Annotated in this window: 57 protein-coding genes (1 of these 57 only partly in view); 29 read left to right on the top strand and 28 right to left on the bottom strand. The window is 72.1% G+C overall.

What is annotated here, in order from left to right; translation table 11 throughout:
• Both PUR26_RS24555 and PUR26_RS24550 read right to left on the bottom strand, forming a co-directional pair.
• Nucleotides 1-671, bottom strand: partial view of a HelD family protein gene (locus PUR26_RS24555; RefSeq protein ID WP_329875077.1) — the start only. The gene continues 1,552 nt to the left of window position 1, outside the view; only the first 671 of its 2,223 coding nucleotides appear in the window; the start codon lies at nt 669-671; its stop codon lies off the left edge, out of view.
• Nucleotides 672-729: 58 nt separating this feature from the next.
• A complete protein-coding gene (locus tag PUR26_RS24550; protein ID WP_329875076.1) occupies nt 730-1,341 on the bottom strand; it encodes a TetR/AcrR family transcriptional regulator in 612 nt (203 codons plus the stop codon).
• A gap of 109 nt (nt 1,342-1,450) precedes the next feature.
• On the opposite strand from PUR26_RS24550, the gene PUR26_RS24545 reads away from it, so the two are divergent.
• Nucleotides 1,451-2,422 (top strand): zinc-binding dehydrogenase, encoded by a 972-nt coding sequence (locus tag PUR26_RS24545; RefSeq protein ID WP_329875074.1) that lies wholly within the window; start codon nt 1,451-1,453, stop codon nt 2,420-2,422.
• Nucleotides 2,423-2,552: 130 nt separating this feature from the next.
• Here PUR26_RS24545 and PUR26_RS24540 read toward each other — a convergent pair whose 3' ends face one another.
• The 4 genes from PUR26_RS24540 to PUR26_RS24525 form a co-directional block, all read right to left on the bottom strand.
• Nucleotides 2,553-3,245 carry an HAD family hydrolase gene (locus PUR26_RS24540; protein WP_329875073.1) on the bottom strand — a complete coding sequence of 231 codons (693 nt, stop codon included), beginning with the start codon at nt 3,243-3,245 and terminating at the stop codon, nt 2,553-2,555.
• Nucleotides 3,246-3,312: 67 nt separating this feature from the next.
• Nucleotides 3,313-4,557, bottom strand: coding sequence for a GNAT family N-acetyltransferase (locus PUR26_RS24535; RefSeq protein WP_329875067.1), 1,245 nt, complete (start codon nt 4,555-4,557; stop codon nt 3,313-3,315).
• Nucleotides 4,558-4,812: 255 nt separating this feature from the next.
• Nucleotides 4,813-5,775 (bottom strand): asparaginase, encoded by a 963-nt coding sequence (locus PUR26_RS24530; protein WP_329875065.1) that lies wholly within the window; start codon nt 5,773-5,775, stop codon nt 4,813-4,815.
• A gap of 45 nt (nt 5,776-5,820) precedes the next feature.
• Nucleotides 5,821-6,423, bottom strand: coding sequence for an RsiG family protein (locus PUR26_RS24525; protein ID WP_329875064.1), 603 nt, complete (start codon nt 6,421-6,423; stop codon nt 5,821-5,823).
• A gap of 144 nt (nt 6,424-6,567) precedes the next feature.
• Between PUR26_RS24525 and dtd the strand changes: the two genes are divergently transcribed.
• The gene (dtd, locus tag PUR26_RS24520; RefSeq protein WP_329875063.1) at nt 6,568-6,993 is read left to right on the top strand and encodes a D-aminoacyl-tRNA deacylase; all 426 of its coding nucleotides are present in this window, start codon (nt 6,568-6,570) and stop codon (nt 6,991-6,993) included.
• A gap of 53 nt (nt 6,994-7,046) precedes the next feature.
• Here dtd and ygfZ read toward each other — a convergent pair whose 3' ends face one another.
• From ygfZ to PUR26_RS24505, 3 genes are all read right to left on the bottom strand, one after another.
• Entirely contained in the window at nt 7,047-8,012 is a 966-nt protein-coding gene (ygfZ, locus tag PUR26_RS24515; RefSeq protein WP_329875058.1) for a CAF17-like 4Fe-4S cluster assembly/insertion protein YgfZ, read from the bottom strand.
• A gap of 9 nt (nt 8,013-8,021) precedes the next feature.
• Nucleotides 8,022-8,468: a Fur family transcriptional regulator gene (locus PUR26_RS24510; protein WP_329875057.1), complete on the bottom strand. Its 447-nt coding sequence runs from the start codon at nt 8,466-8,468 to the stop codon at nt 8,022-8,024.
• A 100-nt stretch (nt 8,469-8,568) separates the two neighbouring features.
• Entirely contained in the window at nt 8,569-9,141 is a 573-nt protein-coding gene (locus PUR26_RS24505; RefSeq protein WP_329875055.1) for an FABP family protein, read from the bottom strand.
• A 338-nt stretch (nt 9,142-9,479) separates the two neighbouring features.
• On the opposite strand from PUR26_RS24505, the gene PUR26_RS24500 reads away from it, so the two are divergent.
• The gene (locus PUR26_RS24500) at nt 9,480-9,842 is read left to right on the top strand and encodes a DsrE family protein (protein ID WP_329875053.1); all 363 of its coding nucleotides are present in this window, start codon (nt 9,480-9,482) and stop codon (nt 9,840-9,842) included.
• Between the two features lie 54 nt (nt 9,843-9,896).
• On the opposite strand, the gene PUR26_RS24495 is transcribed toward PUR26_RS24500, so the two are convergent.
• From PUR26_RS24495 to PUR26_RS24465, 8 genes are all read right to left on the bottom strand, one after another.
• A complete protein-coding gene (locus PUR26_RS24495) occupies nt 9,897-10,157 on the bottom strand; it encodes a DUF3099 domain-containing protein (protein ID WP_329875051.1) in 261 nt (86 codons plus the stop codon).
• A gap of 151 nt (nt 10,158-10,308) precedes the next feature.
• Nucleotides 10,309-10,596 (bottom strand): DUF1416 domain-containing protein, encoded by a 288-nt coding sequence (locus PUR26_RS24490; protein WP_329875049.1) that lies wholly within the window; start codon nt 10,594-10,596, stop codon nt 10,309-10,311.
• A 32-nt stretch (nt 10,597-10,628) separates the two neighbouring features.
• On the bottom strand, nt 10,629-11,468 hold the full coding sequence (locus PUR26_RS24485) for a sulfurtransferase (protein WP_329875047.1): 840 nt from the start codon (nt 11,466-11,468) through the stop codon (nt 10,629-10,631).
• A gap of 161 nt (nt 11,469-11,629) precedes the next feature.
• Nucleotides 11,630-11,710 carry a putative leader peptide gene (locus PUR26_RS34750; RefSeq protein WP_443077174.1) on the bottom strand — a complete coding sequence of 27 codons (81 nt, stop codon included), beginning with the start codon at nt 11,708-11,710 and terminating at the stop codon, nt 11,630-11,632.
• A 184-nt stretch (nt 11,711-11,894) separates the two neighbouring features.
• Nucleotides 11,895-12,584 carry an LmeA family phospholipid-binding protein gene (locus tag PUR26_RS24480; protein ID WP_329875045.1) on the bottom strand — a complete coding sequence of 230 codons (690 nt, stop codon included), beginning with the start codon at nt 12,582-12,584 and terminating at the stop codon, nt 11,895-11,897.
• Nucleotides 12,585-12,698: 114 nt separating this feature from the next.
• Nucleotides 12,699-14,042: a hypothetical protein gene (locus PUR26_RS24475; RefSeq protein ID WP_329875043.1), complete on the bottom strand. Its 1,344-nt coding sequence runs from the start codon at nt 14,040-14,042 to the stop codon at nt 12,699-12,701.
• 10 nt (nt 14,043-14,052) lie between these two features.
• Nucleotides 14,053-14,307, bottom strand: coding sequence for a MoaD/ThiS family protein (locus PUR26_RS24470; protein ID WP_329875041.1), 255 nt, complete (start codon nt 14,305-14,307; stop codon nt 14,053-14,055).
• Nucleotides 14,308-14,349: 42 nt separating this feature from the next.
• Nucleotides 14,350-15,198: an alpha/beta hydrolase family protein gene (locus PUR26_RS24465; protein ID WP_329875039.1), complete on the bottom strand. Its 849-nt coding sequence runs from the start codon at nt 15,196-15,198 to the stop codon at nt 14,350-14,352.
• Between the two features lie 248 nt (nt 15,199-15,446).
• Between PUR26_RS24465 and PUR26_RS24460 the strand changes: the two genes are divergently transcribed.
• The 5 genes from PUR26_RS24460 (at nt 15,447) to PUR26_RS24440 (ending at nt 20,615) form a co-directional block, all read left to right on the top strand.
• Nucleotides 15,447-16,229 carry a response regulator transcription factor gene (locus PUR26_RS24460; protein ID WP_329875037.1) on the top strand — a complete coding sequence of 261 codons (783 nt, stop codon included), beginning with the start codon at nt 15,447-15,449 and terminating at the stop codon, nt 16,227-16,229.
• 24 nt (nt 16,230-16,253) lie between these two features.
• Nucleotides 16,254-17,327, top strand: coding sequence for a LacI family DNA-binding transcriptional regulator (locus PUR26_RS24455; RefSeq protein ID WP_329875036.1), 1,074 nt, complete (start codon nt 16,254-16,256; stop codon nt 17,325-17,327).
• A 74-nt stretch (nt 17,328-17,401) separates the two neighbouring features.
• Entirely contained in the window at nt 17,402-18,427 is a 1,026-nt protein-coding gene (locus tag PUR26_RS24450; RefSeq protein ID WP_329875034.1) for a S1C family serine protease, read from the top strand.
• Between the two features lie 8 nt (nt 18,428-18,435).
• Nucleotides 18,436-19,179 (top strand): response regulator transcription factor, encoded by a 744-nt coding sequence (locus tag PUR26_RS24445; protein WP_443077152.1) that lies wholly within the window; start codon nt 18,436-18,438, stop codon nt 19,177-19,179.
• Nucleotides 19,176-20,615 carry a HAMP domain-containing sensor histidine kinase gene (locus tag PUR26_RS24440; RefSeq protein WP_329875030.1) on the top strand — a complete coding sequence of 480 codons (1,440 nt, stop codon included), beginning with the start codon at nt 19,176-19,178 and terminating at the stop codon, nt 20,613-20,615. The genes PUR26_RS24445 and PUR26_RS24440 overlap by 4 nt, the downstream gene beginning before the upstream one ends.
• Here PUR26_RS24440 and PUR26_RS24435 read toward each other — a convergent pair.
• Both PUR26_RS24435 and PUR26_RS24430 read right to left on the bottom strand, forming a co-directional pair.
• Nucleotides 20,595-21,458, bottom strand: a complete 864-nt coding sequence (locus PUR26_RS24435) for a phosphatidylinositol-specific phospholipase C (protein ID WP_329875849.1) — start codon at nt 21,456-21,458, stop codon at nt 20,595-20,597. The genes PUR26_RS24440 and PUR26_RS24435 overlap by 21 nt on opposite strands.
• Before the next feature lie 160 nt (nt 21,459-21,618).
• The gene (locus PUR26_RS24430) at nt 21,619-23,433 is read right to left on the bottom strand and encodes a bifunctional metallophosphatase/5'-nucleotidase (RefSeq protein ID WP_329875028.1); all 1,815 of its coding nucleotides are present in this window, start codon (nt 23,431-23,433) and stop codon (nt 21,619-21,621) included.
• A gap of 239 nt (nt 23,434-23,672) precedes the next feature.
• Between PUR26_RS24430 and mshD the strand changes: the two genes are divergently transcribed.
• From mshD to pstB, 8 genes are all read left to right on the top strand, one after another.
• Entirely contained in the window at nt 23,673-24,608 is a 936-nt protein-coding gene (mshD, locus tag PUR26_RS24425) for a mycothiol synthase (protein WP_329875026.1), read from the top strand.
• Nucleotides 24,609-25,128: 520 nt separating this feature from the next.
• Nucleotides 25,129-27,354: an RNA degradosome polyphosphate kinase gene (locus tag PUR26_RS24420; protein WP_329875024.1), complete on the top strand. Its 2,226-nt coding sequence runs from the start codon at nt 25,129-25,131 to the stop codon at nt 27,352-27,354.
• A complete protein-coding gene (locus tag PUR26_RS24415; protein WP_329875022.1) occupies nt 27,341-28,276 on the top strand; it encodes a CHAD domain-containing protein in 936 nt (311 codons plus the stop codon). Before PUR26_RS24420 ends, PUR26_RS24415 begins: the two co-directional genes overlap by 14 nt.
• On the top strand, nt 28,273-28,701 hold the full coding sequence (locus tag PUR26_RS24410) for an NUDIX hydrolase (protein ID WP_329875020.1): 429 nt from the start codon (nt 28,273-28,275) through the stop codon (nt 28,699-28,701). The genes PUR26_RS24415 and PUR26_RS24410 overlap by 4 nt, the downstream gene beginning before the upstream one ends.
• Before the next feature lie 970 nt (nt 28,702-29,671).
• Nucleotides 29,672-30,805 (top strand): phosphate ABC transporter substrate-binding protein PstS, encoded by a 1,134-nt coding sequence (gene pstS / locus PUR26_RS24405; protein WP_329875018.1) that lies wholly within the window; start codon nt 29,672-29,674, stop codon nt 30,803-30,805.
• Nucleotides 30,806-30,932: 127 nt separating this feature from the next.
• Nucleotides 30,933-31,934, top strand: coding sequence for a phosphate ABC transporter permease subunit PstC (gene pstC / locus PUR26_RS24400; protein WP_329875016.1), 1,002 nt, complete (start codon nt 30,933-30,935; stop codon nt 31,932-31,934).
• On the top strand, nt 31,931-33,007 hold the full coding sequence (gene pstA / locus PUR26_RS24395) for a phosphate ABC transporter permease PstA (RefSeq protein WP_329875014.1): 1,077 nt from the start codon (nt 31,931-31,933) through the stop codon (nt 33,005-33,007). The genes pstC and pstA overlap by 4 nt, the downstream gene beginning before the upstream one ends.
• A gap of 28 nt (nt 33,008-33,035) precedes the next feature.
• Complete coding sequence (pstB, locus tag PUR26_RS24390) at nt 33,036-33,812, top strand: phosphate ABC transporter ATP-binding protein PstB (RefSeq protein WP_329875012.1); 777 nt, start codon at nt 33,036-33,038, stop codon at nt 33,810-33,812.
• Nucleotides 33,813-33,984: 172 nt separating this feature from the next.
• On the opposite strand, the gene PUR26_RS24385 is transcribed toward pstB, so the two are convergent.
• A complete protein-coding gene (locus PUR26_RS24385) occupies nt 33,985-34,983 on the bottom strand; it encodes an inorganic phosphate transporter (protein WP_329875010.1) in 999 nt (332 codons plus the stop codon).
• Between the two features lie 6 nt (nt 34,984-34,989).
• Nucleotides 34,990-35,610 carry a DUF47 domain-containing protein gene (locus tag PUR26_RS24380; RefSeq protein ID WP_329875008.1) on the bottom strand — a complete coding sequence of 207 codons (621 nt, stop codon included), beginning with the start codon at nt 35,608-35,610 and terminating at the stop codon, nt 34,990-34,992.
• Between the two features lie 193 nt (nt 35,611-35,803).
• On the opposite strand from PUR26_RS24380, the gene PUR26_RS24375 reads away from it, so the two are divergent.
• A complete protein-coding gene (locus tag PUR26_RS24375) occupies nt 35,804-36,199 on the top strand; it encodes a metal-sensitive transcriptional regulator (protein WP_329875006.1) in 396 nt (131 codons plus the stop codon).
• A gap of 83 nt (nt 36,200-36,282) precedes the next feature.
• Here PUR26_RS24375 and PUR26_RS24370 read toward each other — a convergent pair whose 3' ends face one another.
• Nucleotides 36,283-36,459 (bottom strand): hypothetical protein, encoded by a 177-nt coding sequence (locus tag PUR26_RS24370; protein WP_329875004.1) that lies wholly within the window; start codon nt 36,457-36,459, stop codon nt 36,283-36,285.
• A 116-nt stretch (nt 36,460-36,575) separates the two neighbouring features.
• Entirely contained in the window at nt 36,576-37,391 is an 816-nt protein-coding gene (locus PUR26_RS24365) for a hypothetical protein (protein ID WP_329875002.1), read from the bottom strand.
• Between the two features lie 105 nt (nt 37,392-37,496).
• Here PUR26_RS24365 and PUR26_RS24360 point away from each other — a divergent pair, with 105 nt between their 5' ends.
• Nucleotides 37,497-37,676: a hypothetical protein gene (locus tag PUR26_RS24360; protein ID WP_329875000.1), complete on the top strand. Its 180-nt coding sequence runs from the start codon at nt 37,497-37,499 to the stop codon at nt 37,674-37,676.
• A gap of 461 nt (nt 37,677-38,137) precedes the next feature.
• Here the strand turns inward: PUR26_RS24360 and PUR26_RS24355 are convergent, their stop codons facing one another.
• The 3 genes from PUR26_RS24355 to PUR26_RS24345 form a co-directional block, all read right to left on the bottom strand.
• A complete protein-coding gene (locus tag PUR26_RS24355) occupies nt 38,138-38,866 on the bottom strand; it encodes a phosphatase PAP2 family protein (protein WP_329874998.1) in 729 nt (242 codons plus the stop codon).
• 193 nt (nt 38,867-39,059) lie between these two features.
• Nucleotides 39,060-40,034: a C40 family peptidase gene (locus PUR26_RS24350; RefSeq protein ID WP_329875847.1), complete on the bottom strand. Its 975-nt coding sequence runs from the start codon at nt 40,032-40,034 to the stop codon at nt 39,060-39,062.
• A 226-nt stretch (nt 40,035-40,260) separates the two neighbouring features.
• Nucleotides 40,261-41,139, bottom strand: coding sequence for an NAD(P)-dependent oxidoreductase (locus tag PUR26_RS24345; protein ID WP_329874996.1), 879 nt, complete (start codon nt 41,137-41,139; stop codon nt 40,261-40,263).
• A gap of 169 nt (nt 41,140-41,308) precedes the next feature.
• Between PUR26_RS24345 and PUR26_RS24340 the strand changes: the two genes are divergently transcribed.
• On the top strand, nt 41,309-41,917 hold the full coding sequence (locus tag PUR26_RS24340; RefSeq protein ID WP_329874994.1) for a TetR/AcrR family transcriptional regulator: 609 nt from the start codon (nt 41,309-41,311) through the stop codon (nt 41,915-41,917).
• Here the strand turns inward: PUR26_RS24340 and PUR26_RS24335 are convergent.
• Nucleotides 41,808-42,608, bottom strand: a complete 801-nt coding sequence (locus tag PUR26_RS24335; protein WP_329874992.1) for a trypsin-like serine peptidase — start codon at nt 42,606-42,608, stop codon at nt 41,808-41,810. The genes PUR26_RS24340 and PUR26_RS24335 overlap by 110 nt on opposite strands.
• 375 nt (nt 42,609-42,983) lie before the next feature.
• On the opposite strand from PUR26_RS24335, the gene PUR26_RS24330 reads away from it, so the two are divergent.
• The 6 genes from PUR26_RS24330 to PUR26_RS24305 all read left to right on the top strand — a co-directional run bounded on the left by PUR26_RS24330 (nt 42,984) and on the right by PUR26_RS24305 (nt 50,372).
• Complete coding sequence (locus PUR26_RS24330; protein ID WP_017945892.1) at nt 42,984-43,292, top strand: hypothetical protein; 309 nt, start codon at nt 42,984-42,986, stop codon at nt 43,290-43,292.
• A gap of 138 nt (nt 43,293-43,430) precedes the next feature.
• Nucleotides 43,431-44,264: a hypothetical protein gene (locus tag PUR26_RS24325; protein ID WP_329874990.1), complete on the top strand. Its 834-nt coding sequence runs from the start codon at nt 43,431-43,433 to the stop codon at nt 44,262-44,264.
• Nucleotides 44,254-45,621, top strand: a complete 1,368-nt coding sequence (locus tag PUR26_RS24320; protein WP_329874988.1) for a hypothetical protein — start codon at nt 44,254-44,256, stop codon at nt 45,619-45,621. Before PUR26_RS24325 ends, PUR26_RS24320 begins: the two co-directional genes overlap by 11 nt.
• Nucleotides 45,618-47,171, top strand: a complete 1,554-nt coding sequence (locus tag PUR26_RS24315; protein ID WP_329874986.1) for an SCO6880 family protein — start codon at nt 45,618-45,620, stop codon at nt 47,169-47,171. The genes PUR26_RS24320 and PUR26_RS24315 overlap by 4 nt, the downstream gene beginning before the upstream one ends.
• A gap of 11 nt (nt 47,172-47,182) precedes the next feature.
• On the top strand, nt 47,183-48,592 hold the full coding sequence (locus PUR26_RS24310) for an ATP-binding protein (protein ID WP_329874984.1): 1,410 nt from the start codon (nt 47,183-47,185) through the stop codon (nt 48,590-48,592).
• 1 nt (nt 48,593) lies between these two features.
• The gene (locus PUR26_RS24305; RefSeq protein WP_329874982.1) at nt 48,594-50,372 is read left to right on the top strand and encodes a type IV secretory system conjugative DNA transfer family protein; all 1,779 of its coding nucleotides are present in this window, start codon (nt 48,594-48,596) and stop codon (nt 50,370-50,372) included.
• Here PUR26_RS24305 and PUR26_RS24300 read toward each other — a convergent pair.
• Nucleotides 50,362-50,925: a GNAT family N-acetyltransferase gene (locus PUR26_RS24300; protein ID WP_329874980.1), complete on the bottom strand. Its 564-nt coding sequence runs from the start codon at nt 50,923-50,925 to the stop codon at nt 50,362-50,364. The genes PUR26_RS24305 and PUR26_RS24300 overlap by 11 nt on opposite strands.
• Nucleotides 50,926-51,119: 194 nt before the next feature.
• On the opposite strand from PUR26_RS24300, the gene PUR26_RS24295 reads away from it, so the two are divergent.
• The 4 genes from PUR26_RS24295 to PUR26_RS24280 are packed head-to-tail and all read left to right on the top strand — an operon-like array spanning nt 51,120 to nt 55,012.
• Entirely contained in the window at nt 51,120-52,157 is a 1,038-nt protein-coding gene (locus PUR26_RS24295) for an ABC transporter ATP-binding protein (protein WP_329874978.1), read from the top strand.
• On the top strand, nt 52,154-52,996 hold the full coding sequence (locus PUR26_RS24290) for an ABC transporter permease (RefSeq protein ID WP_329874976.1): 843 nt from the start codon (nt 52,154-52,156) through the stop codon (nt 52,994-52,996). The genes PUR26_RS24295 and PUR26_RS24290 overlap by 4 nt, the downstream gene beginning before the upstream one ends.
• 25 nt (nt 52,997-53,021) lie before the next feature.
• Nucleotides 53,022-54,290 carry a sensor histidine kinase gene (locus PUR26_RS24285; RefSeq protein ID WP_329874974.1) on the top strand — a complete coding sequence of 423 codons (1,269 nt, stop codon included), beginning with the start codon at nt 53,022-53,024 and terminating at the stop codon, nt 54,288-54,290.
• The gene (locus PUR26_RS24280; protein ID WP_329874973.1) at nt 54,287-55,012 is read left to right on the top strand and encodes a response regulator transcription factor; all 726 of its coding nucleotides are present in this window, start codon (nt 54,287-54,289) and stop codon (nt 55,010-55,012) included. The genes PUR26_RS24285 and PUR26_RS24280 overlap by 4 nt, the downstream gene beginning before the upstream one ends.
• Nucleotides 55,013-55,122 lie beyond the last annotated feature (110 nt).

Genomic DNA, 55,122 nt, shown 5'->3' with positions numbered 1-55,122 from the left:
ACGGCCGTCTTGCCGGTGCCGGGAGCGCCCTGTACGCAGAGGGAGTCGGCGAGCCCGGCCCGTACGAGGTCGTCCTGTTCGGGCTGGATGGTGGCCGCGATGTCCCGCATCGGGCCCACGCGGGGCCGCTCGATCTCACCGGCCAGGATCGCGCCGACCACACCGCCCGTCGCCGTGCGCGTGCCCGCGCCCTCTTCCGTACCCGCGTCCGGCAGCCGGCCGTCGCCGCCGAGGTGTTCGTCCTCCAGGCCCGTCAGGTCCCGGGACGATCCGTCGCCGGCCGGAGCCCAGCCGAACCGCCGGCGCACCCGCACGCCCTGCGGGTCCCGGGCGCTCGCCTGGTAGAAGACGCGCGAGACGGGGGCCCGCCAGTCGATGACCAGGGGCGGGGCGGCCGGGTCCTCGCCGATGCGGCGGCGGCCGATGTGGTGGCTCTGCCCGTCCTCGTGGTCGAGCCGGCCGAAGAAGAGCGGGCCCCTGGGCTCTTCGCGCAGTTCCTTGGCGCGACTGCGCAGGTGGTGGCCGAGGGCTTCGGCGTCGGCGCCCGAGGCAGAGACGTCCTCGCCGGTGACGACCTGGCGGGCGGCGCCCTCGATCATCCGGTTCAGGGCCGCGCGGCAGCCGTCGTGGTAGGTCCGTTCCTGGTCCAGGGCATGGTCGAGTGACGTCATTCCACCAAGAATAACGCAACCGAGTAACATTTTTAACCGCAATAGATTTGATCGGGGTTCAGAGCGGCAGCCCCTCGCCCAGCTGCCGGAAGGCCAGCTCCGCCGCCGCGACCGCGTCCGCCTCGACCTCGTCGGCGCTCTCGCCCGCGTCGATCCGCTGCCAGTTCTCCTCGGCGAGGATCCGCTGCACGGCGATGACCTGACCTGCCGCGAGCCGGGCCGGCACCCCACCGCCGAGCGCCTCGGCCAGCGCCCGCTCCGACGCGCCCTGGTAGGCGTACAGCCGGGCGACCAGACTCGGCGTGCCGTACAGCAGCCGGTGGAAGGCGAGGACGGGCTCCTCGTCGCTCAGCCCGGTCACCGGGTCGCGGCGGACGAGTCCGTCGACGAAGTGGAGGTGCAGCGCCCGGAGCGGGCCGACCCCCGCGGGCCGGCCGGCGACCACGCGAGCCGCCTCGTCCCGGTGGTCGGCGAACCGGTGCAGGGCCAGGTCCTCCTTGGCCGGGAAGTAGCGGAAGAGGGTCGGCTTGGACACCTCGGCCGCTTCCGCGATCTCCGCGACCGACACGCGGTCGAACCCCTTCGCCAGGAAAAGGGCGATCGCCGCGTCCGAGATCACCTGGTACGTCCGCTGCTTCTTGCGCGCACGCAGGCCCATGTCACCACTCATGCCAGCAGCGTAAGGGCCGCCCTTGACCTCAAGCACGCTTCACCTTCGAGACTCTCCCCGCGGGTGCCGGACGGACCGGATCCCACCCGCTCCGAGGGGTGTGTGTGAGATGCGCGTGGCACAGGCGATCGCGTTCGGCGGCCCGGAGGTCCTGGTCACGGCCGAGGCTCCGGATCCGGTGGCGGGACCCGGCCAGGCGGTCGTGGACGTCGCGGCCGTCGACACGATCTACGTGGAGACCCAGGTGCGGGCGGGCTGGGGCACCGAATACTTCCCCGTCGAGCCGCCGTACGTACCCGGCGCCGGCATCGCCGGAACGGTGCGGGCCGTCGGCCCCGGCGTCGACGGGGCCTGGCTCGGGCGCCGCGTGATCGCGTCGCTCGGCCACACCGGCGGCTACGCCGAGCAGGCCGTGGCGGACGTGCGGACGCTGGCCCGCGTGCCGGACGGGCTGTCGTTCACCGACGCCGCCGCCCTGGTCCACGACGGCGTCACCGCGGCCGCCCTGCTGGACCTGACGGGCGTCCGGCCGGGAGAGCGGGTGCTGGTCGTCGGCGCCTCGGGCGGCATGGGCACCCTGCTCGTCCAGCTGGCCACGGCCGCGGGCGCCCTCGTCGTCGGCACCGCCCGGGGCGAGCGGAAGAGCGCCCTCGTACGCGAACTGGGCGCACGGGCCACGGTCGACACGAGCGCGCCCGACTGGGTGGAGCGCGCCCGCGAGGCGCTGGGCGCCACCGGTGCGGACGTCGTGCTCGACGGGGTGGGCGGCGAGGTGGGGCTGGCCTCCTTCGCCCTGGTCGCGGACGGGGGACGGTTCTCCGCGCACGGGGCTCCGACCGGCGGGTTCGCCCCGGTGGACCCGGCGGCGGCCGGGGAGCGGGGCGTGCGGCTGCTGGGCATAGAGGACGTACGGCTGAAGGGCGCCGAGCACGTCCGGCTGGCGGAACGGGCGCTGCGGCAGGCGGCCGAGGGGCGGCTGCGGCCGGTGATCGGCGGGACGTTCCCGCTGGAGCGCGCGGCGCAGGCGCACACCGCGATCGAGGACCGGAGCCTGCTCGGCAAGGTGGTGATCACCGTCTGACCCCGGCCGGCCGGACCGGACCCCGGAGGCAGCCGGCCCGGCCCCACCCGGGTCCGGGCCGGAGGACCCGTCCGGATCGTGCCGACCGGACCCCGCCGGCGGCCTCGCGCACCGGAGGGCCCGGTGCCGGTCACCTCCCGCGTACGGCGTCGAGCACCGGCCCCAGCGACATCACCACCGACGCCGCCCCCGCCCGCCGCAGCCGTTCGACGCGCTCCTCGGTCCGCCCGTAGCCGATGAACGCGACACCCGCCGCGCGCGCGGCCGTCACGTCCGCCGCGCTGTCGCCGATCATCAGCGTCGTCGCGGCCTCGGCGCCCAGCGAGTCCAGCGCGCGGTGCAGGCAGTCCGGGTCCGGCCTCAGCCGGTCGGACGCCCGCGTCCGGCCGTGGATCCGGGAGCCGAAGCAGTACTCGGTCCCGCGCTGCGCCAGGTAGGTGCGGGCCGCCCGGGGGGAGTTGTCACCGATGAGGGCCAGGGTGACACCGGTCGCGTGCCAGGTGCGGATCAGCGGGTCCGCGTAGGGCGTCGGCCAGGCGGTCGGTGTGGCCCGCAGCTCCTCGGCGGTGAGCTCCTCCTCCAGCGCCGCGACCAGTCCGCTGTCCGGCCGCAGCCGGCCCACCTCGGCCAGCACGGCGTACGGGTCGCCCCCGTGGAGCACCCGGTCGGGCAGCCGGACCCGCCCGTCGTTGTGCTCCAGCCAGGTGATCAGGTGTCCTGCGACCTGGTCGGCCGGGCGGCCGGCGAAGAGCCGGCACAGTGGTCCGTCGAAGCCGAGGACGACGTGCCCGGCCCCGGCGATACGCGTCGCATCGGAAGTCATCAGCAAAGTGTCGACCCCAAAACGGCACTCTTCCAGACCGCGTACGACCGATTCCGTCCGGACCGGATCAGAAGATGTCCGGGCACCAGGCCCGGCGGGAGGCGCGCAACAGGGTGTCCGCCGTCGCGGCGGCGCCCTGCCGTCCTTCCTCGATCCGGCCGAGCTCCGCGAGCCGCACCACCGACTCGTCGCCGAGGCAGAGCGTCCCGAGCTCCGCGATGTCCATGGTGAGGTCGGGTGAGGCGGTCGTCGGCGCGCAGACCGCGCCCTCCGGTGAGGCGTCCAGCCGGAACCGTCCCCCGGCGAGCCCGGCGGTGTCGTGCAGCTCCAGCACGAGGGTCCCTTCACCGCCGTACGTCCGCGCCTCCAGCGTCCGTACGACGTCGAGGACCCGCACCCACAGCATGTCGGCGTGGGTGGTGACGCGCGCGGCCCGGGGATCGGGCAGCAGCAGCGGCAGCAGGTCGTCGGGGGCGCGGTGGCCGCTCTTCACCAGCATCACCCAGTCGACCGAGCAGAGGAAGAGCCACAGGGCGCGCTCGGCGGCCGGTGTCACCGCGACCAGGTCGCGCACGGTCGCGGTGTTCAGCGGCTGCTTGCCGTCCTCCCAGGTCTCGTCGCAGGTGTACGCGACGTACCCCTCCGGCTGTCCCTCCGCCGACCGGTACACCGCGTAGAACGGCTCCCGCCACGGCTGCCCGGGCAGCGGGTCCACACCGGTGTGCACGTCCCAGCCGCGCTGGTCCCGGCCGACCACGCCGTGCCGCGCGGCCCTCAGCCGCTCGTGCAGCCCGGGACCGGTCCCGCGTATCTCCGGGGCGTCCACGAGGTCGATGCGGCCGCCGTCGTCGGGCCCGGACCGGCGGGGGTCGAGCGCGGCCCGCCGGACGTCGACCGTCCACTCCGTGGTCCAGGCGGCCGGGCCGTAGCCGAAGCGCCCGTAGATCGGGTACTCGGCGGCGATCAGCGTCGAGACGGCGTCCCCGCGCTCCTTGGCGGCCGCGAGATCGGCGTCCATCATCCGGCTGAGCAGACCCCGGCGCCGGTGCGTCGGCGAGACCGTCACGTTGGACACCGCGCTCGCGGCCAGCGGGGCGCCGCCGACGGTCGTCAGCTCCTGCGCGAACGAACGGAACGTGGCGACGCAGCGCCCCTCGTCGAACGCCCCCTGCGTGCGCGCGAGGTCCGTGTGCGGAAGCCGCTGGGCGACCTCCTCGTCCGACACCACCGGCGGCCTGAGGAAACCGGTGCGCAGGGCGCGCAGCCAGTCGCGGTACTCAGGCTCGGTGACAGGGCGCACGTCCAAGTTCATGATCCGTACGCTAGGCGCCCGGTCTCGCGGCCCGCACCGCATTTTCCGCGCCGCGCGGCCCGCCCCGGGCGGGCACCGGACCGATCCCGGCCGTCACCGGGCGGCCCCCCGCGCAGACCCGGACGGCCCCGGGGCCCGACGCGGCCTCCAGGACCGCCGCCGGACCGCTGCCGGACCGCTGTCGGCCGGGCCCCGGACCAGCGCCGTTCCGCCGACAGCCCGAGGCCCCGGCAGCCCGGGCTGTGCGGTCCCGGGTCAGAACGCGGCCCGCACCTCGCCGACCCGCTCTCCGCCGCCCAGCAGCGGGGCGTCGGCGATCCGGCCCACCACCGGCGCCTCGACGCCGAGCAGTTCCAGCGCCCGCGCCAGCACCGGGCCCAGGGCCCGCCCCGCCCCGTCGTCGATCTTGAAGGCCAGCGCGCGCCCGTCCGGGAGGGCCAGCGCCTGGACCGCCTCGGCGCCCATCTTGGACAGCACCCCGGGCAACTCGCTCATCAGCCAGGTGTCCGGGCGCCGTGTGCCCGCCACGTACTCGGGGTGCGCCCGCATCGCGTCCGCGACCCGGCGCTCCGGCGTGCCGGGCTCGGCCAGCACATAGGAGCGGAACGCCCGGGCCAGACCCACCAGGCTGATCGCCATCAGCGGGGCGCCGCAGCCGTCCGTGCCGACCGAGGACACGGTCTCGCCCGACGCGGTCTCGATCTCCGCGAGGACCAGCCGCTGGAGCGGGTGCTCCGCCTCCAGGTAGGTCGTGGGGTCCCAGCCGTTCAGGGCGCAGGCGGCCAGCATGGCCGTGTGCTTGCCCGAGCAGTTCATGGTGAGCCGTTCCCGGACCCGGCCCGACGCCAGGTACGTCTCGGCCTCCACCGGGTCCAGGGGGAGGTCGGGCGGGGTCTGGAGGTCCGCCTCCGAGAGCCCGTGCTCGGCGAGCATGGTGCGTACGAGGTCGAGGTGGAAGGGCTCGCCCGAGTGGCTGGCGGCGGTCAGGGCCAGCCGCTCACCGGAGAGTTCGAGCCCGGCGCGCAGCACGGCCGCCGCCTGCATGGGCTTGTTGGACGACCGCGGGAAGACCGGCGCGGCCGGGTCGCCGATCGTCCGCTCGACCGAGCCGTCGGCGGCGAGCAGGACCAGCGCCCCTCGGTGATGGCCCTCGACGAAGCCGGAACGGACGACCTCGGCGAGGACCGGGGGTATTGCTGCGCTGGCGGACGAGGACATGGCGGTCGGCCTTCCGGAACTGGCGATCCGCTCGGAAGGATCGCTTCAGGTGAGCAGGTCGTCTACTTGTGCTTCGCCTTCACGGTACCTGCGGGCGATCTCCGCGCTGCAATCGTCGGCGGTCCGCTGGAGCTGCTGGCGGCGGCTCGACACCTGCTGTTCGTAGCGCGCCAGCCGTCCCATCGCCGCGTGCAGCTCCTCGTCCGTGCGGGCGTCCAGGTCCGACAGCTCGACGTCGGACAGCATCTCGGACGCCAGCCGCCGGTACTCCTCGCCGCGCGGAGTGGAGAGCGTCACGTGGCGGGCCGAGGTGCGGTGCCGCGAAGGGGTGTCGGCGAGGATCTCCGGGAGCCGGTCGACGACCGGGACCTCGGCGTCGCAGCGCCGGGAGAGCTCGGCCCGCAGGATGTCGATCCGGCCCTGGAGCAGCCGCCGCACATAGCTCATGTCGGCCTCGTCGCCGTGCGAGTCGCGCCGCAGCGCGCGCAGCTCCGGCAGGCGCAGGGCCCTGAGGTCGTGCTGCCGGGGTTCCGGCAGGGCGCACTCGGAGGCCCGCTGCACGGGGGGCCGCACAGCCGTGTGGGTGCCGGTGCCCGCGCAGGTCATCGGTGCGCTACCGGGAGTCTGCCCGGCTCCAGGTGTGCTCATGAGAATCCGTCCCCTCGACCGGTGCTCGGGTCTCCCCGGGCCCGAAGGACCCGGGGGAAGCACCGCCTGACACGCATGGTGCCACTCCTGCCCGGGGCCGTGCAGGCGCTCTACACCCGTTCGGCCCCGGCTAGGTTGGTCTGTATGCGTGCAGTGGTGCAGAGGGTCGACGGCGCGACAGTCGCCGTCGCGGGAGAGACCGTCGGCGAGATCGTCGGCGAAGGACTGTGTGTGCTGGTGGGAGTCACCCACGAGGACACCCCGGAGAAGGCGGCGCAGCTGGCCCGCAAGCTCTGGTCGGTGCGGATCCTGGAGGGCGAGAAGTCCTGCTCGGATGTGAATGCGCCCTTGCTGGTGATTTCGCAGTTCACTCTCTACGGGGACGCCCGTAAGGGACGGCGCCCCACATGGAACGCGGCGGCGCCCGGCGGGGTCGCCGAGCCGCTCGTCGACGAGGTGGTGGCGCGGCTGCGGGAGCTGGGCGCGACGGTGGAGACGGGCCGGTTCGGAGCGGACATGCGGGTCTCGCTCACCAACCACGGCCCGTTCACCGTCATCGTCGAGGTCTGACCGGCCCGACCGGTCCCGTACGGGCCGGCCGGTCCCCCACCGGCTGCCGGCCGTTACGGCTCGACGACCGTTTCCTGGGCGGCCGCCGTGTCGCCCGCCAGCAGCGGGGCGTCGACGGCCACATTGCGCTTCACCAGGGCGAGCGCGATGGGGCCCAGCTCGTGGTGGCGTACGGACGTGGTCACGAAGCCCAGCTGGCGCCCCTCGGCCCCGTCGGCGGCGAGCCGGACCGGCGTGCCGTGCCCGGGCAGGTGCACCTCGCTGCCGTCCAGGTGCAGGAAGACCAGCCGGCGCGGCGGCTTCCCCAGGTTCTGCACCCGGGCGACGGTCTCCTGGCCCCGGTAGCAGCCCTTCTGGAGGTGTACCGCGCTGCCGATCCAGCCCAGCTCGTGCGGAATGGAGCGGTGGTCGGTCTCGAAGCCGAGGCGGGGGCGGTGCGCCTCCACGCGCAGCGCCTCGTACGCCAGGATCCCGGCGACCGGACCGTTGGCCGCGGCGAACGCCTCCAGGTCCTCCCGGGGCAGGAACAGGTCCCGGCCGTGCGGGGCCTCCCGTACGACCGTGCCCTGCGGCACCTCGGCGATCGACCCGGCCGGCAGGTGCACCACCGCGAAGTCGTCGGTGCGGTCGGCCACCTCGACCCGGTAGAAGAACTTCATCGACTCCAGGTAGCCGAGCAGCGCCTCCCGCGTGCCGGGTTCCACGTGCGCCCAGACCGTCCCGCCGTCGTCGACGAGGTAGAGGGCGTGCTCGATGTGCCCGTTCGCGGAGAGGATCAGCGCCTCGGTGGCCTGGCCGGCCGGCAGGTCACTGACGTGCTGGGTGAGCAGCAGGTGCAGCCAGCTCAGCCGGTCGTCGCCGGAGATGGTGATGACGCCGCGGTGGGAGAGGTCGACGAGACCCCTGCCGGCGGCCAGGGCGCGCTGCTCGCGGAAGAGGTCGCCGTAGTGCGCGGCGACGCCTTCGTCGCGGCCCTCGGCGGGGACCGCACCGGGCAGGGACAGGAGAGGGCTCTTCATATGGAAAGACTACGACTCGGCGGGCGGGGCGGCCGACGCCTGCGCCGCGCAGTCCTTGCAGCGGCCGAAGATCGCGAAGTGCTTGAGATCCGTGTCGAAGCCGAAGGTCTCGCGGAGGCTTCCGGTGAAGTCCGCGGCCACCTCCACGTCCGCCTCGATGACGTTGGTGCAGTCACGGCACACCAGATGCAGATGGTGGTGCCGGTCGGCGAGGTGATAGGTCGGGGCGCCGTGCCCGAGGTGGGCGTGGCTGACCAGGCCGAGCTCCTCCAACAGCTCCAGCGTCCGGTAGACCGTGGAGATGTTCACCCCCGAGGCCGTCTTGCGCACATGGCCGAGGATGTCGTCGGGTGTCGCGTGCTCCAGCACGTCCACCGCTTCCAGTACAAGCTGGCGCTGGGGAGTCAGCCGGTAGCCGCGCTGCCGCAGATCGCTCTTCCAGTCGGTGCTCACCACGCCGTCCAGTGTAGGAGCACCGGCCCCCGGCCGGGGGCCGGTGGCGGAAGCGGTCCCGGAGCGGCCCGCCGGGACGGGCCCGCTCCGGGCGGTGCGGGGCCTACTTGAAGAAGGTGATGCCGTCGTCCGGCAGGTCACCCAGGTCCTTCGCCCACGCCTCGACCTGCTCGGGCGTCACGACCTTCTTCAGGTGCGCGGACATGTAGGGGCGCAGCGGGACCTCCGGGGTCGCCTTCTCGCCGACCCACATCAGGTCGCTCTTCACATAGCCGTACAGACGCTTGCCGCCGGTGTACGGGCCCGCCGTGGCGGTCCGCGCGACCGCGTCCGTGACCAGGTCGATCTGCGGCTTCTGGTCGGCGAGCTCGCCGTACCAGATCTCCACGACGCCCTGGTCGCGCACCATCACGATCTCGACCTTGCGGTCCTTGTCGATGCGCCAGTAGCCGCTCTCGCTCTCCAGCGGCCGCACCTTGTTGCCCTCGGCGTCCAGGACCCAGGAGTGCGAGACGTACTCCAGGAAGTCACGGCCGTCGTGGCTGAAGGTGACGGACTGGCCGAAGTTGCACTTCTCGGCGCCGGGGAAGTCGGACACGCCCGCGCCCTCCCACGTACCCAGGAGGAACGCGAGGGGGACGAGGTCCGGGTTCAGGTCGGACGGGATCTCGATCATGAGCAGCTCAGGCGATCTGTAGTGGGGTACGAGCGAGTGGGTTTCAGCGCTGGCCCTGGTACAGCTTCTTCACGGTCAGGCCGGCGAAGGCGATGACACCGACACAGACCAGGACCAGCAGGGCGGAGAAGAAAGCCTCAAGCACGGGGTGCTCCTCGATGAGGGAAGTGAGCAGTAGGGCCGGGGCCCAGCCTAATGGGTGGGGGTCCCGGACTCTCTGTGAGGTACGCCTGGCCGGGCGACCCGGCAGGGCGGGCGCCCGGCGTACGGGCGGTTTCCCGTCCGCGGCGGCGCCCCGCACCGCCGCGGACACCGGGCCGCGCACTACAGTTCGGCGTATGGCGAAGAAGCTCGTGATCAAGGTGACCGCCGGGGCCGACGCCCCCGAGCGCTGTTCCCAGGCATTCACGGTGGCCGCGGTCGCCGTGGCCAGTGGGGTGGAGGTGTCGCTCTGGCTGACCGGCGAGTCCTCCTGGTTCGCGCTGCCCGGGCGGGCGGCCGAGTTCGAGCTGCCGCACGCGGCGCCGCTGCCGGACCTGATCGAGTCGGTCCTGGCGGCCGGGCGGATCACGTTGTGCACCCAGTGCGCGGCCCGCCGGGAGATCACGGAGAAGGACGTGCTGGACGGCGTACGGATCGCGGGCGCGCAGGTCTTCGTCAGCGAGATCATGGCGGACGACACGCAGGCGCTCGTCTACTGACGGGCCGCTGCCGACGGCGGGCGCGCCGACGGGCCGGGCCGGGTCGGCGCCCGTCTACTGCCGCTTCCCCCTGCCGTCGAGCTCGTCCCACCACTCGTCGGACGTGGGGTCGCCCGACGGGTCGTCCCACCAGCGGTCCTCGGGGCCGCGCCGGTTGGCGATCATCGCCGCCACGGGCGGGATGACCATGGCGACCAGGCACATCCCGATGGCGGCCGGCATCGACCACAGCCGTACGACGGCCCAGGCGCCCACGAAGAGCACCAGGCAGGCCGCCATCATCCCGAAGTAGACGTGCCGGCGCCGCGCGTACATACCTCCAGCGTACGACCGAAGGGCCGCACCTCGTTCCCGGTAAGCGTCCAACCCCCAGGAGGTGCGGCCCTTCGGCCGGTACGCGGGCCGTGACGGCCCGAAGCCCGAGAGGCGCCCCCGGCGCCGGACGGCACGGGGGGCGCGTCACGAGCTAGACGGCGATCGCGACCTCGGCGAGGCCACCGGTCTCGGCGACGACCGTACGGTCCGCCGTGGCGCCCGGGACGAGCGCCCGGACGGTCCAGGTGCCCTCGGCCGCGTAGAAGCGGAACTGACCCGTCGCAGAGGTCGGAACCTCGGCGGTGAACTCGCCGGTCGAGTCCAGCAGGCGCACGTAACCGGTGACGGGCTGGCCGTCCTTGGTCACCTGACCCTGGATGGTGGTCTCACCGGGCTTGATCGTCGAGGCGTCGGGGCCGCCGGCCTTTGCTCCACACATATGTCTGTTCCTTAAGTGGTTCGGAGTCCGGGTTACTTGTTGGCGCCGAGCTCGATCGGCACACCGACGAGGGAGCCGTACTCGGTCCACGAGCCGTCGTAGTTCTTGACGTTCTCCTGGCCGAGGAGCTCGTGCAGCACGAACCAGGTCAGCGCGGAGCGCTCACCGATGCGGCAGTACGCGATGGTGTCCTTGGACAGGTCGACCTGCTCGTCCTCGTAGAGGGCCTTGAGCTCCTCGTCGGACTTGAAGGTGCCGTCGTCGTTGGCGTTCTTCGACCACGGGATGTTGCGCGCGGAGGGCACGTGGCCGGGGCGCTGCGACTGCTCCTGCGGGAGGTGGGCCGGGGCGAGCAGCTTGCCGCTGAACTCGTCGGGCGAGCGCACGTCGACCAGGTTCTGCGCACCGATCGCGGCGACGACGTCGTCGCGGAAGGCGCGGATCGAGGTGTCCTGCGGCTTGGCCTTGTACTCGGTGGCCGGACGGGCCGGGACCTCGGCCACGAGGTCACGGGAGTCGAGCTCCCACTTCTTGCGGCCGCCGTCGAGCAGACGGACGTCACCGTGCCCGTAGAGCTTGAAGTACCAGAAGGCGTAGGACGCGAACCAGTTGTTGTTGCCGCCGTAGAGGACGACGGTGGTGTCGTTGGCGATGCCCTTCGCCGACAGGAGCTTCTCGAAGCCCTCCTGGTCGATGAAGTCACGGCGGACCGGGTCCTGGAGGTCCTTCGTCCAGTCGATCCGGATCGCGTTCCTGATGTGGTTCTTCTCGTACGCCGAGGTGTCCTCGTCGACCTCGACGATGGCTACCTGCGGGTCGTCGATGTGGGCCTCGACCCAGTCGGCGTCGACCAGGACGTCGCTGCGGCTCATGCTGTTTCTCCTCCGGGGCAGTGTGCGGCGGGGTTGCGGCGCTATGCGGCAGGGTCGTGCCGGGCGCTCTTCGCGTCGGGGGACGGCGTGGCGGCTTCGGCACCGGACGGGCCTCGATGGATCTCGAAGGCCCGGCTGACGCGGGACGTCGGGCGTCCCGCTCAGACGCAGCGACAGAGCATGGCGGCGACGCGGCACAGGTCTACTGCCCGCCGCTTCGTGAGATCCGCCTGTCGCTTCATGGGTCAGATCGTAGGGACGGACAGGCGGCCGTGTCACCGGCGTGTCGCATCCTGAGACTCGATCATCCACTATGCGAGATGAGAGATGCCCCGGAGGCCCCGGCGGCCGGTCCCCGGGCGGGGCGGACACCCCCCGCATCTGCGGACCGGACGCCGCCGTCTCAGCATGTGACCCGGGCGGGTCTCAGCCCGCCAGGGCGACGTTCTGGCCGCCGACCGTGATGGCGATGCCGTCGGGCAGCGCCTCGACCTTCGTCAGCCTGAGCCCGGCCGGCATCCCGCCGACCTGCCGGTCGAAGTCGGTCCGCTCCCTGACCATGTCCTCCAGGCCCGGAATGCCCTCGCCGGGCACCGAGTCGGCGCGCACCCGGATGGTGTCGCCCTCGACGAGGCTGACGGTGGACAGCACGCTGCGGGTGATGCTCTTGCCGAGGACCTCGGCGGTGCCGGTGACCTTGACCTTGCCGTTGCCGCCGAATCCGACGGTGACGTCCTCGCCGGACGCCCTGCCGAGGTCGGCGTAGGAGACCCGGGCGGTGCCGGAGGCGGTGGCGGCGACGGCCCGGGAGAAGTTGTCCTCCAGGCGTACGTCCCGGAGGGCCGCGTTCATCTCCGAGAGGCGGACCTTGCGCCCGCCGGCGACCGCGTCCACCCCGCTGAGCCGGATGTCGACCTGGTCGAGCTCCTTGCCGAGGACCTGGGTCAGGAACGGGAATCCCTTGATCGAGACTTCCGTGGTCCCCGCCAGCCCCTGGGCGGCCTGGACCTTCTGTGCCGCCTCGTCCTCGGCGAAATTCACCGCGAGCCGGTCCACGGCGACGAAAAGGCCGCCGAGGATCACGGCGGTGATCAGCAGTATTCGCAGTGCGCGCATCGCTCGGTCTTCCCCACCCTCTTCGCGCACGGGATCCCCCGTGCCCGGTCAGCCCCGTCAGTCAAGATCGACGCCCGAGGCAAGGAGTTGGTTCCCCCCTGCCCCGGGCACCCCTCAGGTCAACGCCCGTCCCAGCAGGTACACGGCGGGCGCGGCGACGGTGAGCGGCAGCGCCACCCCGGCCGTCATGTGGACGAAGCGCGAGGGGTAGTCGTAACTGGCGACCCGCAGCCCGATCAGCGCGCACACCCCGGCCCCCAGCCCGAGCAGCGCGCCCTTCGTCCCCAGGTCCGTCAGTCCGCCGGCCGCGATCCCGGCGCCGGCCGCGGCCAGCAGCGCCACCACGACGGACACGGCGCCCGGCAGCGGCAGGGCGCGCGCGAGGACCGCCACGGCGACCGCGAGCGAGCCCACGACCACCGCGTCGGAGGCGGCCGCGAGGTGTCCGGCGGCGACGATGGCGAGCGCCGACGACGCGACGGTGGCCATCAGGCCGTACATCCGCTCCTCGGCGCCCGCGTGGCTGCGCAGCTGGAGGACCAGCACGAGCAGGACCCAGACGCCGAGCGTGCCGATGATCGCCGCGGGGGCGTTCTCCCGGCCGGCGGCGAGCAGCGCGGCATCGGCCGCGGCCCCGCCGAGGAAGGCGAGCGCGATGCCCTGACGGGCGGGCCACATGCCGTTGAGCCGGAACCACCCCGCGGCGGTGACCGCCTGGAGCAGGATCAGCGGGACGAGCAGGCCGTAGGGCCCGATGGCGGCGCCGCCGGCGAGCAGCAGCCCGAGGAGGGCGGTCAGCGCGGCGGGCTGCGTGCCGGGCGCGATGATCGGCGAGCGGCCCTCGGCGCGGGCGCGCTGGGCGTCGGTGATCCGCGCGTTGCCCATGGTGGTGGGGGCGCTGTACCCGTCCTCGGCGGCGGGCGCGGCCGGAGCGGCGGGCGCGGCGGGTGCCGCCGCGGGCTCCGCCGTGACCGGCCGCAGGTAGGCCGTCGGTGTGTCGTAGGGCGCCCGGCCGTCGTGCGGCCCCGGCGCCCCGTACCCGGCCGGGGCGCCGTACGTCCCCTGCCCGTCGTACGGTCCCTGCGCGCCGTACCGCGCCCCGGGACCGGCCCCGCCCTGCCCGTCGTACCCGCCCTGTGTGCCGTACCCGCCCTGTGTGCCGTACCCGCCCTGTGTGCCGTACCCGCCCTGTGTGCCGTACCCGCCCTGTGTGCCGTACCCGCCCTGTGTGCCGTACGAGACCGGGTCCGCGGCCTCCGGGGGCAGCGGCTGCGCCTCCTGCGCCGGCAGGTACGTGGTGTCCTCGGCGGACGGGTGCGGCTGCTGGTGCGGCTGGGCGTGCTGCTGCTGGACGGGCGGAACCGCCGGCTGGTACTGGGTGTCCCAGGTCTGGCCCTCCCACGTCTGGGCGACGTCGGGGTCCTGGTAGCCGTACGGATACTGCTGATCGCTGCTCATGTTGTGCGGTTCACCCTCCTGCGAACGGCGGGAGCACCTCGACCGTGCCGCCCTCGGCAAGCCGTACGGTCTCATGGCCACGGGTCCCGACGGGGTCGCCGTCGACCAGGAACGAACACCGCCGGAGCACCTGGACGAGCTCGCCGGGGTGCCTCTCGCGGACGGCGTCCAGCGCCTGGGCCAGGTTCTCCGCGCTGTACGGCTCCTCGGCGGTACCGGCGGCGGCCTTGGCCGCGGCCCAGTAGCGGATGGTCCCCGCTGCCATAGCGGCACTCCTTTCGTCGGCCTCGTCGGCATCCATGATGGGCTATGCCGCCACCAGCCAGTCGGCCATCCTGCCCAGCAGGCCGACGCCGGCCGCGTTCTCGGCGTGCCCCATGCCCGGCTCCAGCCACAGCTCGGCGTTCCCGCCCGCCGCCTCGGCCAGCATCCGCGGGTGGTCCACCGGGAAGTACGGGTCGCGGTCGCCGTGCACGATCAGCAGCGGCGTGGGCGCGATGAGCGGCACCGCCTCGACGGGGGAGAGCGGCACCGGGTCCCAGTCCCGGTGGTGGATACGGGTGCGCAGCCCGTACCGGCCCACGAGCCGGCCGGCCGGCCGGGTGACCACCCAGTGCAGCCGCCGCATCGGCGCCGTCCCCCGGTAGTACCAGCGCGCCGGGGCGCTCACGGCGGCCACCGCGTCGGCGCGGGTGCGCGGGTCGGGCCGGTGGAGGGCGGCGTGCCGCAGGACGACCGACCCGCCCATCGAGAACCCGGCCGTCACCACGCGCGTGTGGCCGAGTTCGCGCGCCCACGCGACCGCCGCGGCCAGGTCCCAGACCTCCCGGTCGCCGACGGTGGAGCGCCCGCCCGATCCGCCGTGGCCCCGGAAGGAGAAGGTGACGACCCCCGCGCGGGAGCCGAACACCCGAGCGGCCCGGCGGATCGCGGGGCGGCTCGCCGCGCCGGTGAAGCCGTGGGCGACGACAATGGCAGTCCCGGTTCCGCCGGCCGGTCCCGGGCCCCCGTCCGCACCGTCCTCCCTGCCCGTACACGACTCGAAGACGGCCTCGATCGGCACTCCGTCAGGCGTACGGAGGGTTGCGCGCAAAGGGCTGCGAGTGATCGAGGAAACATCCACACTGTGAAATGGCTCCTCTGTCCCGGCACTCATGTGGGCTATTGTGCTCGGCAGAGGATCCGGGCGACGCAGCCCCCGGGTCCTTTTGCGTTTCCCGGCCGTTGTTACAGGCAGGTGAACAAAGGCTCTCAGGGCGCGAGGGCCGACGTACGAAGCAGTGCCGCAACTCCCCCACACCCGGCGGCGTGGGAGGTACCCCCAGCAGGGACCGAGGAGGAACCGAAGGTTATGGGCGAGCGAACCGTGCACGAAGACAGTCCGACGCGGGCAGGTGGGGCGCGATGAGTTCTCTGCTGCTCCTGACCAATGCCCTCCAGCCGTCGACGGAGGTGCTTCCCGCCCTCGGCCTGCTGCTGCACAACGTACGGGTGGCTCCCGCCGAGGGACCGGCCCTCGTCGACACCCCCGGTGCCGACGTGATCCTGGTCGACGGCCGCCGCGACCTGCCGCAGGTGCGGTCGCTGTGCCAGCTGCTGCGGTCGACCGGCCCGGGCTGCCCCCTGCTCCTCGTCGTCACGGAGGGCGGTCTCGCGGCCGTCACCGCCGACTGGGGCATCGACGACGTCCTGCTGGACACCGCGGGCCCCGCCGAGGTCGAGGCCAGGCTGCGGCTGGCCATGGGACGCCAGCAGATCACCACCGACGACTCCCCCATGGAGATCCGCAACGGCGACCTGTCGGTCGACGAGGCCACCTACAGCGCGAAGCTGAAGGGCCGGGTCCTGGACCTGACCTTCAAGGAGTTCGAGCTGCTCAAGTACCTGGCCCAGCACCCTGGCCGGGTCTTCACCCGCGCCCAGCTCCTCCAGGAGGTCTGGGGGTACGACTACTTCGGCGGCACCCGCACGGTCGACGTCCACGTGCGGCGCCTGCGCGCCAAGCTCGGACCCGAGCACGAGTCGCTGATCGGCACCGTCCGGAACGTCGGCTACCGGTTCGTCACCCCCGAGAAGGTCGAGCGCGCCGCCGAGGAGGCCCGCGGCAAGAAGTCCGCGGCGGCCGCCCCCCGGGCGGAGGAGGCGCAGCAGCCGCAGGAAGCCGCTGTACGCCCTGCCCAGGGATAGGTCACCACGCGTAGACTGCCGCGCGTGGCCAAGGTGACGCGGGACGATGTGGCGCGACTGGCGGGGACTTCGACCGCGGTCGTGAGCTACGTCATCAACAACGGACCCCGGCCGGTCGCCCCGGCCACGCGCGAGCGGGTGCTCGCCGCCATCAAGGAGCTGGGCTACCGGCCCGACCGGGTCGCGCAGGCCATGGCCTCGCGGCGCACGGACCTCATAGGCATGATCGTCCCGGACGCCCGGCAGCCGTTCTTCGCCGAGATGGCGCACGCGGTCGAACGGGCCGCCGCCGACCGCGGGAAGATGGTCCTCGTCGGCAACTCGGACTACCGCGACGAGCGCGAGGTCCACTACCTGCGGGCCTTCCTCGGCATGCGGGTCGCCGGTCTCATCCTGGTCAGCCAGGGGCCCAGCGAGCGCGCCGCGCAGGAGATCGAGGCCTGGGACGCGCGCGTGGTCCTGCTGCACGAGCGGCCGGAGGCCATCGACGACGTCGCCGTCGTCACGGACGACATCGGCGGCGCCCAGCTCGCCACCCGTCACCTCCTGGAGCATGGCCACGCGTACGTCGCCTGCCTCGGCGGCGTCGAGTCGACCCCGGCGGTCGGCGACCCGGTGGCCGACCACGTCGAGGGCTGGCGCCGGGCGATGCTGGAGTCGGGCCGCCCGGTGGAGGGCCGGCTGTTCCAGGCGCCCTACAACCGCTACGACGCCTACCAGGTGGCCCTGAAGATCCTGGCGGGCCCCGACCGGCCGCCGGCCATCTTCTGCTCGACCGACGACCAGGCCATCGGCGTCCTCCGGGCGGCCCGGGAGCTGCGCATCGACGTGCCCGGCGAGCTGGCCGTCGCGGGCTTCGACGACGTGAAGGAAGCCGCGCTGACGGACCCCCCGCTCACCACGGTCTCCTCCGACCGTCCGGCGATGGCCCGCGCGGCGGTGGACCTGGTCCTGGACGACGGGCTGCGGGTCGCCGGGTCGCGCCGGGAACGGGTCAGGCAGTTCCCCTCGGCGCTGATCGTGCGCCGGTCCTGCGGCTGCGACGGGCAGCCGGCCGACGTCGGCACCGACGGCCTTGTCGCCGACGACCTTATATAGGGCATACACGGTTCTGCCGGACTTCTCAGACCTTCCTCAGCCGCTTCTCATGAACGGCTCCGAGAGTCGTACCCATGACGGACTTGCACCGCCCGAGCGGCGACGAGGGTGATCAGGGGTACTCGCGGCAGCAGCCGTACACCGGACCGGGCGCACCGGTCTGGCCGCCGCCCCCGGCGTACGCGCCCCCGGCCCCCGGCCCGCGTGCCGAGCGCGGGCGGGCCCGGCGGCCCGTCGCGCTGATCGCCGCCGTCGCCATCGTCGCCGCGGCGGTCGGCGGTGGCGCGGCGACCCTCGTCGGCCGGCTGACCGGCACCGCCCCCACCGGCTCCACCGGCACCGGGGTGAGCGGCACCAGCGTCTCGCAGTCCAGCAAGGGCACCGTCGCCGGTGTCGCCCAGGCCGTGTCGCCGAGCATCGTGGAGATCAGCGCCGACTCCTCCGCGGGCCGGTCCACCGGCTCCGGTGTGATCATCACCGCGGGCGGCGAGATCGTCACCAACAACCACGTGATCTCCGGTTCCTCATCGGTGAAGGTGCGGCTCAGCGACGGCAGGACGTTCCCGGCCGAGGTCGTCGGCACCGACCCCGACAAGGACCTCGCACTGATCAGGCTCCAGGGCGCGAGCGGACTGAAGGCCGCCACGCTCGGCGACTCCGGCACGGTCCGGGTCGGTGACGAGGTGGTGGCGATCGGCTCGCCCGAGGGGCTGACCGGCACCGTGACCAGCGGCATCGTCTCCGCGCTCGACCGCGACGTGACCGTCTCCAAGGACGAGGAACAGCAGCAGCGACAGCAGGACCCCCGCCAGGGCTGGCCCTTCGAGTTCGGCGGGCAGCGGTTCAACGGGGACACCGGCTCGTCGAAGACGACGTACAAGGCCCTGCAGACCGACGCCTCGCTCAATCCGGGCAACTCCGGCGGCGCGCTGATCAACATGAACGGCGAGATCATCGGCATCAACTCGGCGATGTACTCCCCCGCCTCCTCCAGCGGTGCCGGTGCGGGCAGCGTGGGTCTCGGCTTCGCCATCCCCGTCGACACCGTCAAGGCCGATCTGGACAGCCTGCGGGCGGGCTCCTCCTCCTCCTCCTCCTGAGAGCCGTCATGAGCGCGTGCGAGGCTGACCCCATGACCACAACCGGTGACGCCGACCGCATCCTGATCGTCGACGACGAGCCCGCCGTCCGCGAGGCCCTCCAGCGCAGTCTGGCGTTCGAGGGGTACGGCACCGAACTCGCCGTCGACGGCGTGGACGCCCTCGCCCGGATGGAGGCGTACCGGCCCGACCTGATCGTCCTGGACGTCCAGATGCCCCGGATGGACGGGCTGACCGCGGCCCGCCGCATCCGGGCGGCCGGGGCGACCGTGCCGATCCTGATGCTGACCGCCCGCGACACCGTCGGGGACCGGGTGACCGGGCTCGACGCGGGCGCCGACGACTACCTGGTGAAGCCGTTCGAGCTGGACGAACTGTTCGCCCGGATCAGGGCGCTGCTGCGGCGCAGTTCGTACGCCGTGGACTCGGGCGCGCCGGCGGAGGGCGACGTGCTGGCCTTCGCGGACCTGCGGATGGACCTGACGACGCGCGAGGTGACCCGCGGCGGGCGGCGCGTCGAGCTGACCCGTACCGAGTTCACGCTGCTGGAGATGTTCCTGTCCCACCCCCGGCAGGTGCTGACCCGGGAGCAGATCCTCAAGGCCGTGTGGGGCTTCGACTTCGAGCCGAGCTCCAACTCCCTGGACGTGTACGTGATGTACCTGCGGCGCAAGACGGAGGCGGCCGGCGAACCGCGCCTGGTCCACACGGTGCGCGGCGTCGGCTACGCCCTGCGCGGAGGGCCCGAGTGACCGGACCGCTGCGGCGCTTCCGGGCGCTGCCGCTGCGCTCGCGACTGGCCCTGCTGACGGCGACGGCGGTCGCGGTGGCCGTCGCGGCCGTGTCGGTGGCCTGCTGGCTGCTGACCCGGGCGCAGCTGCTCGACGAGCTCGACACCTCGCTGCGCAACACGGCGGCGCCGGAGAACCTGGTGCGCGAGGCCGTGATCGCGTGCCGCACCACGGGCACCGGGGACGGCGACGGCACGGGCAGGCCCGGCTTCGCCTACACCCAGGTCGTCACCCCGGACGGCAGCCGCTGTGTGGCGCCGTACTCGCGGGCCGTACGGGTGCGGGCCGAGGACGTCGCCGTCGCGAACGGCGCCCGGACCGACTCGCTCCACACATCGGCCACCGACAGCGGCGAGTCGGTCCGCGTCCACACCCAGCGCTCCACCATCGCCCTGCCGGGCACCAGGCCCGTCGAGGTCGCGGTGTCGCTGGCCCGCCCGCTGGGCGAGATCGACGCGGCCCTCAACCGGCTCGCGCTGCTGCTGACCGCCCTGGCCGGCATCGGCGTCATCGGCGCGGGGGCGGCGGGGCTCTGGGTCGCCCGCACCGGCCTCCGGCCGGTCGACCGGCTGACCGGGGCGGTCGAGCACGTGGCCAGGACCGAGGACCTGACCGTGCGCATCCCGGTGGAGGGCGAGGACGAGATCGCCCGGCTGTCCCGGTCGTTCAACGCCATGACGGCGGCCCTGGCGTCGTCGCGCGACCGTCAGGCGCAGCTGATCGCCGACGCCGGGCACGAGCTGCGCACGCCGCTCACCTCGCTCCGTACGAACATCGAGCTGCTGGCCCGCAGCGAGGAGACCGGCCGGGCGATCCCGCCCGGGGACCGGCGGGCGCTGATGGCCTCGGTGAAGGCCCAGATGACCGAGCTCGCCGCGCTGATCGGCGACCTCCAGGAGCTGTCCCGGCCGGACGCGGTGGCGCCGGGCCGGCTGGAGGTCGTCGCGCTGCACGACGTCCTGGACGCCGCGCTGCGGCGCGCGCGGCTGCGCGGCCCGGAGCTGACGATCACGGCGGACCTGCGCCCGTGGTTCGTGCGGGCCGAGCCGGCGGCGCTGGAGCGGGCGCTGGTGAACGTGCTGGACAACGCGGTGAAGTTCTCGCCGCCGGGCGGGACGGTCGAGGTGGCGCTGGCCGACGGCGAGCTGACGGTACGGGACCACGGTCCGGGCATCGCGGCCGACGAGCTCCCCCACGTCTTCGAGCGGTTCTGGCGCTCGCCGTCCGCGCGCGGCCTGCCGGGCTCGGGCCTCGGGCTGTCGATCGTGGCCCGCACGGTGGGCCACGCGGGCGGCGAGGTGGCACTGCGGGCGGCGGAGGGCGGCGGCACCCGCGCGGTGATCCGGCTGCCGGGGGCGTCGACGCCGCCGCCCGGTTCAGTTGTGCCGGATGAGTGACTCGACCAGTCCGGTACGGGTGTCGGGGAAGTCCAGCGGGACGATGCCGAGCCCCTTCCAGCCGGACGCCTCGGCCCCGTCGACGAAGGCGTGGACGCGCGGGTTGAGCCGGTCGGAGTTCCAGCGGGGCGGCAGCAGGGCGGAGGTGGAGACGTAGTTCACGTACAGCTTCCCGGGCGTCTGCGCGGCCTTGCGGAACTGTGCCTCGATCTTCGGGTACTTGGCGCCGGGCTCGGCCATGTAGTCGTCCTGGATGTCGAACAGCGCCCCGTCGCCGTAGCGGACCCCGGGCAGCCCCCCGTTGTCGGCGAGCAGGACCACCCTGCCCCGCGCCTCGCCCAGCGTGGGCAGGCCGTCGCCGATGCGGAAGAGCCCGCGCCAGCCCTTCCCGTCGAGGTAGAGGTCGAAGATCCGCCGGAAGGCGGCGTCGCTCTCCTCCGAGTACTCCTGCTTCACCCGCATGAGGACGGTCTCGGAGGGGTGGGCCGCCAGGAAGTCCCGGCAGGCGATGAGCACGTCACCGAACATCAGGTTCTGGTAGGACGCGCCGTGGTGTATGGCGAAGGCGTCGCCGGTGATCCGGCAGCGTACGTCCAGGAACCGGATGCCGCTGTCCAGCTGCTGGGCGATGGTGGTGGTCTGGCAGGCCGCCCAGGGCCCCCCGAACCGGGCGCCGGAGTCGTGCGTGCCGGGGATGGTCAGCTGTCGCAGCGGTACGTCCCCGCCGATGGCGCCCATCCAGTCCCGCACCCCGGCGCGGGTGCGCCCCCGCGCGGCCGGGGCGCCGATGACGGTGGCGAGGGAGACGGCGGCCGCGCCGGTCAGGAAACGGCGTCTGTCCATGCCCAGGGTTCGCTCCATGCGCCGGATTATGACCCGTTCACGTCAAGCTCACCAGGGCCCGGACCGCAACGGCCCCGGGGCGGGGGGACGGCAGGGCCGCACAACGGGAGCGGGGCGGCGGACCGTCCGGTCCGCCGCCCCGCCGCCGTACCGCCCGCCGCTACTTGACGACCGTGATCCGGTCGGCCGCCGGGGGCGTGATCGGCGCGGTGGCCGAGGAGTTCGCCGCCAGGTACGCGTTGAAGACGTCCAGGTCGGAGGCGCCGACGAGCTTGTTCTTGCCCTGGGCGAGGGCCGGGAAGCCGTCACCGCCACCCGCGAGGAACTCGTTCATCGCGACCCGGTAGGTCTTCGCCGGGTCGATCGCCGTGCCGTTCAGCTTCACCGAGGCGACATCGATCCGGGCCTCGCCCGACTTCGTCAGGTCGAGCGTGTACGTGAAGCCCCTGGAGACCTGGAGGATCTTCGGCGAGGCCGCGTTGGAGCCGCTGACCTGCTGCTGGAGCGCGGTGATCAGCTGGGCGCCGGTCAGGTCGACCACGTTCATCATGTTGGTGAACGGCTGCACGGTGAACGCCTCGCCGTACGTCACCACCCCGTCGCCCTCGCCGCCCGAGGACGCGAACACCAGGTCGGAGCGGATGCCGCCCGGGTTCATCAGCGCGATCTGGGCGCCGCCCTTGTCGGCCGGGGACAGGCCCGCCAGCTGCGCGTCCGCGATCAGGTCGCCCAGCGGCTTCTCGTACGCGGTGGAGCCCCGGCCGTTGATGTCGGCCGAGATGAAGCCCTGGGGCTTGCCGGCGATCGGCGCGGCCAGCGTGTTCCACCGCTTGATCAGCGAGGTCATGTCCCGGGCCGGGGCCTGGTCACGGCTGACGACGTGGTTCGCCGACTTCACCGACGTACGCACGATGTCCTGGGTGCGGCGGTCGTAGGTGAGGGTGGTGTCCGTGTAGAGCTTGCCGTACGAGGACGCCGAGGTGACCAGGCGCGGCTTGCCGGACGGGTCCGGGACGGTGCACACGTACGCCTGGTGGGTGTGACCGGTGACCAGCGCGTCGACCTTGGGCGTGACGCCCTTGGCGATGTCGACGATCGGACCGGAGATGCCGTCGCCCGCACCCGGCGAGTCGCAGTCGTAGTTGTACGAGCCGGAGGCGGGCGCGCCGCCCTCGTGGATGAGGGCGACGATCGACTTCACGCCCTGGCGGTCCAGTTCCCTGGCGTACTTGTTGATGGTCTCGATCTCGTCGTGGAACTTCAGTCCCTTGACGCCGTTGGCGGTGACGATGTTCGGCGTGCCCTCCAGGGTCACCCCGATGAAGCCGATCTTGACGCCGTTCTTCCGCCACACCGTGTACGGCTTGAGGATCGGCTTGCCGGACTTCTCGTTCGTCACATTGGCGGCCAGGTACGGGAAGTCGGCACCCCTGAAGGTCTTGCCCTTCTCGTAGCAGCCCTCGACCGGGTGGCAGCCGCCGTTCTGCAGGCGGGCCAGCTCGACGGCGCCCTCGTCGAACTCGTGGTTGCCGACCGTCGTCACGTCGAGGTCGATCTTGTTGAGCGCCTCGATGGTCGGCTCGTCGTGGAACAGGCCCGACAGCAGGGGGCTCGCGCCCACCATGTCGCCGCCCGCGGCGGTGACGGAGTACGGGTGGCCCTTGCGGGCGGTGCGCAACGAGGTGGCCAGGTACTCGACACCACCGGCCGGGATCGCCTTGACGGTCCCGTCGGCCTGCGTCTCGCTCACGGTGCCGGCGGAACCGGCCGGCGGCTCCAGGTTGCCGTGCAGGTCGTTGAAGGAGAGCAGCTGCACGTCGACCGTGCGGCCGGAGGCCGGGTGCGCGGGCTGCGCCTGCCCCCGGTCGTCCGCGCCGGCCGGCATGGCGGCGACCAGGGCGCCGACGGTGGCGAGTCCGGCGGCGGTGGCGAGTATGCGCCGGGCCGCACGGTTCTTCTGCGGTGTCGCTGACATCTGTCCCCTCGTGAGTTCAGCGTGGCTCGTTGTCTGCCAGCGCAGCCTAGGGTCAACGCGCGTAGCGCAACAGGGGGTGGCGGGTTACGAGCTGGTTGCCTTCAGCCGCACGGCCCCTGCCGGTTGGGCCGTTCCGGGGACGGCCGGCGGCACCGGCGGCATCCGGCCCCGCCGCGCTGCCGACGGCCGCCGGCCGCCATCCCGCCGGGATCCCCGGGAGACGATCTAGGCTCGTACGTATGACGACTGACGCTCCTGTACCGGCCCTCGAACCGGGCCGCCGTATCGACACCTTCGACGAGCTCACCCCCGAGCAGGCCCAGGACGTCCTCGACCTGCTCACCGAGGCGGCCCGCGCCGACGGGATGCAGGCCGTCTCCGAGCAGGGACGGCTCCAGCTGCGCGGCGGGCGGCGCCCCGGTGTGCGGCACCTGCTGCTGAGCCTGCGCGGCGAGCTGGTGGGGTACGCCCAGTTGGAGGACACCGACCCGGTCGAGGCCCCGGCCGCCGAGCTGGTCGTCCACCCCGCCCACCGGGGCCGGGGGCACGGGCGGGCGCTGGGCAGCGCGCTGCTGGCCGCGTCGGGCAAGCGGCTGCGGGTCTGGGCGCACGGCGGCAAGTCCGCGGCCCGCCACCTGTCCCAGGTCCTGGGGCTGACCCTGTTCCGCGAACTGCGCCAGCTGCGGCGACCGTTGGTCCCGCTGGACATCCCGGAGCCGGTGCTGCCGCCGGGCGTCACCGTCCGCACCTTCGTGCCCGGACAGGACGACGCGGCCTGGCTGGCCGTCAACGCCGCCGCCTTCGCCCACCACCCGGAGCAGGGCTCGCTGACCCAGCGGGACCTGGACGACCGCAAGGCCGAGCCGTGGTTCGACCCCAAGGGCTTCTTCCTCGCCGTGCGGGAGTCGGACGGACAGCTGGTCGGCTTCCACTGGACCAAGGTGCACGCCGAGGAGCAGCTCGGCGAGGTGTACGTCGTCGGGATCAGCCCGGACGCGCAGGGCGGGGGCCTGGGCAAGGCGTTGACGGCGATCGGTCTGCGGCACCTGGCGGGCGAGGGACTGCCGACCGCGATGCTCTACGTCGACGCGGACAACACGGCCGCCCTGACCGTGTACGAACGCCTGGGCTTCTCGACGCACGAGGTGGACCTGATGTACCGGTCGGAGACGTAGGGCCTCTCGTACGGTCCCCCTGGGATCGCCACGGATCCCGTCCGGGCTCACGGCGTGTGCCGGCCAGGACCGTGCCGGGTCGCGGTGGTCCGCGGTGGCCCGGGCCGCTGGGCGCCGGTCCGGACCCGCCGCGGGCGGTACCGGGCGGCAGGGGCGGTACGGGCGGGTCCCCGCGGGCGTACCGGGCGGCAGGGGGCACGGGCGGGCGGTACCGGCGGGGGCGCGCCCGGTCGGCCCCGCCCCGGGTTGCGCCCGGCCGGTTCCTCCGGTTCCGCATCGCGCTCCGCGCCCCGCGCGGCTGATCGTCCGCACGTCCGCACCCGGTACGTCACGTCCCCGTTACCGAACATTCAGACACGCTTGCGAAGCTCGGCGAATGAAGCCCGCCGTGCCCGAGCTCCCCGAGGGCTCTCCGGACCCCGCCGAAGGACGGCCCGGACGACTGCCCAGAGGGAGACTCCCCTCCACCACGGCCCGCTCCGACGCGCCCGACCAGCCCTTCGCGCGGAAGAATGGTGCCATGAAGCAGCAGCCCGCCGAGGTCCCGGTCCAGCACGTACAGCCGTCCGTCGGTTCCATAGCCGCGCACCGGCCCCACACCGTGGCATCCGGGCCGGTCTCCGACCTGGAACCGGACATCGATGCCGATCTCGACGCGTACGAGGAGGACGGCGGGAGCGCCGAGCTTCCCCAGGGACGCTTCCTCGACCGGGAGCGAAGCTGGCTCGCGTTCAACGAACGAGTGCTGGAACTGGCCGAGGATCCCGCTACACCGCTCCTCGAACGAGCGAATTTCCTCGCGATCTTCGCGTCCAACCTGGACGAGTTCTTCATGGTCCGGGTGGCCGGCCTCAAGCGCCGTATCGCCACCGGCGTGGCCACCCGTTCCGCGTCCGGGCTCCAGCCCCGTGAGGTCCTGGACCTGATCTGGACGCGTTCCCGCGAGCTCATGGCGCGGCACGCCGCCTGCTTCCAGCAGGACATCGCCCCCGCCCTGGCCGACGAGGGCATCCACCTCATCCGCTGGCCCGAGCTGACCGAGAAGGAGCAGGCCCGGCTCTTCACGCTCTTCCGGCAGCAGATCTTCCCGGTGCTCATCCCGCTCGCCGTGGACCCCGCGCACCCCTTCCCGTACATCTCCGGCCTCTCCCTCAACCTGGCCGTGGTGGTCCGCAATCCGGTCAGCGGCCACCGCCACTTCGCACGCGTGAAGGTCCCGCCGCTGCTCTCCCGCTTCCTCGAGGCGTCCCCGCAGCGCTACGTGCCGCTCGAGGACGTCATCGCGGCGCACCTGGAGGAGCTCTTCCCCGGCATGGAGGTGCTCGCCCACCACATGTTCCGGGTCACCCGCAACGAGGATCTGGAGGTCGAGGAGGACGACGCCGAGAACCTCCTCAAGGCGCTGGAGAAGGAGCTCATGCGGCGCCGCTTCGGCCCGCCGGTGCGCCTGGAGGTCGAGGAGTCGATCGACCCCTACGTCCTCGACCTGCTCGTGCGCGAGCTGAAGGTCTCCGACGCCGAGGTCTACCCGCTGCCCGGCCCGCTCGACCTGACCGGCCTGTTCGGCATCTCCGCGCTGGACCGGCCGGAGCTGAAGTACCCGAAGTTCGTGGCGGGCACCCACCGCGACCTCGCCGAGGTCGAGTCCGCCTCCGCCCCGGACGTCTTCGCCGCCCTGCGCGAACGCGACGTGCTGCTGCACCACCCGTACGACTCCTTCTCCACCTCCGTGCAGGCGTTCCTGGAACAGGCGGCCGGCGACCCCGACGTCCTCGCCATCAAGCAGACGCTGTACCGGACCTCCGGCGACTCCCCGATAGTCGACGCGCTGATCGACGCCGCCGAGTCGGGCAAGCAGGTGCTGGTCCTGGTCGAGATCAAGGCCCGCTTCGACGAGCAGGCCAACATCAAGTGGGCGCGGAAGCTGGAGGAGGCCGGCTGCCACGTCGTGTACGGCCTCGTCGGCCTGAAGACGCACTGCAAGCTGTCGCTGGTGGTCCGCCAGGAGGGCGAGATCCTGCGCCGCTACAGCCACGTCGGCACCGGCAACTACCACCCCAAGACGGCCCGCCTCTACGAGGACCTGGGCCTGCTGACCGCCGACCCGCAGGTCGGCGCCGATCTCTCCGACCTGTTCAACCGGCTCTCCGGCTACTCGCGCCGGGAGACCTACCGACGGCTGCTGGTGGCCCCCAAGTCCCTGCGGGACGGACTGGTCTCCAGGATCGACAAGGAGATCGTCCACCACCGGGCCGGGCGCCCCGCCTCCGTCCGCATCAAGGTCAACTCGATGGTCGACGAAGCGGTCATCGACGCCTGCTACCGGGCCTCCCAGGCCGGCGTGCCGGTGGACGTGTGGGTGCGCGGCATCTGCGCCCTGCGCCCCGGGGTCACCGGTCTCTCCGAGAACATCCGGGTCCGCTCGATTCTCGGCCGGTTCCTGGAACACTCACGGATCTTCGCCTTCGCGAACGGCGGCGAGCCGGAAGTCTGGTTCGGCAGCGCCGACATGATGCACCGCAACCTCGACCGCCGGATAGAGGCACTGGTGCGGGTCTCCGACCCGCACCACCGCGCGGCCCTCAGCCGGCTCCTGGAGACCGGCATGTCCGACACCACCGCCTCCTGGCACCTCGGCCCGGACGGCGACTGGACCCGGCATGCGGCGGACCCGGACGGCCAGCCGCTGCGCCATGTCCAGGAGATGCTCATAGACGCGCGGAGGCGCCGGCGTGCACAAACCTGACCAGGTATCCGCGGACGAGGTACTGGCGACGTACCTGCATGCCCGCGCCGGGGACTTCCTGCGCGGCCTGCGCCTGCACTCCGAGAGCGGCGCCGACACGGCCGGCTCGGAGGAGGCGGCGCGCGGGCTGCGCGCCGCCTCCCGCCGGATCAGCGCGACCCTGCACACCTTCCGGCCGCTGCTCGACGCGGCGTGGGCGGACCAGCTGCGCACCGAGCTCGCCTGGCTGTCCGGCATGCTCGCGCAGGAGCACGCCTGCATGTCCCGTCTCGTCCGGCTCGTCGAGGCGCTGTCCCGGCTGTCGGGCGGCGGGGCGGGCGTACCCCCGCCCCGGTCCGGCGGCGGCACCCTGTCCGTGGGCGCGGCCCGCGCCGGGGCGCTGCTGGAACGGCAGCTGACGCTCGCCAGGACCCGGGCACACTCCGCCGCGCTCCAGGCGCTCGGTTCCTCACGGTTCCACGCGGTCGCCGACGCGGTGGCGCTGCTCGCCTCGGAGGTGCCGCCCGGGCCGGCCGCGCGCCGGTCCGGCGAGGCGCTGGTCACGCCGGCGCGGGCCGTCGAGCAGCGCCTGCGGGACGCGGTCGGCGCGCTGCCGATGACGCCCGCCGTGGGCGGGGAGCAGCAGGACGCCTCCTGGCACCAGGTACGGCTGCTGCTGCGGCTGCACCGGTACGCGGAGGAGGTGCTCCGTACGGGGACGGCCCCGGCGTCCGTGCTGTACGAGGCGGGCCGCGCGCTGAACCGGCACAGGGACGCCGCGGAGGCGGCGGCCGCCGCCGCGAACGCCGCGCGCACCCCGCGCATCGCCCCCGCGACCGCGTACGCGCTGGGGGTGCTGCACGCGGACCAGCGGCACGAGGTGGAGGCGGCCCGGCTGGCCTTCCAGCGCGCCTGGCAGCGGACGGCGGTGACGGCACGGTGACCCCGGCGGACCCGAAGGCCCCGGCGGCGCCCGTGCTCGCGGCGGGCTGCGTCCTGTGGCGCCGCTCGCCCCTCACGGGTCTGGAGATCTGTCTGATCCACCGGCCCAAGTACGACGACTGGTCGTTCCCCAAGGGCAAGCTCAAGCGGGGCGAGGACGCGCTGAGTGCCGCGGTCCGCGAGGTCCTGGAGGAGACGGGCCACCACTGCGCCCCGGATACCCGGCTCCCGACGGTCAGGTATTCGGCGAACGGGCGCCCCAAGGAGGTCTCGTACTGGGAGGCCGAGGCGACGGGCGGCGCGTTCACGCCCAACGCCGAGGTGGACCGTCTGCTGTGGCTGCCGCCGTCGCAGGCCCGGGCCCGGCTGACCCACCCGCAGGACCCGCCGCTGATCGACGGGCTGCTGGCGGTCGTCGCCGCCTGAGCGCGGCCCGCCCGCCGCACCGCCCTGCCGCCCGCCGCACCCCCCCTGCCGCCCTGCCGCCCTGCCGCCCTGCCGCCCGCCGCGATACGGGCGGGCGCACCGGTATGGGTACGCCGTCACGGGTCACCCGTCGTCCCGGGACGCGCACTTCCCGATCAGGGGCCCGACGGTGAAAATGAAGGGATCCGACCATGACGCCGGAATTCGAGTCATCACCGCCGGCGCCGTGCCGGAGAAATCCGCGCAACGGAATCCATGGCACTCGATTCAAGGTCCCTTTCCCCTTTCCCTATTTTCCCCAACCGAATTGCCGCCAGGCCGGAAAAGCCGTCGAGAACCCCTCGCGCCCACGGCACGGGCCCGGTTCCCGGACCCGGGAGACGTACCGGACCGAGGCCCGCCGCCACCGGCCGGCCCGGCGGGGAGAACCCCGATGACCTCCTCCCTGACCGACCCGTCCCCCTCGCCCCCTCGGCCGTATGAGCCATATGGACCGCACGAGCCCTATGAGCCGCATAAGCCGAAAATCGGCCGAACCTACCGGTCCCACCGGTTCGGGCGGACCGGCGGACCGACGGCCGGCCCGCCCGTCCGCGCCCCGAAGCAACGGCACGACGGCGCACAGAACCCCACAGAACACCCCGCATACACGTACAGATCCGGCCACCTCGCCCCCGGCGCGCGGACCGGCCGCCACGCCGCCGCCACGCCGCCGCCCCGGCCGCCCCGTCGGCGCTTTCCCCCGGACGGCCGCCCCGCCCGGCCGGGGAGCACCCGGCCGTACGTCGAGGTTCACCCTCCGTTAACCCAAGTGCTGACGGACGCTTCACCTGTTCTGCCTAATTTCGGCTGTGCACGGTGTGAGTCGGCCGCGAAAGGCGCAGCTCCTCCGGGCACCCCTACGCAGTCCTCTTGGCACGCCGCCCCGATACAGGAAGTGGCCGGCGGCTTCTGGAAGGAACACCCGAAAGTGAAGCTTCAGCGCAAGAACATGCTTCGTGCCACCGCTCTCGGGGGGCTCGTCGTGTCCGGCGCCCTGGTCCTCACGGCGTGCGGCTCGGACGACAACACGAAGACGGGCACCAACGCCGCCAAAACGGCCCAGGCGGGCGACATCAAGTGCGACGGCGCCAAGGGGCAGCTCCTCGCGGCCGGCTCGACCGCCCAGAAGAACGCCATGGACCTCTGGGTGAAGAACTTCCAGGCGGCCTGCTCCGGCGTCGAGGTCAACTACCAGGCCATCGGCTCCGGCGGCGGCATCACCAAGTTCAACCAGGGCCAGGTCGCCTTCGCGGGCTCCGACTCGGCGCTGAAGGAGAACGAGGTCGCCGACTCCCAGAAGATCTGCAAGACCGGCAAGGGCATCAACCTGCCCATGGTCGGCGGCCCGGTCGCCATCGGTTACAAGCTCGACGGCGTGGACAACCTCGTCCTCGACGGCCCCACCCTCGCGAAGATCTTCGACACGAAGATCACCAAGTGGAACGACCCGGCGATCGCCAAGCTCAACCCGGGCGTCAAGCTGCCGGACACCGCGATCCAGGCCTTCCACCGCTCCGACGAGTCCGGTACGACGCAGAACCTCGGCAAGTACCTCAGCGAGGCCGCCCCGGCCGAGTGGAAGTACGACGCCAAGTCGAAGTCGTGGCCCGCCCCGGGCGGCCAGGCCGCCAACGGCTCCTCCGGTGTCGCGAACGCCGTGAAGGACGCCAACGGCGCCATCGGCTACTTCGAGCTCTCCTACGCGACCGCCAGCAAGATCAGCACGGTCAAGCTGAACACGGGCGCCGCCGAGCCGGTCGAGGCCACCACCGAGAACGCCTCCAAGGCCATCGCCGCCGCCAAGATCAAGGGCACCGGCAGCGACCTCGCCCTCTCCCTCGACTACAAGACCAAGGCCGCGGGCGCGTACCCGATCATCCTGGTCACGTACGAGATCGCCTGCGACAAGGGCAACAAGCCGGAGAACCTGCCGACCCTCAAGGCGTTCCTGAACTACACCGCCAGCGAGGCCGGCCAGAAGGTCCTCACCGACGCCGGCTACGCCCCGCTCCCCGCCGAGATCGCGGCCAAGGTCCGCGAGATCGTCCCCACCCTGTCCTGATCCCGACCGAGGCCGCCCCGGCCCGCGCCACGCGCCACGCGCGCCCACCGCACGGGCCGGACGGCCTCGGCATCCGGTGCACCGCCGCCAGGAGCCGTCATCCGCTCCGCAGACCGGAGAGTCCCCGATGGTCACACCAACCACCACAGCAGCCGCACCTCCACCCGGGCGTGAGGACATAGCCACCACCAAGGGCGCGAGCCCCTCCCACGCGGGCGACCGGATCTTCGTGGGGCTGTCCCGCGGCTCCGGCATCACCCTGCTGGTGATCATGGCCGCGATCGCGGTCTTCCTCACCTACCGCGCCGCCCTCGCCATCTCGAAGGACGAGGCGAACTTCCTCACCACCTCCGAGTGGAACCCGGCGGGCAGTCCCCCGGTCTTCGGCATCGCCGTCCTGGCCTTCGGCACCGTCGTCAGCTCGGTCATCGCGATGGTCATCGCCGTACCGGTGGCCGTGGGCATCGCGCTGTTCATCTCGCACTACGCCCCGCGCCGGCTGGCCGCGCCCCTCGCGTACGTCGTCGACCTGCTCGCCGCCGTGCCCAGCATCATCTACGGCCTCTGGGGCGCGATCTTCCTCGTCCCGTACCTGGACGGCCTCAACAAGTGGCTCGACCAGTACATGGGCTGGACGTACATCTTCGACAAGTCCAGCGAGGGCCTCGCGCGCAACCTGGTGACCGTCGGCATCCTGCTGGCGATCATGATCCTGCCGATCATCACCAACGTGACCCGCGAGGTGTTCCTCCAGGTGCCGCGGATGCACGAGGAGGCCGCCCTGGCCCTCGGCGCCACGCGCTGGGAGGTCATCCGGATGTCCGTGCTGCCGTTCGGCCGCTCCGGCATCATCAGCGCCTCCATGCTCGGCCTGGGCCGCGCGCTCGGCGAGACCATGGCGGTGGCCGTGGTGCTCTCCCCGAGCTTCGTCATCTCCGGTCATCTGCTCGACCCGGGCGGCGGCACCTTCGCCCAGAACATCGCGGCCAAGTTCAACGAGGCCGACGAGTTCGGCCGGGACGCGCTGATCGCCTCCGGTCTGGTGCTCTTCCTCATCACCCTGCTGGTCAACGGCGCCGCCCGCTGGATCATCGCGCGCCGCAAGGAGTACTCGGGGGCCAACGCATGAGCCACGTCGTACAGGACGCGCGCCCCGACGTCTCCGTCAAGCGCCCCTCCTCCCTCTCCCACGCCCGGCTGCCGCGCTGGGCCCCGGCCGCCCTGGCGGTCGTGTCGATCGCCGCCGGCTGCGGCATCGGTCTCGCGGCGGGCTGGCACAGCCGCATCCAGTGGGGTCTGCTGGCCGCCGTGCTCTTCGTGGCCGGAAACTACCTGGTGACCGCCAAGGTCGAAGGCCGTCGCCAGGCCAAGGACCGTGTGGCCACCAGCCTCGTGTGGGTCTGCTTCGTCCTGGCCGTCGTCCCGCTGCTCTCCCTGGCCTGGGTCACGCTCAGCAAGGGCCTGGAGGTCCTCGACCCGTACTTCCTCAGCCACTCGATGAACGGCGTGCTCGACGCCGACGCGGGCGGCGGCATCTACCACGCGCTGCTGGGCACCATCGAGCAGGTCGCCATCGCGGCCGTGATCGCGGCCCCGATCGGCATGCTGACGGCGATCTACCTCGTCGAGTACGGCCGCGGCCGGCTCGCCCAGGCCGTCACCTTCTTCGTCGACGTCATGACGGGTGTCCCCTCGATCGTCGCGGGCCTGTTCATCCTCGCCACCTGGAACCTGATGCTGGGCTTCGGGCCGTCCGGGTTCGCCGGCTCGATGGCCCTCGCGATCCTGATGATGCCGGTGGTCGTCCGCTCCACCGAGGAGATGCTCAAGCTCGTCCCCAACGAGCTGCGGGAGGCGTCGCTGGCGCTGGGGGTCCCCAAGTGGCGCACGATCCTCAAGGTGGTCCTGCCCACGGCGATCGGCGGCATCACCACCGGCGTCATGCTCGCGGTGGCCCGCATCACCGGCGAGACGGCGCCCGTACTGCTGCTGGTCTTCGGTACGAAGCTGATCAACCCGAACCCCTTCGAAGGCGCCCAGGCGTCCCTGCCGCTGTACGTGTACGAGCAGTACTCCGTCGGCACCGACGCCTCCGAGGCCCGCGCCTGGGCCGCCGCCCTGACGCTGATCGCCTTCGTCATGATCCTCAACCTGGTGGCCCGCGGCATCGCCCGCTGGAAGGCCCCGAAGACCGGCCGCTGACCGCGGCACTCAGAAAGCAGTGATTCACATGGCCAAGCGAATCGACGTCAGCGGCCTCACCGCCTACTACGGCTCCCACAAGGCGATCGACGACATCTCGATGACCGTCGAGCCCCGCTCCGTGACGGCCTTCATCGGCCCGTCCGGCTGCGGCAAGTCCACCTTCCTGCGCACCCTCAACCGCATGCACGAGGTCACCCCGGGCGGCAGGGTGGAGGGCAAGGTGATGCTGGACGACGAGAACCTGTACGGGGCGAACGTCGACCCGGTCACCGTGCGCCGCACGGTGGGCATGGTCTTCCAGCGCCCGAACCCGTTCCCGACGATGTCGATCTTCGACAACGTGGCGGCGGGCCTGCGGCTGAACGGCAAGTACCGCAAGAGCCAGCTGGCCGAGGTCGTGGAGAAGTCCCTCAAGGGCGCGAACCTCTGGAACGAGGTCAAGGACCGCCTCAACAAGCCGGGCTCGGGTCTCTCCGGCGGTCAGCAGCAGCGCCTGTGCATCGCCAGGGCGATCGCCGTGGAACCGGACGTCCTGCTGATGGACGAGCCCTGCTCGGCCCTGGACCCGATCTCGACCCTCGCGATCGAGGACCTGATCAGCGAGCTGAAGGAGCGCTTCACGATCGTCATCGTGACGCACAACATGCAGCAGGCGGCCCGCGTCTCGGACCGCACGGCCTTCTTCAACCTGGCCGCCGTCGGCCAGCCGGGCAAGCTGATCGAGCTCGACGACACCGAGCGGATCTTCTCCAACCCGTCGGTCCAGGCGACCGAGGACTACATCTCGGGCCGCTTCGGATAGTCCGGGACGCGGGGCCGGGGCTTCACGGCGGACCGGGGTCCCGGCCGCCGCCCCCCGGCCAGGGGGACCACACGTCCTGCGGTGCTGCATGGCGGTGCCACCGCAAGGCGAAGGGCCCGCCCCCTCTCCCAGGGGGCGGGCCCGTTCACGTACCGCTGCGCGATCCGGTGGGTCAGCCGAACGCGAGCTGGACCACGAAGTAGCTCACCGCCGCGACCATCGCCGCCGCCGGCATGGTGATGAACCAGCCCAGGATGATGTTCTTGGCGACGCCCCAGCGCACCGCGTTGACGCGCTTGGTCGCACCGACGCCCATGATCGCCGAGGTGATGACATGGGTCGTCGAGATCGGCGCGTGGAAGAGGAACGCCGACCCGAACATGATCGAGGCACCGGTCGTCTCCGCCGCGAAGCCCTGCGGCGGGTCCAGCTCGATGATCTTGCGACCGAGGGTGCGCATGATGCGCCAGCCGCCCGCGTACGTACCCAGCGACAGCATCACCGCACACGCGATCTTGACCCAGATCGGGATCGCGTCGCCCGCGTCCTGGACATCGGCGATGACCAGGGCCATCACCACGATGCCCATCGTCTTCTGCGCGTCCTGAAGACCGTGGCCGAGCGCCATACCGGCCGCCGACACGGTCTGCGCGATACGGAAGCCGCGCTTCGCCTTGTGCGGGTTGGCCTTGCGGAACATCCACATGATCGCGCACATCACCAGATAACCGGCGATGAGCCCGATGACCGGCGACACGAACATCGGGATGACGATCTTGTCGATGACGCCGGACCAGTAGACCGTCGTACCGCCCGCCAGCGCCGCGCCGACCATGCCGCCGAACAGCGCGTGCGAGGAGGACGACGGCAGGCCGAAGTACCAGGTGACCAGGTTCCAGACGATCGCGCCGACCAGCGCCGCGAACAGGATGCCCATGCCGCGGGAGCCTTCGGGCGTCTGGATCAGACCCTCGCTGACGGTCTTGGCGACCCCGCTGCCCAGGAAGGCACCAGCGAGGTTCATCACCGCCGCCATCGCCAGGGCGGCGCGCGGGGTCAGGGCCCGTGTGGAGACCGACGTGGCGATGGCGTTCGCCGAGTCGTGGAAACCGTTGGTGTAGGTGAAACCGAGCGCGACACCGATGGTCACGATCAGTGCGAAGGTGTCCACGAAGCCTCAGGACTCCTTGACCGCGATGGTCTCCACCGTGTTCGCCACGTGCTCGAAGGCGTCCGCGGCCTCTTCGAGCACATCCACGATCTGCTTCAGCTTCAGCACCTCGATGGCGTCGTACTTGCCGTTGAAGAGGTGCGCGAGGAGCTTGCGGTGAATCTGGTCCGCCTGGTTCTCCAGCCGGTTGACCTCGATCCAGTACTCGGTGAGGTTGTCCATCGTCCGCAGGTGCGGCATCGCCTCGGCGGTCAGCTCGGCGGCCCGGGCCAGCACCTCGATCTGCTGCTCGACGCCCTTGGGGAGCTCTTCGACGTTGTAGAGGACGACCAGGTCGACGGCCTCCTCCATGAAGTCCATGATGTCGTCGAGCGAGGAGGCGAGGTTGTAGATGTCCTCGCGGTCGAACGGCGTGATGAACGAGGAGTTCAGTTGGTGGAAGATCGCGTGGGTGGCGTCGTCGCCCGCGTGCTCCGCTGCCCGCATCCGCTCCGCGATCTCGGCCCGGGCGGAGGAATCCGCCCCGAGCAGTTCCATCAGGAGTTTGGAGCCCGTGACGATGTTGTCCGCGGATGCGGCGAACATGTCGTAGAAGCTCGTCTCCCTGGGGGTCAGACGAAAGCGCACGTGGGGTCCTCGGGGTGCTTTGGATTCGGTCAACTGATGCTAGGCGCATCATTCGGCCACGGCTAACCGGCGTCCCTTCAGTGTCGCCCATCAGGCACAGTGAACCGAACGGGCCCCCGCACGTCGGCGCGGGCATCGGTAACATATACCCACGAGGGGTATACATACCCTTTTTGGACAGCGGGAGGACGCGATGACGACCACCGAGGCGGCCGGCCTTCCGGACGCGGGAGACCCCGAGCAGACGGCCGCCGGGCAGATCGACCACGCACCGACGGCCCCCGTCGCGACGGACCACGACCACGGGGTGCACGGGTACCACAAGCAGAAGACCGAACACCTCAAGCGGCTGCGCCGGATCGAGGGGCAGATCCGGGGCCTCCAGCGCATGGTCGACGAGGACACGTACTGCATCGACATACTCACGCAGGTCTCCGCCTCGACGAAGGCCCTCCAGTCCTTCGCGCTCCAGCTGCTGGAGGAGCACCTGCGCCACTGCGTCGCCGACGCGGCGGTCAAGGGCGGTGCCGAGATCGACGCGAAGGTCGAGGAGGCGACGAAGGCCATCGCCCGCATGATGCGGACCTGACCCGGCCGACGCGCCGAGGGCCGGGGAGCCGGCGGGGGCGCGGCGGCCGGAACCGCGCCCGGCCCGCCGGGGCCCGCGTGCGATCAGGTGAGCGGCCGCGCGTCGCCCTCCGGCCGCACCTTCAGCACCTCGTCGATCCGGTCCGGACTGAGCCGCTCCCCGTCCGCCGCCGACGCCGCGATCATCAGCTCACCGCACAGCTCGATCTCGGCGAGGGCCACGTGATCCTCCTGGACCGTCGTCGTACTGGGCGGGGCCACGGTGTGCTCACCTCTTCCTGCCGGCGTCGGCTTCCTAGCGTAGGGAGCGGAACACGCACCGCGCATGGCACGTCCGGACCATTCTCGGACCCCTCTTCGGACCCCCCACGCCCTGGTCAGACCTTGATCTTGCCCGCGTAGATGTCCCGGCCGGGCGGCAGCGTCACCTCGACGGGGATCCCGAACTCGTACAGCAGGGTCGTCGAGGCGACGGCCACCATGCGGCCCTCGTTGACGAAGCTGAACTGGTGGCGCACCTTCCGCAGCCGCCCCTCCCGGTCCAGGTAGACGTCGAACGGGACCGTGTCCTTGGTGAACCCTTTCGCCGCCGCGGCGAGCGCGCCCCGCACCTGCGACGACGCGGCGCGGGCGGCGTGCCCGATGTCCGCGGTACCGCGGTAGTGGGTGACGGCGACCCCGGCGAGCTCCTCCTCGCCGACGTACGTCACCTGCCGGGCGCCCAGCAGCAGCTCCACGGCGGCCGCCGGATCGGTGGCCCCGCCCGTGACCAGGTTGCCGTCCGTGAGGGTGGTCGTGTCCACGCGCACCCACTTGTCGGCGGGGACCCCCGCGCCGCGGTTCTTCATGTACAGCGCGCCGGGGGCGAGGAGCTCGGTGATGGGCCGGTGCCCGCTGGCCCCGGACGCGTCCTTGGGCAGCACCACCCTGAGCTGCCCGAGCCGCTTGCGGAAGTCGTAGCCGCCCTCGCCCCGGATGGTGACGCGGGTCCCGCCGGCCGCCATCTCCATGGACGTACGCGCCTTGGACGTGCCCGCGCGGGCCAGCGCGTCGGGGGCGCCGCGCACGGCTTCGCCCGGATCCGCACCGGGTCTGGCGTCGGCCGGGCCGGAACATCCGCTCGCCAACACGGCCACCACGGCGGCGGCCACGGCGAACACGCCGCCTCCGCGCCTGTGCTGCTGCACCACCATCGCCTGCCAACCCCCAACGCCTAGACGCTGCCTGCCCGAGACCCCGGCCCGTCCCGCATAACGACCGCCTCGGCTCACCGTCACGCATCCCGGTACCGTGGAGGCGTGCATCCGTCGGACGCCCAGCCCTCCGGAGAGGGCCACCACACCACCACCGTCGAACGCGGCTCGTTCTGTCTGGCCCGCTGCACCTGCGGCTGGGCCGGCCCGGCCAGACGCTCCCGGGACCGGGCCCGCACGGACGCGACCGCGCACGTGCCGTCCCCCCGGGCCGAAGGGAACTGACCGGCTCCGGCGGTGCCGAGGAGGGCGAAGGGCACGGCATGGACCGGCGGTCACCGCTCGCCGCGGGCCTCCTCCTGACCACGTCCGCCGGTACGGCCACCGGCCGGGACGGCGGGTCGATCCGCTCGTGACGGCCTTCCTGCACCGCCGCTCCGGGGTTGCTCGCGCGGTACGCCGCCTCGTGGCGGGCGGGCGCTCCCGGCACCGCCCGGCGGCAGTGGCCGAGATCGGCCGGGTGACGAAGGCGAGGACCCCGTCCGGGGCGGCGGCGACGGCTTCGAACTGCCCGGGGTGCGCGACGGCGAGCCCGCCGGCTTCGGGGAGCGGCTGCGCGCCGAGCTCGCCGCGGCCTTGGCGCCGGAGCCCGGCCCGTCGAAACGCTTCCTCAGCGCGGTGGGGCGGTGCTCAGCCGCCGACGGGGCACGTGCCGGAAACGCCCGCCCGGCACCGGGAACGCGGGGCTACGCGGCGAGGTCGTTCTCGTTGGAGCCGCCGGAAGCGGGCCCGGAGCCGAGCCTCGGCTCCGGGATGTCCAGCGTCTCGTGCCGGTCCCGTGCCCCCGCCCGGCCCGACCGTACGAGCCGTACGAGCCGGCCGGACCTGGCCACGGCCGACACCAACGGGGTCAGCAGGGCGAGCGCGAGGGGTGCGAGGAGCAGCGCCACGGCCGTACCGAGCGCGAACCCGCCGACCACGTCGGTCGGGTAGTGGACGCCCATGTAGACCCGGCAGAAGCCCTCGACGAGGGCGAGGCCGATCGCGGCGAACCCGAACTTCCGGTGGGCGACGAAGACTCCGGCGCCGATGGCCATGGCCATGGTGGCGTGGTCGCTCACGAACGAGTAGTCGGTCTTGCCGGCCACCAGGACTTCCAGCCCCTGATGGTCGTAGAAGGGGCGCGGCCGTTCGACGAAGCCGCGGATGGGGACGTTGACGAGCAGGGCGATTCCCGCCGCGAGCGGGGCCCAGATCAGGCCGGTGACGGCAGCCACCGAATCCTCGAACGTCCCACGCCGGCGTACGCTCCACCAGCACCAGAGCACGACGAGCACCAGTGCGAGCATGATTCCGTACTCGCCGACGAACTCCATGACGCGGTCGAACCAGGACGGTGCGTCCTTCGCCAGCCCGTTGATGTCGTAGAGCAGGCCGACATCGGGGTTCGAGCCGTCCGATGCGAGTCCAGCCATCTGCTGCGGCCCCTTGCCTTGTCTGCCTTGTCGACTGCTGCCGCGCCCGCACCTCTGCGCGCCGCCTCAGTCCAGGGAACGACCTACCTGAGGGGTACGTTCCACTCTCCACCGAACGATCACCATGACGTTATCGAAGAGTGATACGTCGTCGCAGCTCAGGGCCTTGGTTTTACGGAGAGTTCCAGCCACGTCAGGCTTGCGGCAAGGCGGTCGGCAGCGCTTTGGCGCCTTCCTCGGTCACCCGTGTGGCCCCGAAATAGTCGGGTGTGTCGATCTTGTCGAATCGGATGACGGCACCGGTGAACGGAGCATTGATCATGTATCCGCCACCGACGTACATTCCCACATGGCGGATGGCCCGGGAATTCGTGAGGTCGTCGGAGAAGAACACCAGGTCGCCGGGGAGCAGCTCGTCCCGGGACGGGTGGGGACCGGCGTTGTACTGGTCGTTGGCCACGCGCGGCAGTTCGATTCCCACGGTCCGGTAGGCCGCCTGGGTGAGCCCGGAGCAGTCGAAGCGCCCGTTCTGCTCGGGAGTGCCGTTGCCGCCCCACAGATAGGGCGTGCCGAGCTTCTTCTGGGCGAAATAGATCGCCCCGGCGGCCTGCCGTGACGGTTCGACGCGCCCGATGGGCCGCGCGAAGCTCTTCTCCAGGGACCGGATGATCCTGACGTAGTTCTGCGTCTCGCTGATTCCGGGGACGCCGCCCGCCTTTATGACCCGGTAGGCCCCCGCGTTGTAGGCGGCGAGCATGTTGTTCGTCCTGTCGCCGGGCACCTTCTTCACGTACCCGGCCAACTCGCAGTCGTAGGAGGCCGCCGACGGAATCGCGTCGGCGGGGTCCCACACGTCGCGGTCGCCGTCGTTGTCCCCGTCGATGCCGTGGGTGGCCCAGGTGCCGGGGATGAACTGCGCGATGCCCATGGCGTTGGCGTGGCTCGTGACCTTGGGGTTCCAGCCGCTCTCCTGGTAGAGCTGCGCGGCGAGCAGGGCCGGGTTGATGGCGGGGCAGAGGTTGCCCCACTTCTGGACGAGCGGCTGGTAGGCGGCGGGGACGGCGCCCTTGGCCAGCCCGACGGCTCCGTTGACGCCGCTTCCGGCACCGCCGAAGAGTCCGGAGGCCGCGGAGTACGTACCGACGACGAGCAGCGCGACGAAGCTCATGCACAGCCCGACGGACGCACCGGCGACCAGCCAGACCTTACGCACCGTCAACCACCCCTCATCCCACGGCAGTCCACCGTGCGTCAGTGTAGGCGGCTGCTACCTCTTTCAGGGGGTGGTTGACGGGGACGGGCCAGGGATGTCGACGGACCCGGCGCTCCTTCGGGGCGGTCTCCTCGAGCAGCCCCCGAGCGGGGCGGAGTGGCGGAGCGTCAGGCGGGCCGGGTCAGACGGCGGCGGGCCTCTTGAGCAGCTCCACCAGGCTGGAGCAGCTGTCGGCGGCGTGCCCCGCCTCGACGGCCCGGCGGAAGAGGCCGGCGACGGCTGCCGGGAGGGCGCCGTCCACGCCCGCGTCCGTGGCCGTGTGCAGGACGTGCTCGGCGCTGGCCAGGCCCATCGCGAGGCGGTCCACGTCACCGGTGTGGACCCCGGCGTCGACGCGGGGCGTGTAGAACTCCAGGAACTGCCGCAGGTCCAGCGCGTTTACGGCGTACGGGAGGATGTCGGCCGCCTTCAGCCCGTGGGCGTCCGCCATGGCGACCGCCTGCCAGTAGCTGGTCAGGGCCGTCCAGAACATCACCATGTTGAGCTGGTAGAAGAGCGCGGCCAGGCCGGGGTCCTCGCCCCGGTGATCGGTCCTGCCCGTCAGCACCTCCAGGGTGGCCCGGTGCTCCTCGAACACGTCGAGGGGCCCGCTGTAGAAGGTGGACGCGTCCGGGGTGCCGATGCCCGACGGCGGGACCAGCACGCCGCCGGTCAGCTGAGTCGCACCGCGCTCCGCGGCCCAGGCGGCTCCGGCCCGCGCCTCCGCCGGGGTGCCCGAGCTGAGGTTGACCAGGACCCGCCCGGTGAGGGCGTCGGGGTCGACGGATCCCAGGACCGCGTCCACGGCGTCGTACCCGGTGAGGCTGAGCACCACCAGCCGGTTGGCGGCGACCGCCTCCCCCGGCGAGCCGGCGAGCACGGCCCCCCGGGCGACCAGGTCGTCGGCGCGACCAGGAGTGCGGTTCCAGACGGTGACGCCGTACCCCCGGTCGAGCAGCGCGCCCGCCATCGCGCGCCCCATCGGCCCGAGGCCGATGACGGTCACAGAAGCCTTGCTCATGAGAATCCCCCTCTGCGGCGCGTGTCCCCGGTTCACGACCGGTTGCTCGTCACCGCGTACGTATCGACTGACGACCATCTCTAGAACGAACGCTCTATCCAGCGCGCGACCGACCGTAGCACACCTCTAGAACGAACGCTCTACTCAACCGGCCGGTACGATCGGCGGCATGCAGCCCAGCACCCGTGAACGGATCGTCGTCACCGCCGCCCGCCTCATGCAGCGACAGGGGTACGTCGGCACGGGCATCAAGCAGCTCGCGAAGGAGGCGGAGGCCACCCTGGGCTCCGTGTACCACTTCTTCCCCGGCGGGAAGGAGGCCGTGGCGATCGCCGCGATCAAGTACAGCGGGGAGGAGTTCGCCGCGATCCTGCGCACGGCGCTGGACGGTGAGGACGACCCGGCCACCGCCGTCGACGCCTGCGCGCGCCTGCTGGCGAAGGAACTGCGCGCCTCCGGATGGCGCGACGGCTGCCCGGTCACCGCCACCGCGCTGGAGACGCTCGGCACCGACTCCGACATCCAGCGGGCCTGCGCCGAAGCGCTGCGCTCCTGGCAGGACATGGTCGCCGACAAACTGCTGCGCGCCGGCCTGCCCGCGCGGGACGCCCGCGAGCTGGCGTCGACGGTCATCGGCACCCTGGAGGGGGCCGAGGTCACCGCCCAGGTCAACCGGGACGACGAGCCCCTGCTGGTGGCCGGGCGCCACCTCTCCCGTCTCGTCTCCGCCTACCGGTCGGACCTGGCCGCCCGAGACGCCGACCGGGGACGGACGTGAGCACAGGTCCGCAGACGCGGCCTACCGGCCGCCGGACGCGGCCGACGCCCGACGGTAGAGGGCGGTGGCCGCGGCGTCCAGGGTGACGCTGTAGGAGACGTCGGGGGCTGCCGCTGGTACTGCCCGTGTAACCGGGACACTCGATGCGCTGCTGGGCGGCGCCGAACGCCGTGGCCGTACCGGTGCAGGTGAGCGGCGCGTCCCGGGCGCCGGGATAGCCGGTGACGGTGACGCGGCGGCCGCCGGGCGGGCCGGGGGCCCAGGGGTACGCGCCGACGACGTCCTCGATCCGGCGGCCGTCCAGCGGGGCCAGGACGGCGAAGGCGAGGTCGGCGTCCGGGTCCGCGCCGTCGGTCCAGCGCCCCTGGACGTACAGCCTCTCCACCGTCCACACGCCGTGCGGGGCGCGGCCGTCCTCGTATCCCGGCACGAAGAGGAAGTCACCGCCGCCGTCCAGACAGTGCCCGGCGGTGGCGATGAGAGCGCGGCCCCGGCTGTGGACGACTGAGGCGGTGCAGAAGTGCTCGCCCTCCACCGCGCGGCCCTCCCGTGCCGGGTGACCCTCCCGTGCCGGGCCGGTGAACAGCGCGCCGACCCGCGCGTCGGGCGTCCGGGCGTGGGCCGCCCCCGCGGCGGAGGCGCCGGGCAGCAGCATGACGACGGCGAGCAGGGTGCGCAGACTGTTCCTCATGGGCGGCGGCGACTCCGGTCCGGCTACGTGGGTATGCCACTGGACCCTGCCCCGTCACGCCGGTCGATCACCTGTGGACCCGCCCCCGAACCGGAACGGACGCCGCCTCATCGGGTCACGGCCCCAAGAGTGGAACAACGACAGTCATTGCCCGGAGTCACCCTCCGTGATACACAGAGTGACCATACGCGTACTCGCATACATTCGATCCGCCGCCGACGCAGGTCAGAGCGGCCGGACCGGTCAAACGTGCGGGGATCGGGTAAAGAGACCAGCCAAGTCGGCGCACAAGGGCGGTTTCATCAGCGAAGATAGTGCGGTGACCCGTGCCGTGTGGCAGGGGCGTCGAACTACCCAACAGGGGCGGTGAGTTACATGTACCTGGCGGCCGAGAAGGGCGACATCACCACCATCATCGGTGGAATCGCCCCGAACTGGGGGCCTTTCGGGAGTCTGGGCAACGAGGCCCGCGTGATGATCGAGGTGGTGATGGCCGTGGCCATCCTGCTGTGTCTCGGCATCGCGATCTGGGGGGCGGCCAAACAGCGCATCGGCGCGACCGCACTCCGGGACACGTTCAGCGCCGAGCAGGGCAAGGGCCTGATCGTCGCCGGCCTGACCGGTGTCTTCATCATCGGATCACTGGGAACGTTGTTCACCATCGTGTACGGGATGGCCGTCTGACCGCCCGTCACCCCGGCCCTCCTCAAGGTTGCGTTTCCTGATGTCGAGTCACCACACCGCGCGCACGCGCGAACCAGCACGGCTACCGTCGTACGACGACCACGCGGCACGGCACACGGTTGAGGGGGCGTACCCGTCATGAGCCTCGGCGACGAGAACGGCGGCGGCAGCGGCACGGGAGGCGGTACGGGCCAGACCCGGACCCGCTTCCCCGACACCGCCGCCGGCGACGTCTACGGCGGCGCCCGCCGCCCAGCGCGCAGCTCGCGTTCGCTCGTCACGGTGGTGGGAGTGGTGGTGCTGCTCATCGCGGCCATCGCGTTCGCGAACAGAGGCGGCGGCGACGAGTCCCGCTCGCCGGACCCGGCGAAGGAACCGGCCGCGGCCCCCACGGCCGCGACCGGGGTCCGGCCGGTCTCGGGCAGGAACGGCACCCTCCCGGCGGGTTACGCCCAGGACGAGCAGGGGGCGCAGAGCGCGGCCGCGAACTACGCGGTGGCGTTGGTTTCCGCCGACATCCTGAAGCCGGACCGGCGGAGGGACATCGTGCGCCAGCTCTTCGTCGCGGACAAGGTCAGCGCACTGGAGACGAACTTCAACAAGGCGTACAGCAAAGAGTTCCTCGACAAGGTCGGACTGGACGCCAACGGCAATGCCGCGCCCGGCATGACGTACGTCTCGCGCACTGCCCCGGTGGGCACCAAAGCCACCGAGCTCTCACCCAACTCGGCGACCGTAGAGGTGTGGTGCACCGGCGTGTTCGGCACGGCCGGCGTAGGGTCCGTCAACCCCGTGACGAACGACTGGTTCACGATGACTCTGAAGCTGCGCTGGTCCGGCGGGGACTGGAAGGTCGAGAGCTTCTCCCAGAAAGAGGGTCCGGCACCTGTGAACGCCGACCGGACAGCCTCCAATGCCGATGAGATCGCCAAGGCCGTCGCGGAATTCGGAGGGTTCACCTATGCGCGCTAGGCCGCCGCACATCGCGCTGCGCGTCACAGCAGTGCTGACCACCGCGCAAGCGGCCCTGCTGCTGCTGGCGTCCCGCGCATACGCCGCACCCACCCCGACTCCCCCGGCCTCCCCCGCGCCGACGCCGACGCCGACACCGTCCCGCACCGGAAACTGTGACCTCATCGTCGGCCCCGCGCGCGACTACTGCGAACGAGGCGACGGCGCCGCCGGTACCGGGCGTGCCGTCCCCACGCAGCCCACCGACGCCCTCGACCCCCTCGCGTCGCTCGCGCGCGGCTGCGCCGACGCTGCCGCGTGGATCGTCACCAAGCTCAGCGACGCAGTGAAGAACACCGCCGAGGTCGACTTCACCAACCCCACGTTCCTCCAGCAGTACGCCGTCGTCTTCGCCGCCTCCACCGTGCTGACGCTCGTGCTCTGGCTCCTGGCCGTCGCCAAGCGGGCCGTCCGCGGGGTGCCCCTCGCCACCGCGCTCTCGGAGGCCATCGGGTTCCTCTGGCTGACCGTCCTCGCGTCCGCCTTCACGCCGCTCATCCTCTACACGGTCGTCTCCGCGACCGACGGCGTCACCGAGGTCATCGCCACCAGTACCGGCGGCCAGACCGACGTCTTCTTCGGGTCGTTCGCCGAGGCGCTCAAGAAGGGCGACGACATCGGCGGCGGACCGATCATGCTCATCGTGGTCGCCCTCGTCTCGATCCTCGCCGCCGGCATCCTCTGGCTGGAGCTCGTCATCCGCGCCGCCCTGCTGTACGTCGGCGCCCTCCTCGGCACCGCCGTGTACGCCGGGCTCGTCGACAAGAACATGTGGGGCCACGTCCGCCGCTGGGCCGGGATCATGATCGCCGTCATCCTGGTCAAGCCGGTCATCGTGATCGTCCTCGGCCTCGCCGGGGCGCTCTCCTCCGCCGAGGGCCCCGACGCCTTCTCCGCCGTCGTCTCCGGCCTCGCCATCATCCTGCTCGCGATCTTCGCCTCCGCGATGATCTACCGCTTCGTCCCCGGCTTCGGCGACGAGATCGCCTCCGCCCGCAGCAACCGCAAGCAGGCCACCGACGGCTCCCAGGCCGCCGCCGTCATCTCCTCCCCCGCCGCGCTCGTCTCGCAGGGCATCAAGACCCACAGCAGCCGCAGCCACCAGCAGGGCGGCGGAGGCGGCGGGGACGCCCGGCCCGCCAACCCGGTATCCGGCGGCGTCGCCGCCCACAGCTCCCGTACCGCCCCGGCCGGGGGCGGGGTCGGCGGCGGATCTGTCCCCTCCGCCGCACCCCCGCCCCGCAGCGGCAGCGGCAGTAACCCGAGCACCAGCACACCGCACAGTCACCGCAAGAGCACAGGAGGTGGAGGGCGTTGACCACCCAGTCCCAACCGATCACGCCCCGCCGTACGTATCTGATCGGCCGTGCCCGGCCGAACGGCATCGTCGGCAAGAACCGCGAGACCGGCGAGATCGCGCTGATCATCGCCGGCGCGTTCCTCGGCATGATGAGCGGGCTGCTGGTCCCCGTCCTGTCCCTGCGGATCGTGTCGCTGACGGGCTTCCCCATGCTGGCGCTGGCCGCCGTGTACGTCCCGTACCGGGGGCGCACCTTCTACAAGTGGTTCGAGATCAACCGCAGCTACAAGCGCACCCTGCGCCGGGGCACCACCTACCGCTCCGGCGCCATCGAGGCGGGCACCGCCATGGACGGCCGCGAGGTCGAGGTCGGGCCGCCCCCGGGGATCGGGCGGATCAACTGGCTCGCCGCGCCGTTCGGCCCGGACGAGATCGCCGTACTGCTCCACGCCGACCGGCGCACCGTCACCGCCGCCATCGAGATCGAGGGCCCCGGCGTCGGCCTGCGCGACAGCGAGGACCAGGAAGCCCTGGTGGACCGATTCGGCACCCTCCTCAAGCACGTGGCCAACGGCGACGGCTTCGTGACCCGCCTCCAGATGCTGGCCCGCACCCTTCCCGCCGATCCGGACGCGCACGCCAAGGACGTCGGCCAGCGCGGGGACCCCAACGCCCCGGCGTGGCTCCGGGATTCGTACGACCAGCTCCAGTCCATGGTGTCCACCTCCAGCGAGCAGCACCGCGCCTACCTCGTGGCCTGCATGCACTACACCCGCGAGCTGGCCGCCGAGGCGCACGCCATGGCGCGCGCCGCCCGCCAGGCGTCCGGCACCCGCAAGCTCGACAAGGACGCCGGCCTGGCCGTCGTCATGGCCCGCGAGCTCACCGACATCTGCGCCCGCCTCGCCGAGGCCGACATCCGGGTGCGTCAGCCGCTCGGCCAGGGACGGCTGTCCTCCCTGGTCCACTCCATGTACGACCCGGACCACCCCATCGACCACATCCAGGCGATGACGAAGCGGAACGCCTGGCCCGCCGAACTGGACGCGGTCGAACCGACGTACCTCCAGGCCAAGACGAGGGAGTCCTCCACCCGCGCCCCCTGGTGCCATGCCACCGCGTGGGTCAAGGAGTGGCCGATGACCCCCGTCGGCGTCAACTTCCTCGCGCCCCTCCTGGTCCACACCCCCGACGTGATCCGCACGGTCGCGGTCACCATGGACCTCGAACCGACCGAGGTCGCCATCGAGCGGATGCTCACCGAGAAGACCAACGACGAGGCGGACGCCAGCCGTGCCGCCAAGATGAACCGGACCGTCGACCCCCGCGACATCGCCGCGCACGGACGGCTCGACCAGCGGGGTGAAGATCTCGCCAGCGGCGCGGCAGGCGTCAACCTGGTCGGGTACATCACTGTGTCATCCCGTTCGCCCGAGGCCCTGGCCAGGGACAAGCGGACGATCAGGGCCTCGGCCGGAAAGTCGTACCTGAAGCTGGAGTGGTGCGACCGCGAACACCACCGGGCCTTTGTGAACACCTTGCCGTTCGCGACCGGCATCCGCCGATAGGGGCCTGAGTGATGCGAGATCCGCTGTCCGTCCTCACCGATGCCTTCACCGCCTTCCTCTTCGGGAAGGTGGAATCGACCCGGCTTCCCGTCCGCACGTCGACGGGCCAGGCCCAGGCCGTCTACCTGCCCACGGCCGCCCCCGGCCTCGGCGACTCGGGCGTGATCATCGGCCGCGAGGTGTACAGCGGCAAGGGCTACATCTACGACCCCTTCCAGCTGTACGGCCAGCAGCTCCCCGCCCCCCACTGGCTGGTCCTCGGCGAGTCCGGCAACGGCAAGTCCGCGCTGGAGAAGACGTACGTGCTCCGCCAGCTCCGCTTCCGCGACCGGCAGGTGGTCGTTCTCGACGCCCAGGGCGAGGACGGCGTCGGCGAGTGGAACCTGATCGCCCAGGAGCTGGGGATAACCCCCATCCGGCTCGACCCGATGGCCGCGCTCAACGACGGCATCCGGCTCAACCCCCTCGACCCGTCGATCACCACGACGGGTCAGCTGGCACTCCTGCGGACGATCATCGAGGTCGCCATGGGGCACGGCCTGGACGAACGGTCCGGCTTCGCCCTCAAGGTCGCCCACGCCTACGTCAACGAGACGATCACCGACCGTCAGCCCGTCCTGACCGACATCGTCGAGCAGCTCCGCCACCCGGAGGCGGAGTCCGCGGAAGCAATGAACGTCGACATAGACGACGTACGGGCCTGGGGCCTGGACGTGGCGCTGGTACTGGACCGGCTGGTCGACGGTGACCTGCGGGGCATGTTCGACGGCCCCACGACCGTCGGCATCGACCTCGACGCGCCGCTGATCGTGTTCGACCTCTCGCACATCGACCGCAACTCGATCGCGATGCCGATCCTGATGGCGATCGTGGGTGTGTGGCTGGAGCACACCTGGATCCGCCCCGACCGCAAGAAGCGCATCTTCCTGGTGGAGGAGGCGTGGCACATCATCAACAGCCCCTTCGTCGCACAGCTGTTCCAGCGTCTGCTCAAGTTCGGCCGGCGTCTCGGCCTCTCCTTCGTGGCGGTCGTGCACCACCTGAGCGACGTCGTCGACGGGGCCGCGGCACGGGAAGCCGCCGCAATCCTGAAAATGGCCTCCACCCGGACCATCTACGCCCAGAAGGCGGACGAGGCACGGGCCACGGGCCGCGTCCTCGGGCTGCCCAGATGGGCCGTCGAGATCATCCCGACCCTTACCCCGGGTATCGCGGTCTGGGACGTCAACGGCAATGTGCAGGTCGTCAAACACCTGGTCACGGAGGCGGAACGGCCGCTGGTCTACACGGACCGCGCGATGACCGAGTCGGCTCCGCCCCCGCTCCCCGACGATGTGCAAGCAGCGGAGTGGGAGGCGGAGCAGCGCGCGGCCTTCATCGAGCGGCAGATGAACGAGCCCTCACAGTCGACGGTGGCATGAGATGGAACGCAAACCGGCCGATGGCGGCATTCCCGACGGCCTGTTGCTGGGGCTGCTGGGGTTCCTGCTGGGCCTGTCAGTGCTGGTGTGGACGGCGACCGGTCTCGCGGGCGTTTTCGCCCACGGGGCGTGGCCGGACGGAGTGACGTTCGGACACACCCCCTCGGCCATACGAGGGCTTGTCTCGCAGCCGCACGACCTGGCCGGAGCATGGCCGGCCACCCCGGCGGCCCAGCTGTCCGGATACGGCCTCTTCTGGGGCCTGTTCATCGGCGAGCTGATGGTGCTCGTGGTGCTGACGGTGTTCGCCCTGGGCACGACGGCCCGCTGGCGGGCGGTACGGGCCGCCAGGGCGGCCACCGCGAGGCCGACGCGCCCCGAGGAACGGCCGCACCTGCGAGCCAGGGCGGAACGTCACTCCCGGCGGCGGGCGGACAAGGCGGGGAGCAGCACGACGGAGGGTGCGGCGCCGGATACCCACGGGGTTCCGGGCGCCCCGCCGACGCCCACCACGGCGTACGCACCCACCACGGCGTACGCACCCATCCCGGCCGAAGGACCGGCCCCCACCGCTGCGGCCGCTTCCACGCCCGCCCACACCGACCTCCCCGACCTCCCCGCCCACACCGGCCTCCCCGCCCACACCGGCCTGCCCGGCCACGCGTCGGCGGCAGCCTCACCCACCACCGCACTCCCCACATCCACCGCACCCACCACAGCCGTCGCCGTCACCACGCCCACGCCGGTTTCCCCACCCTCCGCGCCAGCCGTGCCGGCCCCGACCGGCCCCGCCCACGCCGCGCCCTCCCTCAACGCCCCGGCAGCACCGGACTTCGCGGCCCTCCCCGCACCGCGCACCCCCCGTCTCCTCTACGGCGGCCCGGCCACCCGCCGGCCCAGCGCCGTACAGGCCATCCTGGACGCCGCGGGCCCCGCCCTGGTGGTCACCTCCGACCCCACGGTCTGGGCGGACACCAAGGACGCGCGGGCCAAGCTCGGCCCCGTCCTCGTCTACGACCCCGGCCACCTGTGCGACACCCCCGCCCGCCTCCACTGGTCCCCCACCCACGGGTGCGAGAACACGGAGACGGCAGCCGCCCGCGCCGCCGCGCTGCTCGCACCCGTACGGCCCCGGGCCCGGGTCGACACGGCCGTGGCCGACACGGCGGAGACGCTCATGCGCTGCTGGCTGCACGCCGCCGCGGTGGACGGCCGCCCGTTCAAGCAGGTCCACCGCTGGGCGCAGAACAACGGCGCCCACGAGCCCGTACGCATCCTCCGCACACACCCCAAGGCGACCAACAGCCACGCCGGACTGCTCGAATCGGCGCTCACGGCGTACCCGGAACGCCGGGAGATCGCTCAGGAGTTGACCGCTCGGGCGCTGGCGTCCCTCTCCTCGGTCCACATCCGTGAGGCCTGCACTCCGAATCGAACTGATTCGCTGACCTTGGAATCATTCGTACAGGAGGGGGGCACACTTTATGTGGTGGGGGAACCGATCGAAGACCCTCGGACCCGCCCGGGCGCGATGCCACTGCTCACCGCGCTCGCCTCATACGTGGTCGAGCACGGCCGCCGCATGGCCGCACGGTCATCCGACGGTCGGCTCGACCCACCAATGACCCTGGTCCTCGATGACGTCGCGGCCGTGGCCCCGCTGCCCCGGCTGCCCGAGCTGCTGACGTCCGGTCAGGACCAGGGGCTGCCCACACTGGTCCTGCTCCGCTCGGCCGAACAGGGCCGCGCCCGCTGGCCGGACCAGACGCTCAGCCTGTGACGGGCCTGCGGACCTCGTACTCCAGCTCCCGCGCGCCCGCCCCACCGGGCACCGGCTCGCTCTCCCCCGTCGGCACGAAACCGGCCTTCCGGTAGAAAGCCGCAGCCCGGGGGTTCCCCTCGTGCACATAGAGCCGTACGCGCTGGACCACCGGCTCGGCAAGCGACCAGGACCACTCCAGAGCCGCCCGGAACAACGCGTCGGCCAGCCCGCCGCCGCGCTCCTCCGGCCGCACGTACACGCCCACCACATGGGTCTGGTCGACGCCCGGGGCCGCGCCGAACCGCACCTCGCCGTCCGGCCGCTCCACAAGAGCGGTCAGCGTGCCCGCCCAGGACCCGTCGGGCGCCTCCGCGACGAACTGGTGCGCGCCCTGGCTGCCCTCCGCGGCTGCGGCCGTCCGCTCCTGCCAGTAGGCGTCCGAGCGGGTGAGCGCGTTCTCGTACGTGTCCAGGAAGGCGACGGGGGCGGCCGGGTCCCGGAGGGCGTCGAGACGGAGGTCGCGGACCTCACGCCATTCGTCGGCCCGTACCGGTCTGATCAGGTGTTCCATCCTCCGATCCTCATCAGGCCCGCACCCCCGGTCAACCGGTTTCCCTCCCCGCGCCGGGGACCGGGCCCCCGCGCGGGGGCCGGAACCCCCACCCCCGTGCACGCGGCCCGTCGTACCGCGGTACTACGCCCCCGCTCTCCGCTCCCGCCCCTGGTCGGACGCCCCACGACCGCCCGCTCCGTAGCGTCGAGCACATGATCCGCGCCTATGAACTCACCAAGAGGTACGGCGACAAGACCGTCGTCGAAGGGCTGTCCTTCTCCGTCCGGCCCGGTACGGTCACCGGCTTCCTCGGCCCCAACGGCGCCGGCAAGTCGACGACCCTGCGCATGCTGCTCGGCCTGGACACACCGACCCGTGGCCGCTCGACCATCGGCGACCGCGCGTACGCCACCCATCCCGCGCCCCTGACCGAGGTGGGCGCGCTTCTGGAGGCCCGCTCCATCCACCCGGGCCGCACCGCCTTCCACCACCTCATGGCGCTGGCGCACACCCATGGCATCCCGCGCAGCCGCGTCACACATGTCCTCGCCCTCGCCGGACTCACCGAGGTCGCCCACAAGCGGGTGAAGGGCTTCTCGCTCGGCATGGGGCAGCGCCTGGGCATCGCGGCCGCGCTGCTCGGCGACCCGGCCACCGTCATCCTGGACGAGCCGGTCAACGGTCTCGACCCGGAAGGCGTCCTGTGGGTCCGCGACCTGCTGAGGTCGCTGGCCGCCGAAGGCCGTACCGTCCTCGTCTCCTCCCACCTGATGAGCGAGATGGCCCTGACCGCCGACCACCTGGTCGTCATCGGCCGGGGCAGACTGCTCGCGGACACGACGGTCGCCGACCTCGTACGGGACTCGGGCGCGGCGAGCGTCAGGGTCGTCGCCCCTCGGGCGGCCGAACTGCGCGCACTGCTGCTGGCCACTCCCGGTGTACAGGTGGCGCACCCGCAGGGCACGCCCCCGGAAGGCGGGCCTCCACGAGCCGCCCACCGGCAGTTCCCCGGCGCCATACCCCAGGATGACCCGCACACCCTGGAGGTACGCGGCATAGATGCCCCGCACATCGGCCGTCTGGCCGCCACGCACGCCATCGAGCTCCATGAACTCACCCCGCGGACCGCCTCCCTGGAGCAGGCGTTCATGGACCTCACCCAGACCTCGGTCGAGTACCAGGCCGTCGCTTACCGGACCGCCTCGCACCCGACCCAGGACCGCGCCCTTCCGACGGGAGCCCCGGCATGACGACCACCCCCACCACCGGGACGCCCTCCACCACCGGCTTCCCCGCGACCGGCCCGGGCGCCGGCCGCGGCACTCCCTACCGGCTGACCCCCGCGCGCGTCCTGCGCTCGGAGTGGCACAAGCTCTGGTCCCTGCGCTCGACCTGGGTCACCGTGCTGTCGGCGGCCGTCCTGGTGTCGGCCGTGGGCCTGACCATGGGCGCCACCTACACCTCGGGCGGGGGCGACGCCGACATCGACACGGTCGTCCTCGTCCTCTACGGCACGATGCTGTCCCAGATCTGCCTGGCGGTGCTCGGCATCCTCGTCACCGCGGGCGAGTACGCGACCGGGATGATCCGCGCCTCCCTCACCGCGGTCCCGCGCCGTCTCCCGGTGCTCTGGGCGAAGGCGGCGGTCTTCGCCGCGACGGGGTTCGCGGTCAGCTTCGTCACCGCCGTGATCACCTTCCTCGCCGCCCAGACGCTGCTCTCCGGAACGGACCAGGAGGCGTCCCTCACCGGCCCCGGCGTCCTGACGGCGGTGGCCGGCAACTCCGCGGGCGTCACTCTGATCAGCCTCGTCGCCCTGGGCCTCGGCGCCCTGCTGCGCTCGGTTCCCGGCGCCATCGGCGCGTACGTCGGCGGCGTGCTGATCGTCCCGGAGATCCTCACGATGCTCCCGTACGACACGGTCTTCACGGTCATCAAGTACTTCCCCACCCAGGCCGCCGGCGCCCTCGGCTCCGCGACGCCCCTCACAGGCGCCGCGTCCCCCGGTGGCGCCCTGCTCGCCCTGTGCCTGTGGGCGGCCGCCTCCCTGGGATCGGCGGCCCTGCTGCTGAAACGACGCGACGTATGACCCCCGCCCGTACGAGGATGACCGGATGACCCAGCAACCGAGCAGCGCGGTGGGCGCCCCCGACCGGGACCGGCTCCCGGGCGCCCCGCCGCTCACCCGGTTCGTCCAGCACGCCGTGCGGCGGGTACGCGCCTTCGACCGGCGCCGCCCCATGGTCTGGGACCTGTTGCTGACCGGCTTCTTCGTGGTGGCCGCCCTCGTCGACGCGAGCGGCGGCTGGCGGAACACGGCCCGGAACACGGATCTGCCGGTGTGGCTGGTGGTTCTGATGAGTCTGGGGCTCTCCGTCCCGCTGCTGTGGCGGCGCCGCCGTCCGATGGCCGCGCTGGCGCTCATCGCCCCCGTGGCCTTCGTCAACGGCTGGAGCGGCGCCATGCTCCAGGCGGCGCTCATCCAGCACGTCGTCGTCTTCAACATTGCGCTGCGGCTGCGGCCGAAGGTCCTCTGGGGGGCCATGGCCCTCGTGGCCACGCCGAACGCCCTGGCCGCCTTCCGCTACCCCCAGGGCAGCTGGGACCAGCAGATCGTGCCGGGGCTCTGGACGTTCACGCTGGTCTCGCTGCTGGGCATCGTGGTCCGTACGCGTCAGGAGTACACGGCCTCGCTGGTGGAACGGGCCCGTCAGCTGGAGATCGAACGCGACCAGCAGGCCCGGCTCGCGGCGGCCGCCGAACGCACCCGTATCGCCCGCGAGATGCACGACATCATCGGCCACAACCTGTCCGTCATCACCGGTCTGGCGGACGGCGGCGCATACGCGGCGGTCAAGTCGCCCGAGCGGGCCGTCCAGGCGCTCGACGCCATCGCCGGCACGAGCCGCCAGGCTCTCGGGGAACTGCGCCGGCTGCTGGACGTGCTCCGCGAGGAGCCCACGGCAACCGCCGAGCTCCTTCCGCAGCCCGCCCTCACGGATCTGGACCGGCTGGTCGAGGGGGTCGTCGCCGCGGGTCTGCCGGTGACCGTCACGGTCGAGGGCAGCCCCGGGGGCCTCCCCGCCGGCCGCCAGCTGACCGTCTACCGGGTGGTCCAGGAGGCCCTCACCAACACGCTCAAGCACGCCGGCCCGCGCGCCACGGCGACCGTCGAGGTGTCGTACGGCGACGGGGTCGCGGTCACGGTGACGGACACCGGCCGGGGCGGCACGCTCCCCGGCGCCCGCGGCGCTGGCCGCGGCCTGACGGGCATGCGCGAACGAACGGCCCTGTACGACGGCACCCTGGAAGCCGGGCCCCTGCCCCAGCCGCCCGGCGGCTGGCGCGTCCATCTGCGTCTCCCGAAGGACACCACTCTGTGACCACCGTGCTCATCGTCGACGACCAGCCGCTCCAGCGCCTCGGCTTCCGGATGCTGCTGGAGAGCCAGGACGACATGGCGATCCTGGGAGAGGCCGGCAACGGCAGCGAAGCGGTTCGTATGACGGCCGAACTCCACCCCGACGTGGTGCTGATGGACATCCGCATGCCGGGCATGGACGGGATCGAGGCCACCCGCCGTATCGTCGCCGCCGGCGCCCGCGCACGGGTCCTCATCCTCACCACCTTCGATCTGGACGAGTACGCCTACCAGGGACTGCGCGCGGGCGCGAGCGGCTTCCTCATCAAGGACGCCCTCCCCGAGGAGGTGCTCTCCGGAATCCGCTCCGTGGCGAGCGGGGACGCGGTCGTGGCGCCGAGCCTCACGCGCCGCCTCCTGGACGCGTACGCGCACCACTTGCCGGACTCGCCCTCGGCTCCCGCCGCGCCCGATCCCCGGCTCGCCTCCCTGACCGGGCGGGAACGCGAGATCCTGACGGTGATCGGCCAGGGCTGGACGAACACCGAGATAGCGCAGCGCCTGCACCTCGCCGAATCCACGGTGAAGACGCATATCGGCCGCATCCTCGCGAAGACCGGAGCCCGCGACCGGGTGCAGGCGGTCATCCTGGCGTACGACACCCATCTGGTGAGCCCCGCGCAGGGCGGCCGGCGGGCCGCCCTCACAGAAGCGGCCCTGGGAGGCAGTGGAAAAAGCCCCTGAACGCAGGAAAGCCCCGCACCATAAGGTGCGGGGCTTTCCCACAATGATTGTTCGGCGGCGTCCTACTCTCCCACAGGGTCCCCCCTGCAGTACCATCGGCGCTGAAAGGC

Source organism: Streptomyces sp. SP18CS02, assembly GCF_036322365.1.
Lineage (GTDB): Bacteria > Actinomycetota > Actinomycetes > Streptomycetales > Streptomycetaceae > Streptomyces.
The sequence above is the reverse complement of the archived record's forward strand: the minus strand, read 5'-3'. Positions and strand labels throughout refer to the sequence as shown.

Excerpts from the sequence above, each read along its gene's own strand:
- PUR26_RS24550 (WP_329875076.1), bottom strand. The coding sequence starts at position 1,341 with ATGAGTGGTGACATGGGCCTGCGTGCGCGCAAGAAGCAGCGGACGTAC.
- PUR26_RS24545 (WP_329875074.1), top strand. The coding sequence starts at position 1,451 with ATGCGCGTGGCACAGGCGATCGCGTTCGGCGGCCCGGAGGTCCTGGTC.
- PUR26_RS24540 (WP_329875073.1), bottom strand. The coding sequence starts at position 3,245 with ATGACTTCCGATGCGACGCGTATCGCCGGGGCCGGGCACGTCGTCCTC.
- PUR26_RS24535 (WP_329875067.1), bottom strand. The coding sequence starts at position 4,557 with ATGAACTTGGACGTGCGCCCTGTCACCGAGCCTGAGTACCGCGACTGG.
- PUR26_RS24530 (WP_329875065.1), bottom strand. The coding sequence starts at position 5,775 with ATGTCCTCGTCCGCCAGCGCAGCAATACCCCCGGTCCTCGCCGAGGTC.
- PUR26_RS24525 (WP_329875064.1), bottom strand. The coding sequence starts at position 6,423 with ATGAGCACACCTGGAGCCGGGCAGACTCCCGGTAGCGCACCGATGACC.
- dtd (WP_329875063.1), top strand. The coding sequence starts at position 6,568 with ATGCGTGCAGTGGTGCAGAGGGTCGACGGCGCGACAGTCGCCGTCGCG.
- ygfZ (WP_329875058.1), bottom strand. The coding sequence starts at position 8,012 with ATGAAGAGCCCTCTCCTGTCCCTGCCCGGTGCGGTCCCCGCCGAGGGC.
- PUR26_RS24505 (WP_329875055.1), bottom strand. The coding sequence starts at position 9,141 with ATGATCGAGATCCCGTCCGACCTGAACCCGGACCTCGTCCCCCTCGCG.
- PUR26_RS24500 (WP_329875053.1), top strand. The coding sequence starts at position 9,480 with ATGGCGAAGAAGCTCGTGATCAAGGTGACCGCCGGGGCCGACGCCCCC.
- PUR26_RS24495 (WP_329875051.1), bottom strand. The coding sequence starts at position 10,157 with ATGTACGCGCGGCGCCGGCACGTCTACTTCGGGATGATGGCGGCCTGC.
- PUR26_RS24490 (WP_329875049.1), bottom strand. The coding sequence starts at position 10,596 with ATGTGTGGAGCAAAGGCCGGCGGCCCCGACGCCTCGACGATCAAGCCC.
- PUR26_RS24485 (WP_329875047.1), bottom strand. The coding sequence starts at position 11,468 with ATGAGCCGCAGCGACGTCCTGGTCGACGCCGACTGGGTCGAGGCCCAC.
- PUR26_RS34750 (WP_443077174.1), bottom strand. The coding sequence starts at position 11,710 with ATGAAGCGACAGGCGGATCTCACGAAGCGGCGGGCAGTAGACCTGTGC.
- PUR26_RS24480 (WP_329875045.1), bottom strand. The coding sequence starts at position 12,584 with ATGCGCGCACTGCGAATACTGCTGATCACCGCCGTGATCCTCGGCGGC.
- PUR26_RS24475 (WP_329875043.1), bottom strand. The coding sequence starts at position 14,042 with ATGAGCAGCGATCAGCAGTATCCGTACGGCTACCAGGACCCCGACGTC.
- PUR26_RS24470 (WP_329875041.1), bottom strand. The coding sequence starts at position 14,307 with ATGGCAGCGGGGACCATCCGCTACTGGGCCGCGGCCAAGGCCGCCGCC.
- PUR26_RS24465 (WP_329875039.1), bottom strand. The coding sequence starts at position 15,198 with ATGAGTGCCGGGACAGAGGAGCCATTTCACAGTGTGGATGTTTCCTCG.
- PUR26_RS24460 (WP_329875037.1), top strand. The coding sequence starts at position 15,447 with ATGAGTTCTCTGCTGCTCCTGACCAATGCCCTCCAGCCGTCGACGGAG.
- PUR26_RS24450 (WP_329875034.1), top strand. The coding sequence starts at position 17,402 with ATGACGGACTTGCACCGCCCGAGCGGCGACGAGGGTGATCAGGGGTAC.
- PUR26_RS24445 (WP_443077152.1), top strand. The coding sequence starts at position 18,436 with ATGAGCGCGTGCGAGGCTGACCCCATGACCACAACCGGTGACGCCGAC.
- PUR26_RS24435 (WP_329875849.1), bottom strand. The coding sequence starts at position 21,458 with ATGGACAGACGCCGTTTCCTGACCGGCGCGGCCGCCGTCTCCCTCGCC.
- PUR26_RS24430 (WP_329875028.1), bottom strand. The coding sequence starts at position 23,433 with ATGTCAGCGACACCGCAGAAGAACCGTGCGGCCCGGCGCATACTCGCC.
- mshD (WP_329875026.1), top strand. The coding sequence starts at position 23,673 with ATGACGACTGACGCTCCTGTACCGGCCCTCGAACCGGGCCGCCGTATC.
- PUR26_RS24420 (WP_329875024.1), top strand. The coding sequence starts at position 25,129 with ATGAAGCAGCAGCCCGCCGAGGTCCCGGTCCAGCACGTACAGCCGTCC.
- pstC (WP_329875016.1), top strand. The coding sequence starts at position 30,933 with ATGGTCACACCAACCACCACAGCAGCCGCACCTCCACCCGGGCGTGAG.
- pstA (WP_329875014.1), top strand. The coding sequence starts at position 31,931 with ATGAGCCACGTCGTACAGGACGCGCGCCCCGACGTCTCCGTCAAGCGC.
- pstB (WP_329875012.1), top strand. The coding sequence starts at position 33,036 with ATGGCCAAGCGAATCGACGTCAGCGGCCTCACCGCCTACTACGGCTCC.
- PUR26_RS24375 (WP_329875006.1), top strand. The coding sequence starts at position 35,804 with ATGACGACCACCGAGGCGGCCGGCCTTCCGGACGCGGGAGACCCCGAG.
- PUR26_RS24365 (WP_329875002.1), bottom strand. The coding sequence starts at position 37,391 with ATGGTGGTGCAGCAGCACAGGCGCGGAGGCGGCGTGTTCGCCGTGGCC.
- PUR26_RS24355 (WP_329874998.1), bottom strand. The coding sequence starts at position 38,866 with ATGGCTGGACTCGCATCGGACGGCTCGAACCCCGATGTCGGCCTGCTC.
- PUR26_RS24350 (WP_329875847.1), bottom strand. The coding sequence starts at position 40,034 with ATGAGCTTCGTCGCGCTGCTCGTCGTCGGTACGTACTCCGCGGCCTCC.
- PUR26_RS24345 (WP_329874996.1), bottom strand. The coding sequence starts at position 41,139 with ATGAGCAAGGCTTCTGTGACCGTCATCGGCCTCGGGCCGATGGGGCGC.
- PUR26_RS24340 (WP_329874994.1), top strand. The coding sequence starts at position 41,309 with ATGCAGCCCAGCACCCGTGAACGGATCGTCGTCACCGCCGCCCGCCTC.
- PUR26_RS24335 (WP_329874992.1), bottom strand. The coding sequence starts at position 42,608 with ATGAGGAACAGTCTGCGCACCCTGCTCGCCGTCGTCATGCTGCTGCCC.
- PUR26_RS24330 (WP_017945892.1), top strand. The coding sequence starts at position 42,984 with ATGTACCTGGCGGCCGAGAAGGGCGACATCACCACCATCATCGGTGGA.
- PUR26_RS24325 (WP_329874990.1), top strand. The coding sequence starts at position 43,431 with ATGAGCCTCGGCGACGAGAACGGCGGCGGCAGCGGCACGGGAGGCGGT.
- PUR26_RS24320 (WP_329874988.1), top strand. The coding sequence starts at position 44,254 with ATGCGCGCTAGGCCGCCGCACATCGCGCTGCGCGTCACAGCAGTGCTG.
- PUR26_RS24310 (WP_329874984.1), top strand. The coding sequence starts at position 47,183 with ATGCGAGATCCGCTGTCCGTCCTCACCGATGCCTTCACCGCCTTCCTC.
- PUR26_RS24305 (WP_329874982.1), top strand. The coding sequence starts at position 48,594 with ATGGAACGCAAACCGGCCGATGGCGGCATTCCCGACGGCCTGTTGCTG.
- PUR26_RS24300 (WP_329874980.1), bottom strand. The coding sequence starts at position 50,925 with ATGGAACACCTGATCAGACCGGTACGGGCCGACGAATGGCGTGAGGTC.
- PUR26_RS24295 (WP_329874978.1), top strand. The coding sequence starts at position 51,120 with ATGATCCGCGCCTATGAACTCACCAAGAGGTACGGCGACAAGACCGTC.
- PUR26_RS24290 (WP_329874976.1), top strand. The coding sequence starts at position 52,154 with ATGACGACCACCCCCACCACCGGGACGCCCTCCACCACCGGCTTCCCC.
- PUR26_RS24285 (WP_329874974.1), top strand. The coding sequence starts at position 53,022 with ATGACCCAGCAACCGAGCAGCGCGGTGGGCGCCCCCGACCGGGACCGG.